This is a genomic window from Chryseobacterium sp., assembly GCF_045629545.1.
Lineage (GTDB): Bacteria > Bacteroidota > Bacteroidia > Flavobacteriales > Weeksellaceae > Chryseobacterium.
The window spans coordinates 1-57,671 of record NZ_JAZQRK010000012.1 but is presented as its reverse complement, the minus strand read 5'-3'; the positions used below and the strand labels follow the sequence as shown (position 1 = coordinate 57,671).

The 57,671-nt window shown below is 33.1% G+C and carries 60 protein-coding genes and 1 tRNA gene (1 of these 61 running past the window's edge); 39 read left to right on the top strand and 22 right to left on the bottom strand.

Annotation, left to right across the window (positions count from 1 at the left end; all coding sequences use genetic code 11):
• The 4 genes from ACKI42_RS02855 to ACKI42_RS02840 all read left to right on the top strand — a co-directional run.
• Window positions 1–1,139 carry the final stretch of a sialate O-acetylesterase gene (locus tag ACKI42_RS02855; RefSeq protein ID WP_407402253.1) on the top strand. Its footprint begins 1,555 nt before the window's first position, so only the last 1,139 of its 2,694 coding nucleotides appear in the window; its start codon lies beyond the left edge, outside the window; it ends in the stop codon at window positions 1,137–1,139.
• A gap of 242 nt (window positions 1,140–1,381) precedes the next feature.
• Entirely contained in the window at window positions 1,382–1,708 is a 327-nt protein-coding gene (locus ACKI42_RS02850; RefSeq protein WP_407402251.1) for a hypothetical protein, read from the top strand.
• A complete protein-coding gene (locus ACKI42_RS02845; RefSeq protein ID WP_407402249.1) occupies window positions 1,698–2,396 on the top strand; it encodes a hypothetical protein in 699 nt (232 codons plus the stop codon). Before ACKI42_RS02850 ends, ACKI42_RS02845 begins: the two co-directional genes overlap by 11 nt.
• A gap of 9 nt (window positions 2,397–2,405) precedes the next feature.
• Complete coding sequence (locus ACKI42_RS02840; protein WP_407402247.1) at window positions 2,406–2,897, top strand: lysozyme; 492 nt, start codon at window positions 2,406–2,408, stop codon at window positions 2,895–2,897.
• 65 nt (window positions 2,898–2,962) lie between these two features.
• Here the strand turns inward: ACKI42_RS02840 and ACKI42_RS02835 are convergent, their stop codons facing one another.
• Window positions 2,963–3,217, bottom strand: a complete 255-nt coding sequence (locus ACKI42_RS02835) for a hypothetical protein (protein ID WP_407402245.1) — start codon at window positions 3,215–3,217, stop codon at window positions 2,963–2,965.
• A 157-nt stretch (window positions 3,218–3,374) separates the two neighbouring features.
• On the opposite strand from ACKI42_RS02835, the gene ACKI42_RS02830 reads away from it, so the two are divergent.
• From ACKI42_RS02830 to ACKI42_RS02720, 23 genes are all read left to right on the top strand, one after another.
• Window positions 3,375–3,524 carry a hypothetical protein gene (locus tag ACKI42_RS02830; protein ID WP_407402243.1) on the top strand — a complete coding sequence of 50 codons (150 nt, stop codon included), beginning with the start codon at window positions 3,375–3,377 and terminating at the stop codon, window positions 3,522–3,524.
• Window positions 3,525–3,651: 127 nt separating this feature from the next.
• Entirely contained in the window at window positions 3,652–4,521 is an 870-nt protein-coding gene (locus tag ACKI42_RS02825; protein WP_407402241.1) for a S49 family peptidase, read from the top strand.
• A 17-nt stretch (window positions 4,522–4,538) separates the two neighbouring features.
• Complete coding sequence (locus ACKI42_RS02820; protein ID WP_407402239.1) at window positions 4,539–6,719, top strand: hypothetical protein; 2,181 nt, start codon at window positions 4,539–4,541, stop codon at window positions 6,717–6,719.
• 42 nt (window positions 6,720–6,761) lie between these two features.
• Window positions 6,762–7,577, top strand: a complete 816-nt coding sequence (locus ACKI42_RS02815; protein ID WP_407402237.1) for a hypothetical protein — start codon at window positions 6,762–6,764, stop codon at window positions 7,575–7,577.
• Window positions 7,578–7,582: 5 nt separating this feature from the next.
• Complete coding sequence (locus tag ACKI42_RS02810; RefSeq protein ID WP_407402235.1) at window positions 7,583–8,410, top strand: hypothetical protein; 828 nt, start codon at window positions 7,583–7,585, stop codon at window positions 8,408–8,410.
• Window positions 8,411–8,503: 93 nt separating this feature from the next.
• Window positions 8,504–8,788 carry a hypothetical protein gene (locus ACKI42_RS02805; protein WP_407402233.1) on the top strand — a complete coding sequence of 95 codons (285 nt, stop codon included), beginning with the start codon at window positions 8,504–8,506 and terminating at the stop codon, window positions 8,786–8,788.
• Window positions 8,785–10,152 (top strand): hypothetical protein, encoded by a 1,368-nt coding sequence (locus ACKI42_RS02800; RefSeq protein WP_407402231.1) that lies wholly within the window; start codon window positions 8,785–8,787, stop codon window positions 10,150–10,152. Before ACKI42_RS02805 ends, ACKI42_RS02800 begins: the two co-directional genes overlap by 4 nt.
• Window positions 10,153–10,154: 2 nt before the next feature.
• Complete coding sequence (locus tag ACKI42_RS02795) at window positions 10,155–11,048, top strand: DUF6712 family protein (protein WP_407402229.1); 894 nt, start codon at window positions 10,155–10,157, stop codon at window positions 11,046–11,048.
• 40 nt (window positions 11,049–11,088) lie between these two features.
• Window positions 11,089–11,979 (top strand): hypothetical protein, encoded by an 891-nt coding sequence (locus ACKI42_RS02790; protein WP_407402227.1) that lies wholly within the window; start codon window positions 11,089–11,091, stop codon window positions 11,977–11,979.
• Window positions 11,972–12,421: a hypothetical protein gene (locus ACKI42_RS02785; RefSeq protein ID WP_407402225.1), complete on the top strand. Its 450-nt coding sequence runs from the start codon at window positions 11,972–11,974 to the stop codon at window positions 12,419–12,421. Before ACKI42_RS02790 ends, ACKI42_RS02785 begins: the two co-directional genes overlap by 8 nt.
• Window positions 12,421–12,807 (top strand): hypothetical protein, encoded by a 387-nt coding sequence (locus tag ACKI42_RS02780; RefSeq protein WP_407402223.1) that lies wholly within the window; start codon window positions 12,421–12,423, stop codon window positions 12,805–12,807. The genes ACKI42_RS02785 and ACKI42_RS02780 overlap by 1 nt, the downstream gene beginning before the upstream one ends.
• A gap of 40 nt (window positions 12,808–12,847) precedes the next feature.
• The gene (locus ACKI42_RS02775) at window positions 12,848–13,036 is read left to right on the top strand and encodes a hypothetical protein (RefSeq protein WP_407402221.1); all 189 of its coding nucleotides are present in this window, start codon (window positions 12,848–12,850) and stop codon (window positions 13,034–13,036) included.
• A 135-nt stretch (window positions 13,037–13,171) separates the two neighbouring features.
• Window positions 13,172–13,708, top strand: coding sequence for a DUF4468 domain-containing protein (locus ACKI42_RS02770; protein WP_407402219.1), 537 nt, complete (start codon window positions 13,172–13,174; stop codon window positions 13,706–13,708).
• 243 nt (window positions 13,709–13,951) lie between these two features.
• Window positions 13,952–14,188, top strand: a complete 237-nt coding sequence (locus ACKI42_RS02765) for a hypothetical protein (protein ID WP_407402217.1) — start codon at window positions 13,952–13,954, stop codon at window positions 14,186–14,188.
• A 31-nt stretch (window positions 14,189–14,219) separates the two neighbouring features.
• Window positions 14,220–14,519 (top strand): hypothetical protein, encoded by a 300-nt coding sequence (locus ACKI42_RS02760; protein WP_407402215.1) that lies wholly within the window; start codon window positions 14,220–14,222, stop codon window positions 14,517–14,519.
• Window positions 14,500–14,664 carry a hypothetical protein gene (locus tag ACKI42_RS02755; RefSeq protein WP_407402213.1) on the top strand — a complete coding sequence of 55 codons (165 nt, stop codon included), beginning with the start codon at window positions 14,500–14,502 and terminating at the stop codon, window positions 14,662–14,664. The genes ACKI42_RS02760 and ACKI42_RS02755 overlap by 20 nt, the downstream gene beginning before the upstream one ends.
• A gap of 97 nt (window positions 14,665–14,761) precedes the next feature.
• Window positions 14,762–15,133 carry a hypothetical protein gene (locus tag ACKI42_RS02750; RefSeq protein WP_407402211.1) on the top strand — a complete coding sequence of 124 codons (372 nt, stop codon included), beginning with the start codon at window positions 14,762–14,764 and terminating at the stop codon, window positions 15,131–15,133.
• Window positions 15,134–15,170: 37 nt separating this feature from the next.
• Complete coding sequence (locus ACKI42_RS02745; RefSeq protein ID WP_407402209.1) at window positions 15,171–15,992, top strand: hypothetical protein; 822 nt, start codon at window positions 15,171–15,173, stop codon at window positions 15,990–15,992.
• Window positions 15,993–16,406: 414 nt separating this feature from the next.
• The gene (locus tag ACKI42_RS02740) at window positions 16,407–17,012 is read left to right on the top strand and encodes a hypothetical protein (protein ID WP_407402207.1); all 606 of its coding nucleotides are present in this window, start codon (window positions 16,407–16,409) and stop codon (window positions 17,010–17,012) included.
• Window positions 17,013–17,016: 4 nt separating this feature from the next.
• On the top strand, window positions 17,017–17,358 hold the full coding sequence (locus ACKI42_RS02735; RefSeq protein ID WP_407402205.1) for a hypothetical protein: 342 nt from the start codon (window positions 17,017–17,019) through the stop codon (window positions 17,356–17,358).
• Entirely contained in the window at window positions 17,358–17,981 is a 624-nt protein-coding gene (locus tag ACKI42_RS02730) for a hypothetical protein (RefSeq protein ID WP_407402203.1), read from the top strand. The genes ACKI42_RS02735 and ACKI42_RS02730 overlap by 1 nt, the downstream gene beginning before the upstream one ends.
• Window positions 17,971–19,686 (top strand): hypothetical protein, encoded by a 1,716-nt coding sequence (locus ACKI42_RS02725; RefSeq protein ID WP_407402201.1) that lies wholly within the window; start codon window positions 17,971–17,973, stop codon window positions 19,684–19,686. Before ACKI42_RS02730 ends, ACKI42_RS02725 begins: the two co-directional genes overlap by 11 nt.
• Window positions 19,687–19,707: 21 nt before the next feature.
• Entirely contained in the window at window positions 19,708–20,382 is a 675-nt protein-coding gene (locus ACKI42_RS02720; protein ID WP_407402199.1) for a hypothetical protein, read from the top strand.
• Between the two features lie 168 nt (window positions 20,383–20,550).
• Here ACKI42_RS02720 and ACKI42_RS02715 read toward each other — a convergent pair whose 3' ends face one another.
• The 5 genes from ACKI42_RS02715 to ACKI42_RS02695 are packed head-to-tail and all read right to left on the bottom strand — an operon-like array spanning window position 20,551 to window position 21,960.
• Window positions 20,551–20,733 (bottom strand): hypothetical protein, encoded by a 183-nt coding sequence (locus tag ACKI42_RS02715; protein ID WP_407402197.1) that lies wholly within the window; start codon window positions 20,731–20,733, stop codon window positions 20,551–20,553.
• Entirely contained in the window at window positions 20,730–21,161 is a 432-nt protein-coding gene (locus tag ACKI42_RS02710; RefSeq protein WP_407402195.1) for a DUF6943 family protein, read from the bottom strand. Before ACKI42_RS02710 ends, ACKI42_RS02715 begins: the two co-directional genes overlap by 4 nt.
• Window positions 21,142–21,315, bottom strand: a complete 174-nt coding sequence (locus ACKI42_RS02705; RefSeq protein ID WP_407402193.1) for a SymE family type I addiction module toxin — start codon at window positions 21,313–21,315, stop codon at window positions 21,142–21,144. Before ACKI42_RS02705 ends, ACKI42_RS02710 begins: the two co-directional genes overlap by 20 nt.
• Complete coding sequence (locus tag ACKI42_RS02700; RefSeq protein ID WP_407402191.1) at window positions 21,305–21,514, bottom strand: hypothetical protein; 210 nt, start codon at window positions 21,512–21,514, stop codon at window positions 21,305–21,307. Before ACKI42_RS02700 ends, ACKI42_RS02705 begins: the two co-directional genes overlap by 11 nt.
• A gap of 59 nt (window positions 21,515–21,573) precedes the next feature.
• On the bottom strand, window positions 21,574–21,960 hold the full coding sequence (locus ACKI42_RS02695) for a hypothetical protein (protein ID WP_407402189.1): 387 nt from the start codon (window positions 21,958–21,960) through the stop codon (window positions 21,574–21,576).
• 420 nt (window positions 21,961–22,380) lie between these two features.
• Here ACKI42_RS02695 and ACKI42_RS02690 point away from each other — a divergent pair, with 420 nt between their 5' ends.
• Genes ACKI42_RS02690 through ACKI42_RS02680 form a run of 3 tightly spaced genes read left to right on the top strand, consistent with a single transcriptional unit; the run spans window position 22,381 to window position 30,813 of the window.
• A complete protein-coding gene (locus ACKI42_RS02690; protein ID WP_407402187.1) occupies window positions 22,381–27,027 on the top strand; it encodes a phage tail tape measure protein in 4,647 nt (1,548 codons plus the stop codon).
• Window position 27,028: 1 nt separating this feature from the next.
• Window positions 27,029–28,954 carry a hypothetical protein gene (locus tag ACKI42_RS02685; protein ID WP_407402185.1) on the top strand — a complete coding sequence of 642 codons (1,926 nt, stop codon included), beginning with the start codon at window positions 27,029–27,031 and terminating at the stop codon, window positions 28,952–28,954.
• Complete coding sequence (locus ACKI42_RS02680; RefSeq protein ID WP_407402183.1) at window positions 28,954–30,813, top strand: hypothetical protein; 1,860 nt, start codon at window positions 28,954–28,956, stop codon at window positions 30,811–30,813. The genes ACKI42_RS02685 and ACKI42_RS02680 overlap by 1 nt, the downstream gene beginning before the upstream one ends.
• Here ACKI42_RS02680 and ACKI42_RS02675 read toward each other — a convergent pair.
• From ACKI42_RS02675 to ACKI42_RS02665, 3 genes are all read right to left on the bottom strand, one after another.
• Window positions 30,810–31,940 carry a tyrosine-type recombinase/integrase gene (locus ACKI42_RS02675; protein ID WP_407402181.1) on the bottom strand — a complete coding sequence of 377 codons (1,131 nt, stop codon included), beginning with the start codon at window positions 31,938–31,940 and terminating at the stop codon, window positions 30,810–30,812. The two genes, ACKI42_RS02680 and ACKI42_RS02675, sit on opposite strands and share 4 nt — an antisense overlap.
• Before the next feature lie 172 nt (window positions 31,941–32,112).
• Window positions 32,113–32,194 (bottom strand) — tRNA-Leu (locus tag ACKI42_RS02670).
• A 68-nt stretch (window positions 32,195–32,262) separates the two neighbouring features.
• Window positions 32,263–33,030: an MBL fold metallo-hydrolase gene (locus ACKI42_RS02665; protein WP_407402179.1), complete on the bottom strand. Its 768-nt coding sequence runs from the start codon at window positions 33,028–33,030 to the stop codon at window positions 32,263–32,265.
• 54 nt (window positions 33,031–33,084) lie between these two features.
• Here ACKI42_RS02665 and ACKI42_RS02660 point away from each other — a divergent pair, with 54 nt between their 5' ends.
• Both ACKI42_RS02660 and ACKI42_RS02655 read left to right on the top strand, forming a co-directional pair.
• Window positions 33,085–34,512, top strand: a complete 1,428-nt coding sequence (locus ACKI42_RS02660; protein ID WP_407402177.1) for a TonB-dependent receptor — start codon at window positions 33,085–33,087, stop codon at window positions 34,510–34,512.
• Window positions 34,513–34,529: 17 nt separating this feature from the next.
• Window positions 34,530–34,979: a GAF domain-containing protein gene (locus ACKI42_RS02655; RefSeq protein ID WP_407402175.1), complete on the top strand. Its 450-nt coding sequence runs from the start codon at window positions 34,530–34,532 to the stop codon at window positions 34,977–34,979.
• 172 nt (window positions 34,980–35,151) lie between these two features.
• Here ACKI42_RS02655 and ACKI42_RS02650 read toward each other — a convergent pair whose 3' ends face one another.
• From ACKI42_RS02650 to ACKI42_RS02640, 3 genes are all read right to left on the bottom strand, one after another.
• A complete protein-coding gene (locus tag ACKI42_RS02650) occupies window positions 35,152–35,877 on the bottom strand; it encodes an ABC transporter substrate-binding protein (protein ID WP_407402173.1) in 726 nt (241 codons plus the stop codon).
• A 21-nt stretch (window positions 35,878–35,898) separates the two neighbouring features.
• Window positions 35,899–37,221 (bottom strand): magnesium transporter, encoded by a 1,323-nt coding sequence (gene mgtE / locus ACKI42_RS02645; protein WP_407402171.1) that lies wholly within the window; start codon window positions 37,219–37,221, stop codon window positions 35,899–35,901.
• A gap of 77 nt (window positions 37,222–37,298) precedes the next feature.
• Window positions 37,299–37,856, bottom strand: a complete 558-nt coding sequence (locus tag ACKI42_RS02640; RefSeq protein ID WP_407402169.1) for a pyruvate decarboxylase — start codon at window positions 37,854–37,856, stop codon at window positions 37,299–37,301.
• A 174-nt stretch (window positions 37,857–38,030) separates the two neighbouring features.
• Here ACKI42_RS02640 and rpsO point away from each other — a divergent pair, with 174 nt between their 5' ends.
• From rpsO to ACKI42_RS02625, 3 genes are all read left to right on the top strand, one after another.
• A complete protein-coding gene (gene rpsO, locus ACKI42_RS02635) occupies window positions 38,031–38,300 on the top strand; it encodes a 30S ribosomal protein S15 (RefSeq protein ID WP_407402168.1) in 270 nt (89 codons plus the stop codon).
• A 146-nt stretch (window positions 38,301–38,446) separates the two neighbouring features.
• Window positions 38,447–39,616: an acyloxyacyl hydrolase gene (locus ACKI42_RS02630; protein WP_407402166.1), complete on the top strand. Its 1,170-nt coding sequence runs from the start codon at window positions 38,447–38,449 to the stop codon at window positions 39,614–39,616.
• Between the two features lie 185 nt (window positions 39,617–39,801).
• Entirely contained in the window at window positions 39,802–41,985 is a 2,184-nt protein-coding gene (locus ACKI42_RS02625) for a polyribonucleotide nucleotidyltransferase (RefSeq protein ID WP_407402164.1), read from the top strand.
• A 416-nt stretch (window positions 41,986–42,401) separates the two neighbouring features.
• Here the strand turns inward: ACKI42_RS02625 and ACKI42_RS02620 are convergent, their stop codons facing one another.
• On the bottom strand, window positions 42,402–44,033 hold the full coding sequence (locus ACKI42_RS02620) for a M1 family metallopeptidase (RefSeq protein WP_407402162.1): 1,632 nt from the start codon (window positions 44,031–44,033) through the stop codon (window positions 42,402–42,404).
• Between the two features lie 169 nt (window positions 44,034–44,202).
• Between ACKI42_RS02620 and ACKI42_RS02615 the strand changes: the two genes are divergently transcribed.
• Window positions 44,203–44,880 (top strand): DsbA family oxidoreductase, encoded by a 678-nt coding sequence (locus ACKI42_RS02615; protein WP_407402160.1) that lies wholly within the window; start codon window positions 44,203–44,205, stop codon window positions 44,878–44,880.
• A gap of 98 nt (window positions 44,881–44,978) precedes the next feature.
• On the opposite strand, the gene tatC is transcribed toward ACKI42_RS02615, so the two are convergent.
• A complete protein-coding gene (tatC, locus tag ACKI42_RS02610) occupies window positions 44,979–45,806 on the bottom strand; it encodes a twin-arginine translocase subunit TatC (protein ID WP_407402158.1) in 828 nt (275 codons plus the stop codon).
• Window positions 45,807–45,907: 101 nt separating this feature from the next.
• A complete protein-coding gene (locus ACKI42_RS02605) occupies window positions 45,908–46,867 on the bottom strand; it encodes an SIS domain-containing protein (protein ID WP_407402156.1) in 960 nt (319 codons plus the stop codon).
• A 156-nt stretch (window positions 46,868–47,023) separates the two neighbouring features.
• On the opposite strand from ACKI42_RS02605, the gene recQ reads away from it, so the two are divergent.
• The 3 genes from recQ to ACKI42_RS02590 all read left to right on the top strand — a co-directional run bounded on the left by recQ (window position 47,024) and on the right by ACKI42_RS02590 (window position 50,755).
• Window positions 47,024–49,228, top strand: coding sequence for a DNA helicase RecQ (recQ, locus tag ACKI42_RS02600; protein WP_407402154.1), 2,205 nt, complete (start codon window positions 47,024–47,026; stop codon window positions 49,226–49,228).
• Window positions 49,229–49,289: 61 nt separating this feature from the next.
• Complete coding sequence (locus ACKI42_RS02595) at window positions 49,290–50,354, top strand: glycosyltransferase (protein WP_407402152.1); 1,065 nt, start codon at window positions 49,290–49,292, stop codon at window positions 50,352–50,354.
• A 50-nt stretch (window positions 50,355–50,404) separates the two neighbouring features.
• Window positions 50,405–50,755 (top strand): hypothetical protein, encoded by a 351-nt coding sequence (locus tag ACKI42_RS02590; RefSeq protein WP_407402150.1) that lies wholly within the window; start codon window positions 50,405–50,407, stop codon window positions 50,753–50,755.
• A gap of 239 nt (window positions 50,756–50,994) precedes the next feature.
• Here the strand turns inward: ACKI42_RS02590 and ACKI42_RS02585 are convergent, their stop codons facing one another.
• The 7 genes from ACKI42_RS02585 to ACKI42_RS02555 all read right to left on the bottom strand — a co-directional run bounded on the left by ACKI42_RS02585 (window position 50,995) and on the right by ACKI42_RS02555 (window position 57,369).
• A complete protein-coding gene (locus ACKI42_RS02585; RefSeq protein WP_407402148.1) occupies window positions 50,995–51,882 on the bottom strand; it encodes a hypothetical protein in 888 nt (295 codons plus the stop codon).
• A gap of 14 nt (window positions 51,883–51,896) precedes the next feature.
• A complete protein-coding gene (locus tag ACKI42_RS02580; protein WP_407402146.1) occupies window positions 51,897–52,727 on the bottom strand; it encodes a hypothetical protein in 831 nt (276 codons plus the stop codon).
• A gap of 16 nt (window positions 52,728–52,743) precedes the next feature.
• Window positions 52,744–53,589, bottom strand: a complete 846-nt coding sequence (locus tag ACKI42_RS02575; protein WP_407402144.1) for a hypothetical protein — start codon at window positions 53,587–53,589, stop codon at window positions 52,744–52,746.
• Between the two features lie 553 nt (window positions 53,590–54,142).
• Window positions 54,143–54,472 (bottom strand): helix-turn-helix domain-containing protein, encoded by a 330-nt coding sequence (locus ACKI42_RS02570; RefSeq protein WP_407402142.1) that lies wholly within the window; start codon window positions 54,470–54,472, stop codon window positions 54,143–54,145.
• 769 nt (window positions 54,473–55,241) lie between these two features.
• Window positions 55,242–56,783: a helix-turn-helix domain-containing protein gene (locus ACKI42_RS02565; RefSeq protein ID WP_407402140.1), complete on the bottom strand. Its 1,542-nt coding sequence runs from the start codon at window positions 56,781–56,783 to the stop codon at window positions 55,242–55,244.
• A gap of 79 nt (window positions 56,784–56,862) precedes the next feature.
• On the bottom strand, window positions 56,863–57,000 hold the full coding sequence (locus ACKI42_RS02560; protein ID WP_407402138.1) for a hypothetical protein: 138 nt from the start codon (window positions 56,998–57,000) through the stop codon (window positions 56,863–56,865).
• 66 nt (window positions 57,001–57,066) lie between these two features.
• The gene (locus ACKI42_RS02555) at window positions 57,067–57,369 is read right to left on the bottom strand and encodes a hypothetical protein (protein WP_407402136.1); all 303 of its coding nucleotides are present in this window, start codon (window positions 57,367–57,369) and stop codon (window positions 57,067–57,069) included.
• Window positions 57,370–57,671 lie beyond the last annotated feature (302 nt).

The window sequence follows — 57,671 nt, the reverse complement described above, 5'->3', positions numbered from 1 at the left end:
TTTATAGAGTAAGTTTTCAAGGTGGTAACCCTAATTCGGACGTGCCTATAACAAAAGTTTTATTATACACAGTAAATTTAACGACTGGAATCAAAAGCTACAACGTTAATATTAACGTCACAGAAGGAGACTATCTAGGATTTAGCATTGTTGGGTCGGCAATATTTTATAACGGACTAGGGCCAGGACGTTACATTGACGTGTCAAATTCTACAGTAGCATCAAGTAATTGGAATAATCAAGGGAATTTAGGTGTTAATTTTGAAATAAAATATACCGAAAACTCTTATACAATTGATGATATATTAAATTTGTTGAAAAATGGTGGGAGTAGTGGTGGCGGATCAAATGCTGATTTAAATAGCGGGTTCTCTTTGTTGAGAGTTACTATTGAAGGGCAGAGTAATGCTCTAGGAGTAGCCTATGAGACTGAATTATACTTACCACCATTTGAGAATATTGAACGAGATTGGTCAGAGCCATTTGACAGAGTATATATCTGGGAACCATACACTCAAGAATATCAAAAATTACATATAGGTGTAAATAATATGGCATCTTGGGACGTTAGATATTCAGCAGGTACAGCATCATCTTTTGGTGTTGAAGTTGGCATTGCGTTGAATTTCTTAAAAAATAATAAAAGTGGTTTGCTCTTCATAGATAAGAACGTTGGAGATGGTAAGCTTATTTCATATTTTCAAAAAGGAGGCGCTTATTATGCTGAGAAATTATCACGAAAAAACAAAGCTGATGAATGGTTATTAGATAGAGGAATAAAACCTCGTGAGGTTGGTTTTGTATGGGTGCAGGGGGAAGGCAATATGAATGACGACCAGCCTAGTTATTTTAATGCTTTAAATACATTAATTTCTGATAGATTAAATGATGGTTTTATATTGCCATCGACATTGAGGGTGATTACTCAAATAGGCTCTTCATCTTCAAATTATGGAGCGGGTGTGAAATTAGCTAAAGATGCTTACGTATCCACTGATTTGAAAGCAAAAATAGTAACCTATGGGAATAATTACAACAGCGATAATATACATTTAAACGCCGTTGGTCAGGTTAATTTAGGATTACAATCTGCAAAAGAAATATTACTATCAGACAATATCACGATAGCAGATTTGTAACTATTTTTTAAGCCACATAGGATTACCATAAGCGTTTACATCAGATTCTAAATCCAAAAATTCAAATCGATTACAACAATTACAGATTCTATTTGAATCATCTGAATATTTCCATTTGTGAAGGCTTAAAAAACATAGTAAAGTTCTCATAGTATTTTTTTCAAATATATAACAAAATTACAATATATAGAAACAGTTCTCCTCTCCGCGAGGAGGACTTTCTAAAAATCCAAAATAATGAAATGAATTTACCAAACAGCAAAGAAGTCGGCAAGTTTCAGCAGCTGATTATTAAGAATCCGCTCGGTTTTGTAGCTGCTATTTTCTTTTTAATGTTTGGAATTACTTATTTCATCAACATAAGAAAAAACGACATCGCGGAGCAAGACTGGAAGGAACTCTACGAGGGCGAGAAAAAGAAAAATGAAGATCTCACTTATCAATTACTCGTAAAAGCTGGTGTTCTTAACAAACAGGAGAAAGAAATCCTAGAAACCAACAAAAAAATAAAAGAAGAAACAGCAGATGCTGCAATAGAAATTTTAAAATCCAAAGAAAATGAAAAATAAAATCATAATCATTAGTCTGATATTCGTTATCGTGGCTTTGGTTCTAAACAGTTTTTACAACTGGGTTAGTTTATCAAAAGAAGAAAAGATTGCGAAAGAAATCGCCAACCCAAAGAATGATACTATTCGTATAGAATACGTTACCCACGACAGTACAATTATCAAGTATGTGCCAAATGTTGGTGAGCTCATGCAAAATAATGTCACCAAAAAATATAATACTTACGTTACAGATACTTTAGCTCCAGCCTTCAAGATTGCTCAGAAAGACATTACAGAACTTCAGCAGATCCGCGCAAAACTAGAAGGTACTATAAAAGCACAGAAAGCCGAAATTGACAAAGAAAAAATACGGTCAGTATTTTACAAAGACAAATATTTTTCTGCAGTTACAAAGACTGACAGCACAGGTAACGCAACATTAGACTATCAATACAATGCACAACTAGATATAATTACAGCCAAGAAAAAGAAAAATTTATTTGCGAAAGAAATTCAAGAAATCACGATTTCATCTCCAGATAAAAATCTAAAAATAAATGGCGTAGAACATTTTAAAAAAAACCTTTCGGTGGCTCCCAAAAAATGGGGGTTAGGTGTGCAAGCTGGCTATTATTATGTGCCATCAAATAATACCTTCTACCCAGCTGTAGGCTTGGGATTGTCATATAATCCAATAAGATTTTAAAATTATATTATGAAAACAGGAACAAAAGGCATTGCTTTAATCAAAGAGTTTGAAAGTCTTCATGATGGAGACTTGAAGAAAGTAGGATTACAACCAAAGATGGATCCCGTAGGAATTTGGACAGAAGGTTGGGGAAGAGTAATGAGGGACAATAAAGGGAATTTCTTGAAAGGTATTGCAAATAAAGCTTTGGCCGAAAGTAGAGCAACTATTAGCACGGTGTTAGAAGCTGATAATGCTCTGAAAGATGATCTAAAAACTTACGAAGCAATTGTTGCAAGAAAAGTGAAAGTAAATCTTTCTCAAAATCAGTTTGATGCTTTAGTCTCTCATACTTACAATACGGGTGGATCGTCTACATTATTTGACTTGATTAATAAAAAATCAACGAAAAGTGTTATTAAAAATTGGTTTGAAACTAAATACATAACAGCGCAAGGCGTAAAACTAAAAGGTCTTGTAAGAAGAAGAAAAGCAGAATCAGATTTGTATTTTAGCTAAAAAATAATATCATTGAAATCACCACACATAATAAAGAAGCCACCAATTAATTTTGGTGGTTTTTTTTATTTAATTTCAGTTGCTTTATCACATTTCAAGATGGTGGAGTAGTATTTTTTTCCTACTTCTGCATCCTCAAAAACTTCACTGTCCCATTTTATATGTAGTTCCCAAGAATCCCATTTTCGCATCTTATAGGAATGAGGATTGAAGCTGCAAAGTACTTCAAAGTGCTTACCTTCTTTGTCCCCATCAAAGGTTACGATGATGCTTTTGTCGGTTGGTAATAGTTCGCCGACGATAGTTGCTTTCAATTTCATTTTGCAAAATTGGTACAAATATTATCAATAAAGAAATTAAATTAGATACAAATTATATCCATTTTAATTACAAATTAATAGGAATACCATTAGTTACGGAATCCTGTAATATAATAACAAATAATTACCATACTTTTAGCATACCAAATTAATTCATATGCTATATTACAGATTAAATTACGGAAACAATATACATGGAATATTAGCAAAAGATTATTATCAGGCTTTAATCAAACTATGTTTAGAATGTGGTAAAGATATCCCCGAAAAAGATGTGAGAATATCTTCTGTGATCAAAATACAATAATTACGTTGTAATATATTTTTTTAAATTGAAGCGAAGCACCTGTACAGATGGGTGCTTTTTTTTGTCTTGTAATTGCGTCACAACTTTATGAACGTCTATAAAACATCTTTGCAGTAAGATTTTACAGATGAAAACCAATAAACTTGTTTTTGATATTATACGCAGTATGTGGCTTATGTCCACATTCAATATTTCCGAATATGAAAAACTTGCCAACAGATTTCTTAGCGGAGAGAAGGTAGGTTTAGAAGTAGACCGAGATACATTTCGAGCTTCTTACGATAATGGTAACGTAGGTAATCCATTTATAAAAGAAGAAAAAGAAGAAAAGCAAATTGGCTACTTACAAATGACGGGACCTATGGCGACATATGGTGATGGTTTCTGTACTTATGGAGCTGATGACTATCTCTATGCTCTTCGTTCGCTTAATGATAATGATAAAGTTGGTGCTATCGTGATTTTTATTGATGGACCTGGAGGAGCTGTTCCGGCAATTAATGCATTTAAAGAATTCCAATCCGAAAAGAAAAAACCAATTGTTGCCTTGTGTGCAGATTGTTATTCACTACACTATTGGATTATCTGCCTACTCGCAGATCATGTAATGGCTTACGGGAATATATCTTCAGGTTTTGGCAGCATAGGTTCTACTTGTATAATGGTAGATTCTCGTGAGGCAATGAAAGAAGAAGGCTACAAAATTCTAATCATTAATGCAGACGGATCTGATCTGAAAAATAAAGCGATGCAGGATTTCTATGAAGGTAAAGATGAAGACTTTATTAAAAGGATTAAATCTGAACTAAATCCTATAAGAGAGGCGTTTATCGCTGATGTAAAATTGGCAATGCCTGATATATCTGATGATCCTAGAATTTTTGCTGCAGATAATTTTTCCGCAAAGGAAGCTTTAGAATTAAAAATGATTCATAGCATCGGTAACGAAAAGGAAGCTTTCGCTTTGGCTCGTGCTTTAGCAGACTTAAATAATTAACAATAAAATTTTAACCAATGAAAAAGACCAAATTCGCTGCCGTACTTTCCTTTGTATATGGATTGATGGGGTGGGATTCTTTGCCGAAAGGGGAAGATGGTAAGCTTGATATTAAGCCCGAAGAGGAAGCTACCTTAAAAACAAAACTGACGGGTAAAAACTATGATGCTTTTCAAAAAGTAGCTAATGAAATTCTTGCCGAAGAGGCAGGAACTATTTCAGCTGATGAAGCAGAAGCTGCAAAAGTGAATGATCTTCTTGCATCTGTTCTTAAAGGAAACGCTGGTGATGACGATGATGATGATAACGCTCCAGCTACTCCAGAAGCTACTGCTAAAAAAGTTGTCGCAAAAGTTCAACAACAGCAAGGTGTTATCCAGGCATTAATGGATACCCCTGAAACAGAATCAACAATGAAAAATGTAATTAAATCTGCTCTATTCGGTACAGCACTAGTAGCATCTATTTCTAGCCCAACACATTTATTTGGAGCAAATGCTGAAGCTAGTACTAAGTTATTTGAATTTGAAGGAAGAAACTGGAATATGAAAGCTGCGGGTAAATCTGCCGCTAAAACAGATTTTACAGATGTTTCAACAATCACTAGATTGAATCAGGATTTAGTTGAGTATCAGATTCAGAATCCGTCTTTCATCAGAGATTTGTATGTAGACAATTATGGTCTTCCTGCATTCTGGCCAAAACGTTTTGGTGTGATCGATATGGTTCAGGATGTTGTGATGGATATCGCAAACGTGACTCAGGGTAGAAAACCTGATTGGACTCCTGGTTTCGAAATGAAGTTGGATGCTAAGAAAAGAAGAATCTACAGAATCCAGATTGATTTGGAATTTGAAGGTTATCAGCTTCAGGAGTTGGAATCCTCTTGGTTGGCTTCAATCTACAATATGGATGGGTCTTCTCCGTATAAATATTCTTTCGTTGCTTTCTTAATTTCAAAGATTAATGAAAAAGCAAGACAGGAAGACAGAGAAGCTGCAATCAAAGGTATTTTTGCGCCAAATCCTGCGGGAATCAAAATGAAAGGTCATTATCTGAATGGTCAGTCTGGGGTTCTCCATCAGTTATTCATTGCAAGAGATGTGTTGAAAGAGATTACTCCTTACGCTTCAAAAGTAGGAAGATTCAGTACTGCAAACGCTTACAGCTACACAAAAGGATTTATTGAAAGTATGCCTTTGGGTGCTAGAAATAAGCCGAATATGAAATTATATACCGCTCCTTCTAATATTGTTGTTATTAAAGATGATTATAAAAAAATCAATTCTTTGAACAATGATTATTCCGGAAACGAATTAAAATATATCGATGGATATCCAAATATTGAATTCGTAGGATTGGAGGATCTTGAAGGTACTAATGTTATGTTCATTACAGATGATCAAAATATTGAGATTTTAGAATATTTACCGGAAGAAAAAAACAAATACAGATTTGAGTATTTGAAAAGAAAATCCTTCGTTCAGGCAGATTATAGAACTGGTTGTGGAATTGTATTTACTGGTTTTCCAGACCTTCCTGCAAATTCAAACTACAGAGGTGTTGCACAGTTTGTTTGGATTAATGATGAGCCATTGTTCCCGGATACTACTTTAGTACCGTTATTCGGTAAGCCAATGAGCGGAGCTGTAACATTGAACTATAACAAATTATACGTTCATCCGGAATTGATTTCTGATGTGACAAAGCTTCAGGGACTTCCCGCCGGAATGGTGGTGAAAATCATTGGAGATGTTAACATGCAGACAACTTCTAAGATTTTGAAATCTACAGCAGGAAATGCAGGAAACTTATCTCTTACCGCCAATTTCGACCCAAAAACAATGTATTCATTGACGATGGTAGTTCAATCAGATGGAACTTACAAAGAAGTGGCAAGAAATGAAACTTTCCCTACTAATACTGCAAAAATTGTAGAATTCAAAGAAGCGGTGATTGATGCTTCTGAAGGACATACACAAAAATTTAGCGGTGACGAAGCCACAACCCTTACTGAAATAGTAGAAGGTAATGAAGGTACTGAGTTGAAAATATTGGGTTCAGCTAATGCTCTAAGTGTAGCTGCAATCAGTGGACATATTGTTTTATCAGGTGTTACAGCTGTATTAAATTCTGATGCCAAATACATTACTTTGAAAAACTTCGAAGGTGTTTGGTACGAAATAGCAAGAGGATAATATTAATTAGGGCTTCTCTGGAAGCCCAATTTTCTTAATAAAGTGGGTATAAAAATTTTAGACAGACCTCGAACAGGAGCTGGTTCTCCAAAAAAACGATCCCGATATGCTTATCTGTATCCAGTAGAAGATATTATATATTTTCCGCCTACAGATAACACAGAGATTGTTTTGATAGGTGATATTCTTCTGAAAGCTGGTGCTTCGGCTATCAAAATTTATATTACAAATACATCTCAAGAATATTCTTATGAAGCTACTGGAGAAAAAGATAACAGAGGATTTAGAGTGAAATTTACCGGAACTCATCCAGGTTCTGAGATTGAAGCTTTAGAGTTTTCAAAAAAACATCTCGACAGAGATTATATTGTTATTCTTCCAGAAAATTATGAGGAAACTAGATCCAAAGTTTTAGGTACTACTTTCGCGCCTTTGACGTTCAAATCTTCTCATAAAAGCAGTAAGGATGGAAATAAATTTGATTTGAATTTTGAGCAGGAAGTAAGTTCAGATGATGTCTACTTACACTATGAGGGTTCATTAGCAATTGGTGGAACCATAGAAAATTGGAATTCTAAAACTGAAAATCTACCCGCTCCTGGTATTTACTTTGTGAAACAAGGAAGTGACCTTATGTTTACGGATGGTAGTGTTTCGGATTTCGCAATTGCTGGATCTCAAATTACTTTAATAGGACAAGATAATCCTATGACGGGATACTTGACAATAATCACTGGTACCAAAATTTTATTGAGAAAAAATATTCCTTGGAAATCGGTTCGCGGTTCAAAAATAATTCTGGAAAGTTTTATTTCTGGAAACGGACAAATAAAATTAATCGAAATTTTTAGAAATTAATAATCATGTATAAATTAAAAAAACTAGACAGACCAGCGTCAGGTGCGGGAGCTCCAACGGTGGGAAGCAGATTTGCTTATCTTGCTGCTGTGGAGGATTTGATTTCCTTTCCAGATACTGATGCAAACAACGTCCTGTTACAAGGACAACCAGTTTTTAAAGAAAACACTGGCTTAATTCCGGTATATATTACCACTTCATCTAGAGAATATTCCTATGAATCTCAGGGTGAAGAAGATGCAAGATCTTACAAAGTAAAATTCATTGGCTCTCATCCAGGAACTGAACTTGAAGCTTTAGAATTTGCTCAAAACAATTTGGATAAGGATTTTATTATTTTCATTCCAGGTTGTCAGTCTTCAGATCCTATTAGGGTATTAGGAAGACCTTGTGCTCCACTAAAATTTAAGTCTAGTCATAAGTCTGGCAAAGATGGTTCTAAGTTCGATTTTACTTTTGAGCAGGAAGTAGGAAGCAAATATATTTATTTCATGTACAACGGACCATTGCAAACAGCAGAAATGATGTATGCGCAATTGGACTTCACAACAGCGGTGACCGCTTTAAATGAGGTGCAATGGGTTAAAAACACAGCTGCAACCCAATCGTTAGTAATTACATCTTTGAATGATATTACAGCGAAACAGGTTACGTTTTTAGGTCAAGAATATGATACAGCGAAGGCAGGCACTATCTCCGAAGATCTTACGGGACCAATTATGGTGTTGTTGAAAGGTGGAGTTCAGTGGAAATCATTAGACGGTTCAAGTATCACGTTTGGAGTATTTCAGACAGGTGCAGGAATTGCGCTAATCGAAAGATGGCGAGCTTAGTATAGATTTTGCTTAAATAAATTAAAGCCACTCAACCATGAGTGGCTTTTTTGCGTCACAACATTTGCCGTCTTATCCCTCTACTTTCGCTGCATGGATAATAAATCTATAACTCCAATAAAGGCTATGGAGTTTCTGCGTCAGTATTCAAGACAAGGGATTCCGTGTAATATTAAGTTTTTGTCTCTGAATGAAACAGATGGCACAACAAAAGGTATTGTTGAAGAAAATTCTGTAATTATCACTGCTGGTTATCGCAGAAATCAGAGTAAAAAACATAATGTACTTGCAAGTTTTCAGCGTACAGCGACTGGTGAGTATCGCCAATTTTACTTTCCAATTCTGACGGAAATCAACGGTATATCTATAAAACCATGAAAAAAGACGACATACAAATTGAAAGATATGGCAAGCATGCCGTAGTGACTTCTCCAGCTTCAGTATTTTCTTATCAGGTAGAGGAAATTGATTACGATAATCCGAGATCCGGAATGACAGATTATCAGTCATGGTCTACGTCATTTCATTTTCAGGATGGTTTGGAACTGATTCCATACGGGATGTACAACGATATGCCCCAACTTTTGAGGAATACGATTTACCGAAATCCCAACATTCCTGGAGTGATGGAAAAAAAACAGCAATTATTGTGGGGGCAAGGTCCTCATTTATTCAAAACTGTTTACCAAGATGGAAAACCTGCAAGAGAATGGACCGCAGATGCAAGTATTTTATCCTGGTTAGAAAGTTTCGATTATAAAACTTATCTTATTAACACTATTCAGGACACCAATTTTGCACAAAGTAACGCTTCAATGATGATTAAAGCCAAATCTGGAAGAGTTGGTGTAGAAAGAATACATTCGCTTGAGCATATCAATCCCATGTGGTTTAGGTTGGCTAAAAAAAGTGATTCAGTGGAAGCCACTCATGGACTTGTTTCGGATGCATGGATGGCTTTTCAGCCAAACGGATATAGAGATTATCCTTTATTTAATCCTTTACAACCTTTCAAAGAAAAGCGTTCTATACTTTATTCTAAGCTTTATTCATACGCTTCAGATTATTATCCAATTCCTACTATTCTAGGAGCCTTAGAATGGATTAACAGGGCGACAGCGGTTCCTTTAATTCTAAAAGCTTTATCCAAAAATTCAGTCAATGCAAAATATCACATAACCTCCCCTGCTCAGTTTTGGGATGCAAAACGTGAGCAGCTGCAAAAAGAATGTGAAGTTTCGGGCGAAGATTATACCGAAACAATGTTAGATGATTATGAAAGATTGTTATTTAAAACAATAATTTCCACGCTGACTTCTGATCATAATGCTGGAAAGATTTGGCACACAAAAGATATATTCATTGAGGACGGACAAAGTTTAAAAGCTTGTGGATGGACGATTAATCCCATAGACCAGAATGTAAAAGATTTTGTAGAAACGCAGATTTCAATTGCTAATAAAGCAGATTCTGCAGTGTCAGCTGCCGTTGGAATTCATAAATCTTTAGGCGGCATTACAGATCAGGGCAAATCAGACTCCGGTTCAGAACAATTATATGCTTATACCATGTTTAAACTAATCGGTGTAAGAGTTCCAGAAGAAGTAGTGATGAAAGCAATCAATACAGCAATCAAATTAAATTTTCCTCAGTCGGGTCTTCAACTTGGTTTTTATCATGAAGAAGCCCAGAAGCAGGAAGACCAGTCTTCCAAAGATAGACTGGTAAATAACCCTACATAATCATGAAAATATTATTCAGTAAAGAATATGATGACAGCTCAGAATTATTGGAGCTTTCCGGACTTAATGATGCTGATATTAAGATAACTCACTTGTGGCCATCTTTACGAAGCGCAACACGTGATATCATAAATATTATTGGTAAAGACAATTACCAAAAGGCGGTTGATTTGTATGAAGCGGGTTCTAATGATGAGTTTCTTGAATTGGTAAGATATCCTTTGGTATTGGATGCTTTCCGAAAGTTTTCTCCATTAACGGATATTAAATTCACAGAGAACGGAAGGCAGTTCCGTGCTGACGATCATCACAAAGCTCCTTGGGAATGGCAGATTAATAAGTCAGATGCTGAGATGGAAAAAGCGTATTATGCTTCAGTTGATGAATTGATTTCATTTATTACAGAATCAGAAGAATATGATTCTTCAGAATATATGTTGCAGTTCACAGGGTTGTATGTGCCGAACCTGAGAGTGTTTCAGGATTTTGTTCATATCAATAATTCTCATTTACTGTATTATAAATTAGCTCCCGCAATGCGGTATTTTGAAGAAACTGAAATCATTAATAGAGTCGGAAATAAATTTGCTGAATACAAAGAACAAAATAATTCAAGAATAAAAAAATTGATTCAGAATGCTTGCGTTCACTATGCCATGTCAGATGGTATCAACAAATTATCAAATCAACTATTTCCTGAAGGTTTAATGAAAGCTGAAAGAACAGGAAGAAAAGCGACTAACGGGTATGATGTAGAATCTACAGCTTTGCACTACGATAGAATAAAAGATTCTGCTTTGCTGTCTTTAGAGCAAGAAATTAGAAAAACTAAGACAGTTTATGTACCCAGAAGGCTATTAAACTTCGACGATAAGGACGGATTTGTATCTACTTAATTCACAACAATTTGTATATTAGCATCGTAAAAATACTTGAATGCATTCACTTGAAATTTTAGAATTAAAAAAGCGTTATTGGATTCCCGAAAATTTGGGAGAATGCAAACGTGATCAGTTCTTGGATATGTCAAAACTGATTTATCTATTTCACAATAGCGAAATAACCTATCATAAGTTTCGCGTCATGGGACTTTATATTTTGATGAATATGTCTTTTAGCAAAGAAGAGTTTGAAGCTGCAGAAGATGAGAAATGGGGAAATATCTATATAGCTTCAGAACTACTAGATAGTTTCTTCACTATTGATGATTCTGGTATGAAACATTTGGTTTTAGATTTCATTCATAATCCCGTAAAATCATTTATGTACAAAGGTCTGACATATAAAAGCGTAAAAGATAATTTCGAAGGGATAAAATACGGACAATTTGAAGATGGCTTTGGAGAATATGAAAATTTTAAAAAGACTGGAGAAATAGAATATCTGCTCAGATTATTTGCAATATTTCATTTGCGCCCTAATGAGAGCTTCGAAAATCTAAACATTGATAAGAGATGCAAATGGTTTGATATGTTGGATATACGCCACGTGTACGGCTTTTATCTACTATTTGTTTCTTTCGTTAATTATATTACAAAAGATTGTGCTATACTTTTGGACGGAAAAGAAATAGAAATTTCGATGCTATTTCAGTCAGAAAGCAATGGTGAAGAGGTGCAAACTGATAAACCTGTAGAAAGTATAGGATTGAGATCTACATCCTTTCAATTAGCCGAAAGTGGTGTATTTGGTCCTTACGACAAAGTACGATGTGAGGACTACCTGATTATTCTGATTAGAATGTGTGATCTGGTATTCAGAAACCGTAAAGAAAAGCAAGAAATGGAAGACGCAAAGAACCAATCTGAAAGCCAAAACAATGATTGATATAAAGACACTACGAGAAAAGATTGCAGAAATTCGTGCAGGTATTCCAGAGATTAAAAAGGTTGAATTTTTGGTTACCGATGATGAGCTTGCCAATGTCATGGGAGATCATAAAAAAGAAGATGGCTTACTATTGTGTGCAGTAGTACCCTCTTATGGTGGTTTTGGAGAAGAGGATGATAGCGGCTACAAATCTTATTTGCAATTTTTCCTATGTGAAAAAGTAGATCTGAAAGTTTTCAAGAATCAAAATGATTATATAGACACTCTGCAACGAATTTCAGAAGTAGTGAAACCATTTGTTAAAACCTTTTTTACAAGAGAAGATTGTTTGGCTTTGGATCTTGATCGAGATTCTTTGAATATAGATGCTTTTTCTAGAAAGGCTCAATGTATGGGCTACTCTATTGAGGTTGATGCTAAATCTTACATTGATTTCTAATGGATGTACTAGCGGAAAGAAAGGAAAAAGAAAAGCTAATAGTTTCTGCTTTTCAAAAAAGAGTTTTGCAACAACATGGAGATAAGATGCAAAAAACTCAGAATGAAAATGTTCCCAGATTTAGAAAGAAATCCCTAGATTTTCGAAACATAGTTACTAATGAAGACTCTCTAATCTACCGCCATAAAGGAGTTATGAGAATGGTAGATATGAAAAGACTTACGAAGCCGTTGAAAACGGATAAGTATACCAGAAAGAAAACTTACAATATTCACAACCGTATACTTATGGGGCACTACTCAGGATTGTCTAAAGATTTGACATTTGGATTAACTGCTGCTGTACGTGAGGATATTATTAACGAATTAGATGGAAATCAATTGTAAATAATAGCCTATATATCGGATATTACCACTATCTTTGGGTATGGAAAAATTAAAACTATTGTTTGCAGGGATTAATCTCAAAGACTTTTGTGAGAATTATGATTTGAGCTATGATTATACGAGAAAAGTATTTAAAGGCACTTACGAACTATCCCAAGATACAGAACAAAAGCTTTTATCAGCTTACGAAGATTGGCTGAAAGAAAAAAATAAAATATTTTCTGCATAATCTAACAACAAATTGTATATTAGCATTGTAGTAAATCTTCTGGTGGTTTATTTTACTTAAATTTTTTTTCATCATTTGTGTTTATCCTGTCTTTTTTGGACAGGATTTTTTTATTTTAGCAAGAAATCTTATTTTATGAAAAAAGCTATACTATTACTTTTCTTATTATTTTCATTGTTATCTTTTGCTCAGACAGATGAACCCTTAAAAATAAGTGAGGTAGTTAAGGTTTCTGACAGTACTAGCACAGCAAAACAATTGTACAGCCGTTCCAAAATTTGGTTTACTAAAGTTTTCAACAATCCAAAATATGTTATACAACTAGATGATCCAGATAACAATATGGTAATGGGTCGTGGATTATTTAATTTCTCAAGTAAAATCTTCATGGGAGGTCAAGGTAGAGCGGGTCATATAAAATTTGATGTTACGGTGTCTGCTAAAGACGGGAGATACAAGTATGAGTTTACTAATTTCACTCACGAAAAAGCGGGTCTAATAACCGAAAGCGAAATTGTCCCTGGTTGGAATGAGTGGATTACTGGTTCTGAAACATTTAGAAAAAAAATATCCAAAGAATTGAAAGATTATATTGACACAGAAATTAGTAAAATGGTAATAACTTTAAAAGCAGAAATGGATAAGGGCAAAACTGCCAATGACGATTGGTAAAAATTTCTTTATATATTTTTTCTTGCACAATTAAAAAATGTTTCACATATTTGCAAAAGCGAAACGAAACAGACAACGGATGAGTCTTTAAAATTATCCAAAAAATTTTCAACGATATTTAACTTCTGGCATTGGCTATTAGTGGTAAACTTATCCTCGGATCTGTTTCGTTTCGCGACACCCACGAAAACCAATGTCTTTTTTTGTGGGTTTTATTGAGGATAACTTTTAAACAATAATATAATGCGAAACGAAACAAAAAAATCCAAAAAAAGACAAACACTTAACAGAAAAGCTAAGCAGCTAAAGAAAATTGAAGAGCGTGAAGAAATCTATTTTACGTATCAAAAATTCAACAATGTATTCATTTCTGTTGTTACCAATCTGAAAGACAGGCAGACCCACGCCTATGGTAAAACCAAATTAATAGCGGCACAAAATGCATTAGAAAATTTCCGATTGAAGTACGGTTCTTATTAGTTTCATTGATTCATTTAATACATGATTTATTATGAAACTAAGAAACAATGGACAACAAGGATTTCATCCTATTGATCAAATGGAAAACAAAATTGTAAATCTTATCGTAAGTATTTACGAAGATTTCGGAAGTTCTGAAATGGTAACTGATACCATTTTCGAAATGTATGCAAAGGCAGAAGTAAATGCTTCGCTGGAAGAAAAAGTAAAATTTCAAAAGATATTGGGCTTTTTCAGATGTATGACAGATATGGTAGAAGAAGATTCTGAAACCTTCTTAGACCTACAACACGAACGAAATAACTACAACAATGGAACATTACCGAAATGAAATTGATATTATATCCTATGAGAGTGTGCATGTAGATGCAGGATCTCTTTGGAAAAAAAAAGGTGATCTTATGATATTGGTAGATGGTGATCAGTATGTAACCTTTCCTTTTGATGAAAATAAATTTTATAAAGTGACAATTTGATTTTACAGACCACTCTTCGGAGTGGTTTTTTTTTGCTTTGTAATTGCGTCACAACTTCGGAATTGCGAACGCAGTAGGTTTGTTAAAAATAAAATATATGCATCCTTATCACAGAAGATTTATTTATGCACAGTTGGTAGTTTTACTTTGGGCAATTTTTGTGCTGTTGGTTTTCCCTCAGTGGAAATATGTAGTATTCCCTTCTTTGTCTGCTTTTTTCCTTTTCGAGATTGGAGTTTTAGAAACTCAACGAAAAGAACTGCCAGAAGCTATGCGGTATAGAAAATCAGGCATTTTTGCTTTGATCGATGTGCTTTCTGTAATTCTTTTTCTTATAATTTTTGTTTTGTATGGTACTGCATTCTTTAGTGAAAAATCAATTTTTCATTCAACATTTACTTCCATACTTCTCACTTACACTACGGTAAGGAAATTCTACATCTTAAAAAATTATTCTTATGAAATCTGATAGGATTCCATTTTTTCTAATCAAAAAAAATCTCAAAATGAAAAATAGAAATGTTTTAAAAATCCTTAAAAATAATGAAGGACTAAAAAATCAAAGGCTATATACAGAGCTTTTGAAAGAATACGCTGCTGAAACCAATATCCGCACCGTGTATTATTACCAATTAGGATACACCCCAGAAAAGTTAACAGGTCTAATCTATGATGTTAAAAAACATTTTGAAATCACAGACAAAGACATTGCCTTGTATAATGGTGATGATGAGGAGGAAGAAAAGCATCAAAAAGACGATACTCCGCCAAATCCTCCAGTAGATGATATTCCTCCGGTAGATCCGAATGCTGAGATATTGAAGAAACTCAATTTGCAATCAGTTCCTGATGTGATGGATGGAATGAAGCTACGTGACGAGTATCCATTTTTGGATCTTGAAAATACCCCTTTGGAAATCAAAGCATTGGTAACAGATAAGATTACAGCATATAAAAAATACGCTGCCACGCATGCCGAAATTCTTACAGCTGCTAATAACGGCGAAGCTGAAGAAAGATTATTCGAGCTTGGTAAAAATGCTCTAGAACAATGGAACTTGAATCAGGAAATAAAAGATGAATTAGACTTTTACAGAGATGCTGGTAAGATTTTAGGAAAGCATGCGTCATTAGCTGATTTGAAAATGAAACAAGATGTTGGCGAGATGTCAGAAGCTGAGTTGTTCAAAGGGAAATCTAATGCTCAGAAATCTATTTCACGATACAATGGTCAGGGTAAATCTGAGCTTGTAGAAACATGGCAAAAAAGACTTACTGCCATAGAAAAAAGATTGATAGAAGATTTCAAACATGTATTAAAGAAATAATTATGAAAAAACACTTTAAACATTTGACTATTGCAACGTTGCTGAATTCAAGTTTTTACTCAGCCTTCGTTTTTATGATTTATTTTAATAAACAAGATAATGAATTGATTGATACAATTGCGCTTTTAATAGGATCCTTAGCATCAATAACTTATCCATCTGTTGTTTTGTTCAGTAAGAATAAGGCATCAACTTTCTTCACAGAAATTTGCTTTGCGTTGAGTTCAACATTTCCTGTTTTGTTTTTTATACATAGTGTTTTTCAGTTCTGGAATAATGAAACCGAAGGACCTATACCGTGGATAATTCTTATTTCGTGTCCTTTGATGTCAATAATGTTTTGGATGCAGCTTCATATAACAAGAGATTGCTGCAGGCAATGGGTGGATTTTGAAAATAGGTTAAAATAAATGTATGCTTTTCAGCAAAAACGACATAGGGGTAAAATCTAATAACCAGGAAGAAAAGGCGGAAGGTAACAGCTCCGCCTTTACCTCTAAATTCCTAAATATACAGACTGATATTATTGAGAATCTTTCAGAAGATTTGGTAAAACTCCCAGATCCAGGAGAGATAAAATTTTTGCAAACAATCAAGGCTTTTAATGGTTTTACTTTCGTTGAGCTTATCTCTAGGTTAAATTTCATTGAAGAATTAACGGCTTCTACTTATTCAATATCAATGAAAGTTGTGGAAGCACTTCAGGAAATGAAGAGAATGGGTAAGATTGATAAAATTAATCTTGTGATTTCAGATTCTATGATGAAGCGAAATCCGAAGGTTTCTGATTCCATTAATGCTTGGGCAAGTTTAGATCCTATGATATCTGTTGTCTATACCTGGAATCATTCTAAAATAGTGGCAATAAAAACAGAGACCGATTACTATACTATTGAAGGTTCGGGAAATTGGGGTGAAAATGCATGCTACGAGCAATATGTAGTGGTAAACGATGAAAGTGTTTACAACCTTAGGAAAAGGCTATTCAGCGAATGCAAAGTTGTATTCAAAATAAACTAACGAAATGAAAATAGAAATTTTAGAGACGGAAACAATATCCAATTGGTGTCCACTAGCAGAGGAGGAATTAGAAATGGTTTCAGAATTAGCTTCTATTGGATATTCTGCAGATAAAATATGCTTAGTTCTTCAACGAAAAAAAAGACTTTTTATACGCGATTTCAAAGTTGAAGGCACGCATATTAATACCGCTTACTACAGAGGTCTGCTCATGGCTCAGGCAGATACAGACAAAGCAATGTTGGATAATGCCAAGAAAGGAAATATAACTGCCAAGCAGCAGATAGAGAAAAAGTGGGAAGAGCAAAAGATAGAAAATATTAAACAAGAACTTTTTAATTCATAATGAAATATTCATTTGACGATATAGAACTGGAGGATCTTTTGGAATGGATGGAATCTGGTAAAAATATACCTCCCAAAATTGCTGAGTATGCACTACTGCTAGAAAAGATTTGGGGTATGCATCGTCGTCAGTTTGATTTTCCTAATCAGGAAGCTATTATAAACTATCTAGTACAAGTAGATGGTTTCAAAAGATATGAAGCTGTAAAACTTTTAAAAGATGCATTAACTCATTTTTCCTCTGAGAGTTCATTGCCAAAAGATATTTGGAGAAATCTGTTAGCAGATAAGATGATGAAATGTTTTACAGCATCTATAAAGCTTTCAAAAACTCCCAAAGACTTTCTGGATTCTGTTAAAATATTGGCAACTATTAAAGATACACTTCAACTTGACAAGGAAGAAATTCTTGAAATGGAAGAAGATCTCATGAAACAGATACAAATTTTAACGACGGACATTAAAATGTTTGGTGAAGAGCCTGTTTCTAGGGCCGAATTGGCTGCATTTATTGATACACTACCGGATGTTCCGGAAAAGGTAAAAGAAGCTGCAAAAGCGGAAGTAGACACTTTCCCATTGAGATTCTTAACACACGAACACAATCCAAGAAATGGGAGCTAATAGAATTTTTGAAGAACCGACGGGAACTTTCAAAGGTAATGCAGAATATCAATATGTGAATTCATTTGGGATGGGAGTGGAAGTAATTGATCCTACCAACCTATATATTGTTGGTGGTCGTGCTCTTGGTAAAACTACACAGATAATTGCACGTCGTTCTGTAAGAATTGCAAAAGCAATGCCTGGTGCTTACTTCGCCTTTACTGGAGATTTTTATACAAACTTACTTTCCAACACAATCCCTTCCATGATTAAAGGATGGAATGATCTTGGTTTGAAGGAAGGTATCCATTATGTGATTAATGAAAAACCACCATCTAATTTTGCAAAACCCTATAAAAAACCAATTACATACAAACATACTATCTCTTGGTATAATGGATGCTTTTTCAAGTTGGCATCTATGGATATTATATCATCTATGGCGGGGGATTCTTACCAACATGCTTTTGGTGATGAAGTAAAATATCAGGATAAAGCAAAGCTAGATAAATTACTTCCTGCAGTAAGAGGTGAAAAAATGAGATTTGGGCATAGTCATTATTATCTGGGTAAAACATTTACGACGGATATGCCAAATATCTTAAACATTAATGAATATGATTGGATCCTAGATCAAGAAAAGAATATGGATCCTGAACAAATCATGAATATTGTTCGCGCTTCATTAACGGTAAATGAAATAAAAAAAGCTTTAGTAAAAGCTTATGTTAAGAAAGATGCTATGGAATATGAAAGGCAGAAAAAGTCTTTCCAACGTTGGAATCAGAGATTAGCAAAAGTGCGTGTAAATTCTACTTTATTTAGTATGATATCCACATTTGCGAATGCTGATATTTTGCAGCTCGATTATTTCAAAGAACAATTGAAGGCTTTAGGACCTGAAGAGTTTCGCCCCGCAATATTGTCTATGAAGCATGAGGTAAAACAAGGTGAAAAATTTTATCCTAATCTTTCAGCAAAGAATTTCTTTGATGATGGATTGTTATTAGATTTTTTTCATCAATTTAATTTCGGAGAGAATCCGATAATTACATCAGATGGATTGAAATATGTAAATAGAAGACAAAAATTAGAAGGAGGAATGGATTTTGGAGATATGAATTCATTAGTAATCGGTCAGGAACAAGGTTGGGTTCAACGCTTATTGAAAAATTTTTGGACACTAGAACAAAACGAAATTGCTATTGCAAAACAGTTCCGTGATTTTTTCATTAATCATCCTATTAAGATTTTAGATCTATATTATGATCGTTCCGGGAATCAAAATGCAAAGACTAAAAATGACAGAGCTTCTGCCGTGAAAAGACATATAGAATATGAGGATGACAAGCCTACAGGTTGGACAGTGAATATGATGAGTTTAGGACAAAAAACAATCTATCAAGAAGAAGAATTTCATCTCATGAAAGAAATGTTTGGTGAAACAAACTCTAAGCTTCCAAAAGTGTTGATCGATCTACATCAATGTCGAGAACTAAAATCTTCAATGGAAGTAGCAAAACAAATAATAAAACTTAATGCTAAAGGTGTACGACGTATATATAAAAACAAATCTTCTGAAAGCATTCCAATGGCTAGAAGACCCATGTGGTCTACCAATTTAAGCGATGCCTTAAAATATTATATGTACCGCCCAAAGTACGTCAATATCATCAAGAAGATACAAACCTCTGGAACTTCATACGCTCCAATGATGCATTGATTTTTGTATATTTGGAAAAAAATGGAAAATTTAAACATGGAATTGAGAATGGAAATTTTAGAAAATTCTCTTAATGTTGAAAACCTTATTAATGGACTAATTGTTCACTATCTGTCATTAAGTGAAGTAGAAAAATCTCGAAATTTTTCTAATAAGAGAAGTATCCCATTTCAAAGTAAAATTGATTTATTATATGATTTTAAAATTTTTAATAAAGATGAAATATTTGCAATAGAATTGGTTATGTTTTTCCGAAATAAATTTCTTCATGTTTCAAGTCACAATAGTTTTACTGATATATTTATTAATAATTCTTCGAAGAAAAATGAATTAAAAAAGTTTTCAGACTCTAAAATGTTTGAAGATGAAAATGATTATTTACAAGCTTACAGAAAGTTACAAATTATTGTAGTAGATATAATAAAAAACAAGTTCATTATCAAATCAGATGAACGTATAAGACTTGGTGATTCAATTATTACACATGTGAATAATCACGTAAAACTGAGAAATAGTATTTTTGATGAAGTCCAAGTTCTGTCAGATAATTTAAATCGGTCTATACTTGGAGAAATAGAATCTAGTGAATTTCATCGTTTAATCTTCGAATGTATAAATAATCTATTTTCAACATTAGGAGACAAAACAACTGATATTTTCGAAGATGAAACATTTATCAAAAAATTACTTAGTTGATTATATAATCTAATAATATCAATTCATCTATGTTTTTAAAGAAAGGAAAAAGCAAGGATAAAAACCCATTTCGTTGAGCCTATAAAGGCGAAACGAATTTTTTTTTAAGCGTTTGTAAACGGTTAAATATTCATCATAAAAAAACGCCCTATTTCGGGCGTTCTTTGTTTAAATAATTTCGTTGAGTACTTCAAAAATGTAATCCGGTTCTACTCCAAATTCTTGAAAGACTTCCTCAACTTCCATAAAATCAAAATCCGGATTCTCCATCCGTTCAATAATTTCAATTTTTATTTCTTCCAATTTTTCAGCGAGTTCGGGAGGGTATCTTTTTTGTATGGGTGTTTTCATATTATTTTTTCTGTTTTTATTTTTTTAAAAACTTGATGAGATAAGGTTATTTTCATTTCACTAAGCAAAGATTTTATTTTATCCTGGTTAGCGATATTTTGCTCTATTTTTCTTATCTGCAGATAGTGTTCATTTATGATTCGATTATCATTGATAGCATTTTTTAAAATTGGATGAACAATTTTTTTATATTCTTCAAGACTTAAAAAAGGAATAACAGAACCTCGCAAGAAAGGAAGTAATATTTTACTTTCAAAAATGATGTACATTATTTCAAAATCTATACTTCTTTCTGTTCTTACCTCCCAACAATTCGGAATTGCCTTTTTTAGCGGTCTTCCTGAGTTGTTTCCTCTACTTTGGATATAGAATACAGTTTCATTGTTATTCAGTTCTTTTTTTGCTCCGTTATGCGTTTTTATCGTCATTATAAATAGTTATTTTATTTTGTGATACTTCAATTTTTATATTTTTTCCAATTTCAAAACCTGCATTTTGCAACCAAGCCCCAGAAATATTTAGTTTTGGCACTTGTTTTTTTCCTTGCCATTGGTAGCAAATCTTTAATTTTTTAAAAAACATATTCTTCGTAATCTGAAATTTCACAACTATTGACAATAAATAATTCTGCAATGCTAGAAGCTTGAAAAATTGCGTTTACAGTCGCTTTTTTATACTCATAATATTCTGCCCAGTCAAATATTTGGCTGTACCCTTTTTGGCTTAATATTTCTATTACTTTTGATGATAAATTAATATCTTTGTGGTCGATGATTTTCATAAGTCATTCAATTATTTAATATAAGGCGGAGCGGTCGAGGCTTCCGCCTTATTTTTTTGTTAAATGGTGTATTCTAAAACTTCTTTTTCTGATTTTTCTAATAAATCAAATAATTTATTTTGGCAGAGTTCCAAAATTGCTCCTATAATAGCATTATTTGAAATTTCAAAATCTTCTCCCTCGGCACATTCAATGGTTAAAGTTTCTTTCAATCCGTCACGGCTTATCAAATAAGAGTTTAAATTGTCGCTCTTACGTTTCAAATAATTGTGTCGTGTACATAATTTTTGAAAGTTTTCGAGGTTTTTAATCCTTTTGTCGGCTGTTGTTTCCAAAATGAGTGCTTTCGCATCAACTTTTGTGTTTTCGCTTCTACCGTTCGCTTTTGCATCTGTAGCGGGATTTACTGTCTTCAATCCGTTCGCTTTTGTCTGTAAGTCATTCATTATTAATTATTTAACTACTCTAATTTACGAAATATATCCGATAAAACGGATATAAAATTGCTTTAATTGTTTGTAAATCAGTTATTTATACCTATTATAAATAATAGTAACTTGGAGCAGCTCCCATACAAAAAAACGCTATATTTTTTCACTCAAACTAGTTAAAACATTGAAAACCAATATCAAAACCTTTTTCAAAATTTTTGAAAAAGGTTTTGATTCTTTCAGAGCCCGACCCGCTCACTTGGTGGGTTGGCGGTCGCAAAGCCACCGATATGGGGATATATGACAAAAAAGCCCTACTCATGAGGTTCTAGGGGCTTTTCGTCATTTCCAAATGATTAAATGCGAATTGCGTTCGCAAAATGCGTCACAACGCCCACCGATTCCCTGATGCACCTTTGCCGAAACGAATAGAACATGGCTTCTGGCAAACAAATTAGAGATGAGATAATGAAGATGACTATTGTCATCAATACAGATCCTGCGCAACAGGAGATTCATTCGCTATCCAACGAGACCAAGCAATATATTGAAGAAAACAAAAAACTATCTGAGACACTTCGACAGCTAGAAAAAGACCGTAAAGCAGATACTGCGGCGGTAAGTAGTTATACAACTAAGGTAGATAAGCTTCAAGAAAAGCTAGATAAGCAAGAGAAGATTCACAAAGCTGAGTTAGTGGCACTGGAGAAAAAAAGAGAATCTTATAAAAAAGATACAGCTGACTATGATAAGTATAATAAGAAGATTGACGAGGCTAAAGCAAAAGCAGCCGAAGTATCTAAGGCTAATGCCATAGCATTATCTGATCTAACTTCTAAGCAAGCTAAAGCTAAGGAATCACTTGACAAAACCACCAAAGAATACAATAAGCTAAACATTGAAGTCAAAAAGAATGAAGAAGTAATTTCGTCTAATAAGAAAAGAATAGATGATTTGCGCGGTTCTATGGATGTAACAAAGCTTACTGTTGCTCAATTAAAAAAGGAATTAGCATTATTAAATTCATTAAAACTAAATGTTGTACCAGGCAGTGAAGCTGCGGATAAGTTGGTAGGTCAGATTGCTGAAATAAAAGCTAGACTAAAAGAAGTAGAAGGCGGTGCAGATGAAAGCAAATCTTCATTTCAAGATTTAGCAGATCAATTCAATCAGTATTCAGGAATCATTGCTGCAGGTGCTGCATTCTTTGCTGGGTTTGCATTATCTGTGAAAGCTATTATAGACAGAAATAATGAACTGGCTGATGCTATGACTGGAGTTGAAAAGACTACAGGGCTTACGAAAGATGAAGTGATAGAGTTATCTAAAGCTTTCGTCGAATTCGATACTAGAACTAAAAAGCTAGACTTACTAAAAATGGCAGAGGTTGGCGGTAGATTAGGTGTAGCGAAAGAGGAAATACTAGATTTTACACAAGAAGTAGATAAGGCATACGTTGCCTTAGGTGATTCGTGGGAAGGTAGTGCTGAAGACCTTGCCAATAGTCTAGGAAAAATAAGTAAACTATATAGTGAAACTAAAAACATTCCGATTGCAACTGCTATCAATGAAGTAGGATCCGCAATGAATGAACTAGCTGCGTCAGGTGCATCATCCGAGCAAAATATATCAGATTTTGTTTTGCGTATGGGTAGAACCCCTGAAGCATTGCGTCCACCATTGAATGTATTATTAGGCTATGGATCTGCATTTGAGGAGTTAGGAATCAATTCTGAAATCGGATCTTCAGGATTTTCTAAATTCCTAAGAGTAGCCGCAAACGATACAAAAGGATTTTCTGAAATAATGAATATTCCTGTTCAGCAGGTTAAAGACATGATTAAGCAAAATCCGGCAGAATTCTTTCTTAAATTTTCTGAAGGATTAAAAGGATTAGATCCTGATCAGTTGGCAGCTGTATTGGATAAATTAAAACTTTCGGATCAAGAAGTTAGTGGAGTTATTGGAGCAGCATCTTCTAATGTAGAATTATTCAGAAAATCTGTTGAGATTGCAAATACTGCCGTAGAGCAAGGAACTTCTTTACAGGATGAATTTAATAAAGTAAATAATAATGCTGCAGCAATATGGGAGAAAGTTCAACGAAAAATGATAGAGACTTTCACCAGTGCTAAAATGGCTCAATTCTTAGAAGCTACAATTACAAATTTTGGAAAGTTTATAGGTGTAGTAAATGATACGGAAGGTGGTATAACCAATTTTCGTGAGGCTTTAATTTTAATGATTAAAATTATTTCTATTGCAGCAGTATCCACATTTTCTTACAATGCCGCTATGATGTTGACTAATGTTACTTTAACAAGTGCAAGAAATCAATTGTTGGGTTATACTGTAATTCAAAAGTTAAATAATGGATTGAACCAAGTAGGTACAATGTTGCAAACTTCTTGGAATTTAGTTGTAGGTCTTGGAGGTATCGCTATTGGTAGACTTACAGGAGCAACTACTTTACAAACTGCAGCTCAGCAACGCTTAAATTTAGCTATGGCGGCAAATCCTTTTGGAGCAGTCCTAGCAATTGCAACACTTCTAATAACTGCTTATGTAGCTTTCGGTCAAGAGACAGAAGTAATTGTAAGTAAACAAAAATTATTAAATGATATTCGGCAAATTTCTGCAACAAAAGTAGCACAAGAAAAAGCGGAGCTACATTCTTTGATTGCAGTTGCCAGAAATGAAAATCTTACAAAGGAGCAAAGAATAAATGCTATTAAAAGAATAAATGCAATATCCCCTGAATATTTAGGTAACCTGACGCTTGAAAACATTAAAACTCAAGAAGCAACTACATCAATAAAAAAATATATAGCAGCTCTAGATCAAAAGGCAATGGCAGAAGCGATTCAATCTAAGAAGGTTGATTTGATGAAAAAAATTGTTGATGAGCAAACAAATGATAAAAGTGCTTACACAGGAGTATTTGGGCAAACAGGCAACAATGCTGGTTATTGGTTGAATGATACTTTTAGACCAGGACCTAAACTAAAGCGCGATGTTGATTTTGTGGAATGGGATAAAATGTCCCCCAAAAAGCAAGCTGAAGAGTTTCAAAAATACATGCCTACAGTTCAAGATGCTATCATGAAAAGAACAGAAGCTTTAAATAAATTGAATGGGGAAATGTCTGAAATCAATAAACTTCAAGAACGATTTTTATTAAAAAATCCTAACCAAGTTGTTGGTGGTGTTTCTACTTACAAAATTCCAGATAGTGATAAAGATAAAGAAGACAATGATGCAGAACGTGCTCGAAAAAAAGCTGAACGAGAAGCTTCTGTAGCAGCTAAAAAAGCTGAGCGCGAAGAAAATCAGCATCAGAAAGACATGAATAATTTGAAACGTCGAGGAGAGGAAGCTGATACTTTGGAAAGACAAATTCAAATTGATATAGACGATGCTCGAATTGAAGCGATGGCTGAGGGATTTGAAAAAGAAGAAGCTGCTTTGGAAATTCAAAAACAAAGAAAATTTGCGGAGATAGATAAAAAGAAAATAAACCAATCAGATTATGATAAGCTTCAGATTGAAATAGATAAAGCAAAGGGCAATGATAAATTGCTTTTTGAAGCTCTGAAAACTTCGTGGGATAGTAATAATGCTTCACTTAATGAATTTAAAAAATCGCAAGAAGCTATTTACGATAATAAAAGAGTTGTATTGCAGCAAAAATATTCGGCTCAATATATCAAACGTGAAGAGGAAAATTTGAAAAATGAAATAGACCTTATTACTCGCGAAAAAAATAATAAAATTGCTACTTTCAAGACGGTTGAAAATCAGATTGCATTTTTAAAATCTGTTGGACAAAATAAGGATTTAGAAAATATAAGAACTTGGGAGGATGGAAAAGCTGCTATTGAAAAATACTATCAACAACAAGCTTTAGAACGCCAACTAAAATTTCTTCAAGGAAAAGTAAATGAATTTAATATTTTAATGTCATTAAATTCATTGGCAGCGTTAGATCCAGAACAATTAAAAACTATTGAAGAATACCAAAACAAAATAGCTGAACTTCTAGCTCAAACACAGGCTTTAAAACAAGGCAATAGCGAATCTAAAAAGGGAAATGCACAAAAAGGACTTAACTCCTTTGAGCAAAAAGGTACAGCTCGGGATCTTCTTGGTATGTCCCCAGATGAATGGGAAGGATTATTTAAAAATACAGATAACTTATCAGCTAATCTAGGTAAAGTAACTGCCGTGGTTGGGGTGATGCAACAGATGTTTAGTGCTTACTTTCAGTTCGTGGAAGCTAATGAAAAAAGACAACTTAAAACCTACGAAAACAACACCGAAAAGAGAAAAACAAAATTAAAACAACAGCTAGACTTAGGCATCATTAATCAAGAAACTTTCAAAAAGAAAACTATTGAAGCTGATAATGATCTTGCGAAAAGAAAAAGTGATTTAGCCATTAAACAAGCTAAAAGGGAACGTGCCATGAAAATTGCGGAAGTAATTACAAATACTTCTGTAGCTATTATGCAGGCTTATTCTCAATTAGGACCAATAGCGGGAACTATTGCAGCAGTATTGGTTGGTACAATAGGAGCATTCCAATTGAATACTATTATGAACACGCCATTACCAACTGCTGAAGGTTTTGAGGATGGTTTTAATATGGAAGATAGAGAATATCCAATGCAACGTTCTCAGGATGGTAAAAAATTTAATGTTCGAAGAAGTAGATTAAAGTCCGGATTGGTTAATCGTCCTACACATTTCATCGCTGGAGAAAAAGGAGTTGAAATGGTTATAGATTCACCTACATGGACAACCTATTCTCCAGAATTAAAATCTGCAATCTATTCTGCCAATACCCGTGCTAAAGGTTTTGAGACTGGATTTAATACAGTTCCTGAAAAGCCTTTAACTTCTTCTAATAATGATGATGTAATGATAAAAATGATGAATGTTTTGTCTGAGTTCACTCAAACTATGAAGGTGATACAAAATGACGGAATTGAAGCATACATCGTAAAATCTACACGAAATGGTGAACCTATTTCTGAAATGGTAGATGATTATCGAAAACTAAATAATAGACAAAAACGTTGATATGCCATACACACCAATAACTATAGATCCGAATGACGGTACAGGAGGTTCTTCGCCTTACTTATATTTACTTCTAAATAATAACTCTGAAAGTTTAACTTGGAATGCCAATAATTCACAACCGTTAGCTAATATTTTGAAACTTACAATTCAGAATTATCAAGTATTTAGTCCTAATGTAAGATTCGATGTAATTTTTTCACAGCCTGTGTCTGCATGGTTAAGTTTAGGCGGTCCATCAATCAATGGTTCCACTGTTGTAATGACAGGAGGTAACAATAAAAATATCTCTGTTCAGCTTCATGATATTGATACGCTGCCTAATGGAGTTTATAATGCTGAGATTATATTTGAAGCATCAGGAACTAATAACAATATAATTAGTATATATGATGTTGTTTCATATTTTGTAACACTCACCATATTTAATAATTCAAGTGCTAGTATTTCTGTTGAAAAAAACCAGTACAATGTATTCTATAATAGGCAAACAGATGTGCTTAGTGGTGATATTAATGTTAATGTCGTTAACAATACAGAACCACTTAATTTGAAATTTATTGGTGATAATTTCGTTACTAAAGAGAATGTAATCGATGCCTTCACACTGGAAGAACTAAATGTCGCAACTAATGTAAATTTGCCTAATCAAGGTAGTGTAAATGTTGCTGGTGCATTATACAAGTCGGATAATTCTAAGATAGCAAATGTTAATATTTATCTAACTATTGGATTGAATTCTGATATTTTTGTTGATAAAGATTTTCTCAGTTATACAATTAACAAGGCAACTCCACAGATAGCAAATAATACTATTTACATCACAAATCCTGAAAACAAAAACTTTACAATTACAGCACCTTCATGGCTTACTCTTTCACAAAATAGTGGTAATACTTCTGTGTATATTACAGTATCTACAGTTTCTTCCTCAAACATTAGTGGAGGAGAATACTCAGATGTTATTATATTGAGTTATGATAATAAAAATATAAGCATTCCAGTTTTTTTAAAAGTAATTTCTTTCATGACTTTTAATCCAGGGAGTAATACTTTTTGCAGAAACATTCCAAGTATTATATTCAATAGAATGAATAGCTCAGCACGGATTATTAGGATTAGTGTAACAGCAAAATTTAATTTGGAAGGAGTTGAGTCTATAAAAGAAAATATATATTTTGTACCTTATGTTTCCGAAAAGGCATCTTTCAATTTAGGTGAAAAAATTAATAATCAATATCCACAGAGGAAATCAGATTGCTTCAGTATTCCAGAGAATTTCCTTTTAATGAAGAATGCGGTAGTAAATATTATTTGTGAAGAACTTGATAGTAATTATGTGACGTTACTCTCCGAATCATTAACTGATATTAAATTATTTCCAGGAGCGAAACCTTTAGGTTATCCATTGCTTTCAAATTTCTTGTTTAGGAAAAAAAATAATAGATCTGTAATTTTCAATTCAAAGATAATTGGGGAGGAAATTCGAGTTGATAGAATTGAAAATTCAGAAAATATAGATGAATTAGTCTATGCAGATAAAAGCGTAAAATATTATAATTTCCCAAAATATTTCAATATTATTTCTATTCATTTTGAAAATAACAATCTATGTCCGGAATGGTTAACCTTAACAGGAGAATATAAAATAACTTCTGATTTTAGTCACATCTATGCCAATAGTATTTTCAAAAATCAAAATGAGAAATATGATTTTTCAAAAGTAAAAATGCTAAATATTAACACTGGTTTTATTTTAAAAGAAGAAATATTATTGGTAGAAAAAATGGTTGAAAGTAAACTTGCATTTATAAAAATCGATGATATAATATATAGGTGTTTTTCAACCACTGCAAAACTAATATTAGATGATTCTTCAGAAGAAGTAATCAATAGAGATGTTGAATTTTTAATTGTTGAGATATAATGGAAATTAAATTATATAGCGAAAATAAAGTTCTTGATTTAAGCAACCAAAAAGTATCAATCAAGGAAAGCAATTCTAAAGTAAGTGATAAAATGTCTACAAAATATTTTTTTCCTTTTGAGATTTACGTAGATGAAGAATTTATCGCATCATTTGGTGATTATGAAAGTTATGAAAGCTGGACACTTACAAATACGGCTCCATGGACATTATTGTTTGAGAATTATTTAAGCGAGGCAAAACTTGAAATAGAATCCATAGAAGGTAAATATCTAACTGGGCAAATTGATTTCGGTTTTGAAGATTTACCGAACTGGGATAAAAAGTTATCTGAATTGTCGTGGGAAAAATTTACCGTTACAGATATTCACATTTACGCAAAAGATATTTGCACTAAAAGATATCCTCAAACTAATTTTAATTTTCCAAGAATTTTTACTCCAAAATATTCACCTGAAGAAAAAATGTGGGATGCCTTCAATGGTTACTATAATGACCTAGATGTTGTGGCTGGTGCTATGAAGAAAAACTATGTTGATTCTGCAGGAAACATTTTTAATCAAAATATAATTCACCCTTGCATACACTATCTGTACATGTTGAAAAAATGTTTTATTGATGCTGGGTTTACTTTGAAGGGAGATATTTTAACAGATCCAATATTTCAAGACGCTTGGGTTTTTTCTGGAACCGAATATTTTGGTAAAGTATCTCAGTTTCAAAATGCATTTTCAGTGAGTATGAATGATTATTATAAAACTGAAGATGTTGTAAATTACACTGAAACAATTAATGGATTGTTATTTACGAGATATTATCCAAGATATTTTTATAGTGAAATTATAAATTTAGATTTTAATGACAAGATATTCATCAATGGTAAATTCAAAATAAAAGTTCGTGATAGAACTAATTTGAAATGCAAAATTCAGATTAATGGCAATGATATTTGGAGTCACGATGAATTTTATTGGAGCTTTTCCGATTTAGTTTTACCATTTTCTTTAGAATTAAACGTGAACCATGCGGAATTAAAATTTATTATTGAAGGTGGGGTATCTAATTTTAACGAGAATTATAATGTTCTAGAATATGATTTGAAATCAAGCTCTATTGTGACAACAGGCACACCCACAAGTAATGACGATGCAGTGGTTTCTAATAGTAATGAAATAGATTTAATGCGAGCGGTTCCGGATATGAAAGTAGGAGAACTAATTAATATAACCAGAAATTGGTTTAACTTCGGTTTCACAATTCATGAAAAAAATATTTGGATGGATAGAATCGGTGATCGAGAACCAACCAATATTAAAAATTTTGAAAGAAGCGAAATTAAATATCCCAAAAGAACTTTTAATAAGAAACGTAGTTTTCTATTAAAACATTCTGATATAGATGGTAATAACCAGCTAAATAGTATTTTTTATGATAAAACAGGTGCAAAAATAAATAAAGTAGCAGATGAGGATACCACAGTAATTGATATAAATGGTTACCCTCTCCCTATTGAAAAGGTAAAAACTAATTCACCTTTAACAGCCTCTGTTAAACGAGATGATAGTTCATGTTTAGCATTGGTATTTTATAATGGTTTGATAAATGGAGAAAATAACGCTATCGCAAAACCTCAAGCCACTTTTCCTGATTTGTTTTACTCAAATTGGGAAAAATGGCTAAGGCAGCGTGTTAATGGTGTGGAATTTAATTGGAGTTTCAAAATACCTGCAGTTCAATTAGATGTTAAAATCAATGATTATATTTTTTGCTACAATAATATTCATATTATAACAAGTTGGACCAAAGATTTATCTGAAGGTACTTATACAATTGAAATAACAACCGAAACAGTTTATTAAATTTGATCTTTAGATTCATAAGATATTTTGCTCATTTCCACCAAAGCATCCTGATCAGTAAGATGTCCATAAATTGCCGTATGCTTTATGGAAGAGTGACCTAAAAGTTTAGAAAGTTTTGCTATACTTCCAGAGTTTTTTAAAATAGTTGTTGCAAAAGTATGGCGGCCAACGTGCATTGAAATTGTTTTTTCAATTTTGCACGTTTCCGCTATTTTTTTCAAATGTTGGTTGATTTTTTGATCACTAAGTCGTTCCACGAAAAGTTCTGGGCAATAGTTGAGAATAACTCGCAACTCTTCAGTGATTTTCATATACTGATCATTTGAAGTTTTAACGTGGCGAAATCGAAAAATATCTTGTTCAACATCTTGTCTTCTTAAATTTTGAATATCGGAGATTCTTAATCCGGTGTAGCATGAAAATAGAAAATATCCTAGTGGAAGGATGTGATGTTTATTTATAAATTCATTAAAAAAATATTTGTGCATTCTTCCTACTTCTTCTTCTTCTAAAAATACTGGAGTAGTTTTAGGTTCACGTACTATAAATTTTTCTTTTTTAAATCCTAGTCGTATTCCTTTTTCGTCCGCTAGATTTATAAATTTTTTGATGATTTTAAAATCAGTAAAACAAGTAGGATCTCTATTGCCTTTATTAGCGATAAGATATTTTCGATATTTTTCAAAAAATTCTATTGACAGCATTGAGAAAGGAATATCTTTTCGATATTCTTTGAGCTTATTAATTGCTGTTTTATGAGCCTTCAAAGTATTCGGTTTGTAGTTTCCATTTAAACTATGAAAGGTACAGAATGAAATAAAATCAAATTCTGGAGTATTGTTATTAATACTCTCTACCAGTAGCTCTGGTGTTAAAACTTTTTCTAACATCAGAAAATCACGTTTGATTGTGATAATCTTAGCTTCAATAGTGTCTAGTATAATATTGAAGTTCTCAGAATTATTCGATTTTTTAACGCGGCATTTAATATTATCCCAATATTTTGCCTCTATCTTGATATCAAGATTCATTGTTGTTTTTGATTTTCCAGATCTCACAATCAAAAAAACCAAAGATTTACCATCCCTATTTTTATCGGAACGAATTGAAAATTTGTGTGTCATAGCCACGAAAATCTTTTTCGTGTCTCTTCTCGTGTCAAACACGCTCTGAATTACTGAATTTGTGTGCATAGCTTTTAATTATAAATTATAGCCAACATGCTGCAAATTACCTTAATAAAAGGAAAAAAGACAATTCTGATGAATTGTCTTTAACCTGTAATGTTTCTTTTTGTACCCAGTACCAGAATCGAACTGGTACATCTTTCGATACTAGAGTTTGAGTCTAGCGCGTCTACCAATTCCGCCAACTGGGCTTGTTGATTTATTGTGATGCAAAGATAGAACTATTTTTGGTATTTCAAAAGTTTTTCTCAACTTTTTTTTAAAAAAAAATCTCCAAACCATCGTAGGCAAGGGATATTCCGTTAGGAAGATCCTTATTTTCAAATTCATGCATCCCAAAATGGTGACTTATATGGGTGAGATATAATTTCTTTGGGCGAAGTTCAACATAAAGTTTTAGAATATCAGGAAGTATAAAATGGGCAGGATGTGGGTCTGTCTTCCTGATGCAATTTAAAATCAAAACGTCTAGATCACGCAATTTTTCTTTTTCTTTTTCGGGAATCAAGCTTCCATCTGTAATGTAGGCTAATTTTTTAAACTTGTAACCTAATATTTTTAGTTTTCCATGCCATATATCAATAGAAGTGATGGTGGTATCAAGAATTGTAAAGGGATTATCTTCTATGCTAAACAAATCGAAAGAAGGTGCTCCTGGATATTTTACATCAGCGAAAGCATAAGGAAACCTATTTTTTATTTCATTTCCTACTCTTTCAAGGCTATAAATCGGAATATTTTTGCCAGTTTTGAATATCAAGGGACGCATGTCGTCTAAACCGATTATATGATCATTGTGCTCGTGGGTGATTAATGTCACGTCTACAGAATTTTCCGAATTGCATAGCATTTGTTGTCTGAAATCGGGTCCACAATCTATTAGTATTTTTGCTCCATTATCCGTAGTTATCATTGCTGATGCTCTATAACGATGATCTCTGGAGTCTTGAGATTTGCACACTTCACAAGTACAACCTATCACAGGTACACCCTGAGATGTTCCCGTTCCTAAAAATTTCAACTTCATTTTGTTTTCAGGTTGGTTTAATTTTGGTAAATTTACAAAAAATTTTACGTCCTAATGTATCAGAAACTAACTCCTAAACAAAAAGCTTTAACAATCAATCTAGATCCTACTATTTATGGTACTTTCGCAGAAATTGGTGCAGGGCAAGAAACTGTTAGACATTTTTTTAGAGCAGGGGGAGCCTCAGGTACAATCGCTAAAGCAATGTCAGCCTATGATAAAGATTTTAGTGATGCCATCTACGGTAAAGAAGTCAAAAATAGGTATGTGACCCAAAACAGACTTCGCAAAATGCTTCGTTATGAGGTAGCTCTTATTGAAGAAAGAATCTCTAGGGAAAATAATCCAGGTAGGAAATTTTTCTCTTATGCCAATACGGTAACCACTATTAATTTTAACAAAACTCAGCAAGGTCACGGATGGGTTGGTTTGCGTTTTCAGGTAGGTGAAAATGAAGATTATAACGAAATTGTGATCCATGTTAAATTTAAAGAAAATGATCCAACATTACAGCAAGAAACACTTGGGAATCTTGGAGTGAATCTTATTTTTGGTGCTTTTACTTACTACGACAATCCTAGAAGACTGATAGAATCTTTATATGATGATATTGATAAAGATAATCTAGAGATTGATATGATAGATTTTAGCGGTCCCGCATTCTCCTATGTAGACAACAGATTGATGTCTCTACAATTGGTGAAAAATAATATGACAGATGCTGTAATCTTCAATTCTCAGGGTAACAATATGCTTCCAGCAGATGTTTTGTACAAAAAAAATATATTTGCAGTAAGAGGAAGTTTTAGACCAGTAACCAAAGTGAATATAGATATGCTTCAAAACGGAATGGATATGTTCCTAAAAGATGCCATTTGTACACAAGAGGAAACAGAAATACTGATTGAGATTACCATTTCCAATCTGCAAGCAGATGGAGATATCGACGAAAGAGATTTTATGGATAGGGTAGATGTTCTTGGGAAACTGGGTTACACCGTTATTATTTCTAATTTTTCAGAATATTATAGACTTATAGATTATTTCTCTCACTATACCAACGGAAATATTGGTGTAGCGATGGGCGTGAATAATTTGTTAATGGTATTTGATGAAAAATATTACAGAAATCTTTCTGGTGGAATACTTGAGGCTTTTGGTAAATTCTTTAGAAACGGAATGCGCGTCTATCTTTATCCTTACAAAGATCCTTCAAACCACGAATTGTTGACTTCTTCAAACCTTAAAGTAGAGGATAATCTGAAAGAACTCTACAAATACTTTAAGTTAAATAATCGTATAGTAGACATTGAAAACTACAACCCAGAATATCTAGAAATCTATTCTAGAGAAATCTTGAAAAAAATAGCTTGTAATGTCAGTGGTTGGGAAAACCAATTGCCAGAAGGTGTTGCCGAAATGATAAAAGAAAGAGGAATGTTTGGATACAAACAAGAATTATCTTTAAAACAATTTTCTTAATAAATAATACAGTAATTATGTCTGAATTAAAAAAAAGACTTTCATCTATATTAGAAAGCCCTACACACAATACAGAAGACAAACTGAAAAAAGTTTGTTATCTATTAGATCAAGAAATATCGTATTTTAATTGGACAGGTTTTTACTTTAAAAATGGAGACAAAGACGAATTAAAGTTAGGCCCTTATGTAGGTGCAGAGACAGATCATACCATTATTCCTTACGGAAAAGGGATTTGTGGGCAAGTTGCTGTTTCCAATCAAACCTTCATCGTTCCAGATGTTCACGCGCAAGATAATTATCTAAGTTGCTCTATCGATACCAAAGCTGAAATTGTAGTTCCAATTTTCAAAGATGGAGTAAACGTAGGTCAGATAGATATAGATTCTCATACGCTAGATCCTTTTACTAAAGAAGATTTGGAGTTATTAGAATGGCTTTGTGCAGAGGTTTCTAAAATTATTTAATTTAATAATAATTCACTTTTTAAAGAGTGATTATTCATACAAAACTCAAGTTTCGGCTTGAGTTTTTTTATTTTAAACTAAAAATTTATTTAATATAAGATAAATTAAATAGCGCTTATTTTTTACCACAATACCTCTTGCGGTTAGGAAAAAAAATAATTTAGTTAAAAATTTATTGTAATTCTTTAATTAGATTTTCAAAATAAACTTCGCATTTGGCAAGATGAGTTCCGTACCAAGAAAAAGCTTCACCATCTACTATCAATACTATCTTGTTTGGATAATTTTTTTTAAAATTCTCAATATGTTTATCCTTAAAAGGAAAAGGCTCCGAAGAAAGCATAATTACATCAGCTTCTGCCAAATCTTCAATATTGATAATAGGATAACGAGTAGTGTTTTTAAATAAATTTTGAAAGCCAATTTCTTCCAAAACATGATGAATAAAGGTGTCTTTTCCTACTGTCATATAGGGATTTTCCCAAATAAGATATGCAACATTCAATGGAGTTTTAATTTTATTTTGATTAAATATTTCATAAATTTTTAGATTAAAAGCTTGCGCTCTTTCTTCTTTATGAAAGATGTTTCCTAGGTTTTTTAGCAAATAATAATTATCCTCAATGGTAGCAACCTGAGTAACCGAAACTTTAAAATGGAGTTTTAGTTCTTCTACTTGCTCTTTGGTATTTTCTTCCTTATTTGCAATAATAAGGTCCGGTTTCAAACTTTTTATTTTTTCTATATATAAGTTTTTCGTACCTCCAATGATGGCAATATTTTTTACTTTTTCCTGAGGATGAATACAGAATTTTGTACGGCCTATCAATTCGGTTTCAGATACACCCAAATCCAATATCGCTTCTGTAATAGAAGGTACAAGCGAAATAACTTTCATAGTTTAAGACTTTGCCTAAAATTACAAAAGTTTTCCGGTTAGGAAAATTCCAGCGATGGTAAAATAGATAATAAGTCCTGTAACATCAACTAATGTTGCCACAAAAGGCGCAGAAGAAGTTGCAGGATCTAATTTGAATTTTTTTAAAATAAAAGGAACCATAGAACCAGAAAGTGTTCCCCAGAGCACAATCATTGAAAGAGAAATCCCAGCACTAAGCGCTATGAAAAACCAATAATCTCCATAATCAAACCAACCCATCTTGTGCCAAATCATAATTCTGAAAAAGCCGATAATTCCTAAAAATGTTCCTAAAACAATCCCTGTTACCAATTCTTTTTTCATTACAGTCCACCAATCTTTTATCGTGATTTCTTGCAATGCCATCGCTCTAATGATAAGTGTAGCAGCCTGAGAACCAGAATTTCCTCCACTAGAAATAATAAGTGGAATGAAAAGTGCCAATACAACAGCTTTTTCTATTTCTACTTCATAATATCCCATCACTGAAGCTGTAATTAGCTGAAGGAAAAATAGAACAATGAGCCAAAGTCCCCTTTTCTTGATCATTTCAAACCAATGGGTCTGAATGTAGGGATCGTCTAATGCTTCTACACCTCCAAATTTCTGTATATCTTCGGTGTTTTGTTGAGCAATTTGGTCTAAAATATCGTCTATGGTTACAATTCCTACTAATACGCCAGCATCAGTAACAATGGGTAGCGCAGAGCGATCATATTTTTCAAAATACGTTACGGCATCTTCCTTAGATGTTGTAGTGCGTATGGCTACAAACTGATTATCCGTAATTTCAGAGATAAGCGTATCTTCTTCGTTTAATAATAAACTTCCAAGGGCAATATCGTCTATTAGCCTATTTCTTTCGTCTACTACATAAAGATGATTCATGGTTTCCACCTTTTTTCCTACCTTTTTTATCTGTTGTAGACATTTTTTTATCGTCCATTCTTTTCGAATTTGGATATAATAAGGAGTCATCAGTCGGGCAATAGAATCCGCATGATAACCTAGCAATTTCAAGGCAATTCTTCTTTCCTGAGGATTTAGATGATTAATAGAATATTTGATGAGCTCGTCTGGAAAATCCTCAAACAATCCTGTTCTATCATCAGGCGTCATCGCATTCAGGATTTCAGAAACGTCATCGCTACCAATGCATCGTATGGTTTCTTCCTGAAAATTGGGATCTAGATGAGAAAATACATTGGCTTTATATTCTTTCGGAACCTTTAAGAAAGCCAACAACCTTTCATCAGCAGGGAGTTCGCTGAGTCTCTCTGCAATATCTGCAGGATTGAATGTGAGTTCTTCTTTGTAATTCAAAATTTGAAATTTCTAGCCATACAAAATTAACTGAATTTTTCAAGAATTGAGTAGTTTTTAATTAGATAAAGATAAGTTTATAAGGTTTCGGTAGAAGTGTTTTTCAACTTTCGCAATTCTTTAATAATATCTTTCAATGCTCCGTTTGTACCTATTTTTATAGAGTTGGCTGCGGTCCCAAGGAGACGCATATTTTTCTTGTAAGTATCGTAGCTAGAAGAGGTAATAAGATTGCCATCTGCATCAAATAGTTTCATGCTTACTATAACTTGGTTAGAAAATACATATTTACCAATTCCTACCTTGAAGTATTTTACTTTTGGCACTACAACGAAGTCAGCATCGTTGTTTTTACTATATTCCATGATGGTTTTAGCATCTATACTATCGTATACCAAATCTATATCAGAACGGAGCATTTTATTCTTTTTTAGAGTGCTAAGCTTATCCGAAACCGCACTAAAAAAAGCATGGTTTGTGGGTTCTTTTATTTCCTCAATATATGGTTCTACTTCTGGGTTGAAGTATAAGATTTTCTTTATTTTATCATCAGAACTTGCCTTCTGTGCATTACAAGGAGTAACGCTGATTATAAAAATTGAAGTGATAAGCGTATAAAATAAAATTTTTTTCATCTTTTTATAGTCCACAAAATTAGTGCCTTTTCATTGGATAACATAATTTTTTTTAAGATATCTTAACATAATTTTTTGATTTTATTGATATTTACAATCAATATTGTTTTGTGCACTAGGAAATTAGTCGTACTTTTGCACCCGTTACATAATAATCATTAAAAAAATATTGGAATGTACTTAACAAACGAAACAAAAGCAGAAATTTTCGCAAAACATGGAAAATCTGCAGCAGACACTGGAAGCGCTGAAGGTCAGGTAGCTCTATTTACTTTTAGAATTAACCACTTAACTCAGCACTTGAAAGTGAACCGTCACGATTTTGCTACTGAGAGATCATTGGTAAAATTGGTAGGTAAAAGAAAAAGTTTATTAGATTATCTTAAGAAAAAAGATATTACAAGATACAGAGCAATTATTGCTGAACTTGGAATTAGAAAATAATCATAAAGATTTTCAAAAAGCAAAAGCAACTTCACAAGAAGTTGCTTTTTTTGTGCTTAATGCTTAAATATTTCTAAGGACATTAATGTATTTCTTCCTTCCTTAGCTTTCAAAAACTATATTTGCTCTTTTTTAAAATATACTGTTTGAAGCAACTTTACCTATTTTTATGTTTATATTCTGCCAATTACCTTAGAGCACAGCGTGTAGATTCTATACCAAAAGCTACTTGGTCTTTTTCTGCTGCCGTAGAAAATGGAGCAGTACTTCCCACCAATGATCAGCTAAAAAACTATGAAGACAAATCCTACTTAGGATATTCACTTGAAATTTTAAAATATCCAAATGGCGAAAAAAAGTGGCAAAAATTATACCCCAATACTCACTATGGTATAGGTATAATCGGATATGATTTCCTCTCCAATAAAGAAATGGGATCTCCATTTGCCGTATTCGGAATTTATAGTTCCGATATAAAAAATTGGAAGCGATTACGATGGGATTATAAGGTCAAATTTGGTGTTTCATGCAATTCAAATCCTTACAATTTTGATGAAGGTTATATGAATTCATCGCTCGGATCCAAAACCAATATGTACATAGGGTTAAGTTCGGGTTTGTACTATGAACTCACGAATAATTTTAATCTCGGTTTTAACTTAAAATTTAATCATCTTTCTAATGGTTCTCTAAAAGTCCCAAATCGAGGACTCAATACCTTTGCACCACAAATTTCTCTAGTTTATTATCCCGAAAGACCTCAAAAATCATTAGACGCACCAGAAACTGAAGAAAATACATCTCGTAATAAATCTGGGAGTTTTGAAATTTCTGCTTTTGTCGCGAGGAAGAATTTTTTCTATCGTGGTGAAGACCGACATGATATTAAACCCTTTGAGGGATACAACTATTCAGTCTATGGAGTAGAAGCATCGTACATGAAACAATTTTCGGCTAAATCGGCTGTAGGATTGGGCATTGGGATTACTCAAGATGACGAATACAATCATACCATGTATATTCAGGATCATATTTTGATGCAAAAGAAAAGATTTTCTAATAATCAAGTTTTATTCAGTATAATACCTACTTACAGATTGATGATAGATCGTTTGTATATCAATATTGGAGCAGGTTATTATGCATTTAAGAAAGGCAGAAAATATGATGAAACACCATTTTTCCAAAAAATTGGACTGCAATATCAGTTTAATAGTAGAGTTTTTGCTTCTTTTGGAATTAATGCATATCAATTTCATGTAGCCAATTATCTAGAGTGGAAAATAGGGTATACTTTTCCTAGAAAAAGTTTATAATGCCTATGAGTAAGAAAGTTATCGTTTTATTTTTCTAAAATTTTGAGTTTAAATAAGGCAGTTTAGAAAGCTTTTTTTTGTAAATTCAATTTTTTTGCAAATTTTACATTAAATTTGTATTCGAATATTTAGACGAAAATATAATAATTAAAAGCGCTCAATACGGAGTGCAAACCAATCAATTTATGAGTATACCTCAAGCAATTACAGAAAAAATTACTCTTGCAGATGGCAGAGAAATAACTATCGAAACCGGTAAATTAGCAAAACAGGCTGACGGATCTGTGGTAGTAAGAATGGGTGGAACAATGCTTTTAGCAACTGTTGTAGCCAGCAAAGAAGCCAAAGATGGTGTAGATTTTCTTCCATTAACAGTAGATTACAGAGAAAAATTCTACGCAGGTGGTAAAATTCCTGGAAATTTCTTTAGAAGAGAAGCAAGACCTTCAGATCAAGAAATCTTGACAATGCGTCTTGTAGACAGAGTTTTAAGACCATTATTTCCAGAGGACTTCCATGCAGAAGTTCAAGTAATGATTTCATTAATTTCTTACGACGGACAATCTATTCCGGACGATTTAGCAGGTTTAGCAGCATCAGCAGCTATCGCTATTACAGATATTCCTTTCAACGGACCAATGTCTGAGGCTAGAGTAGTAAGAATTGATGGAGAATATTCTATCAACCCAAGTTATGAAGACCTTAAGAAAGCAGACCTAGATATTATGGTGGGTGCTACTAAAGATTCTATTGTAATGGTAGAGGGCGAAATGAAAGAAATTTCTGAGCAAGAAATGCTAGAAGCGATCCAATTTGCACATGTGGAAATCAAAAAGCAAGTGGAAGCTCAAGAGAGATTAGCAGAAAAAGTAGGGAAATCTTTACCAAAAAGAGAATATTCTCATGAAAACCACGACGAAGAAATTCGTGCAAAGGTTTGGAAAGAAACTTACGATAAAGTATATGAGGTTGCAAAACAACCATCAAGCAAAGAAGAAAGAGGAGACAAATTCAAAGCTGTACTAGAAGAATTTCTAGCACAATATACAGACGAAGAAGAGCTAGCGAAAGTTACTCCATTTGCAAAAGTATATTACCATGATGTAGAGAAGGAAGCGATGCGTCAGATGATTTTGAATGAAAAAATTCGTCTTGATGGTAGAGCCCCAGAAACCATCAGACCAATCTGGAGTGAGATAGATTACTTACCTGGTGCACACGGTTCTGCTATTTTCACAAGAGGAGAAACTCAGTCTCTTACTGCTGTTACTTTAGGTTCTGTAAAAGATGCAAACATGGTTGATAGTGTAATGGCTAACTATGACGAAAAGTTCTTTTTACACTACAACTTCCCACCGTTCTCTACAGGTGAAGCAAGACCTTTAAGAGGAACTTCTAGAAGAGAAGTAGGACATGGTAACTTGGCTCAAAGAGCTTTAGCAAACATGATTCCTGAAGAAAACCCTTACACAATCCGTATCGTTTCTGATATCTTAGAGTCTAACGGCTCTTCTTCTATGGCAACTGTTTGTGCTGGTACATTAGCATTAATGGATGCAGGTATCCAAATTTCAAAACCAGTTTCTGGTATTGCAATGGGATTAGTAACAGACGTGAAATCTGGTAAGTTTACAGTTCTTTCTGATATCTTAGGAGACGAAGATCACTTGGGAGATATGGACTTTAAAGTAACAGGTACAGCAGATGGTATCACAGCTTGTCAGATGGATATCAAAATCCAAGGACTTTCTATGGATATTATGGAGCAAGCTCTATTACAAGCGAAAGCTGGTAGACTACATATCCTAAACAAAATTACAGAAACTATCGCTGCACCAAGAGAAGACGTGAAACCTCATGCTCCTAAAATGGTGATGCTAGAAATTTCTAAAGATTTCATTGGTGCGGTAATAGGACCTGGTGGAAAAATTATTCAGCAGTTACAGAAGGATACAGACACTGTAATCGCCATTGAAGAAATTGGTGAAATTGGAAGAATTGAAATTTCTGGTGTTAGCAGAGAAAAAATAAATGCAGCAATTGCAAGAATCAACGAGATTACTTTTGTACCTACAATTGGTGAAACTTACCAAGGGAAAGTAGTGAAAGTAATGGATTTCGGAGCTTTTGTATCTATTGCTAAAGGCACTGAAGGATTATTACATATCTCAGAAATTGAGTGGAAGCGTCTAGACAAAGTACCTTATAACGAAGGTGACTTGGTAGAAGTGAAATTTATGGGTTATGATGATCGTAAGAAAATGAAACTTTCTCGTAAAGTATTATTACCAAAACCTCCAAGACCAGATGCAAAGCCAGTAGGTGAAGCACCTCAGTCTTCTGAGCAAAAACCTTCAAACGAAGCGTAAGATTTTGATCTCAATTAAAATCAAGAATCTGTCTCACTACATAAAGTGAGGCGGATTTTTATTTTTATTAAAACTCGTTGTCTGTCAGTAAAAAACGATGTCCTCATTAGGCATCTTTTAATTTTAGATTGTGTGCTAATGCAATCAATCTGAATGCTCGCATAAAATAGTACCGATTTACTTATGCCTCAATTTAAGTTCCGTCAAAATAAGCTTATCTCAAAATCACCTATCTTTTTTCTGCTAAAATCAAAACTATCTACTGAAATAGATATATATAATAGTGTACGTTCGATAGCATACTAAAAATTATGATTTAAGAAGTTCAAATTTGATATTCACCTACAATATGTATTTTATAGAAGATACTGCAAATTAACTATTTAAGTCCCTTTATGTTGCGAGACGATTATATTTTATATTACATTTTTATAATGAATATAATAATTGTTATTGAAATTTACTGGAGCGGTAGATTTCAGTTGTACAGTTTGCCAATCTGCAGTAGGTATAATGGTATTTCCATCTAATCTTATTGGTAGTTTTAGATCCTTTACGGCATTTACATATCTAAATTTAAATTCATTTCCAGTCTGAATATATTCTAAAGTTGGAATATCTATAGTCCTTAAATATTGATAAAAAATAGAAGTAAAATCAAAACCTGCTTTTTCAGAAATATATTTTTCAATCTGTTGTGTGGTAACCGTTTGGTGATAAAAATCTTTATTCAATCCTCGCAAAATAGACCTGAATTTTTCATCATTATTAATGATTTCACGTATCGTATGCACCATACTTGCGCCTTTATAATACATATCTCCGCTGCCTTCATTTCTAACACCGTATTTTCCTATTATCGGAATGTCGTTGCTGATATTATGTCTAATGCCAAGCGCATAGATATCTGCCGATTTTTTATCCAAGAATTTTTCGGTAAACAGAACTTCAGAATACATCGTGAAAGCTTCATGAATCCACATATCAGCTTGGTCTTTTGCTGTAATATTATTGGCAAACCACTCGTGCCCGCTTTCGTGTATAATGATATAGTCCCAATACAAACCTACACCAGTTCCAGAGAGATCTCTTCCCAAATATCCATTGGTATACCCGTTGCCGTAGGCAATATTGCTTTGATGTTCCATGCCCAAGTAAGGAGAATCTACCAACTTGTAAGAATCTTCATAAAAAGGATAAGGGCCAAACCAATATTCGAAGGCAGAGAGCATCGGTTTAACTTGCTGAAACTGCTTTTTTGCTTTTTCCAAATTGTAATCTAACACCCAATAGTCTAGATCTAGATTTCCTTTTTCACCTTTATAATGATCTTTAAAATTAACATACTTTCCAATATTCGGGATGATAGAATACGCATTTATGGGATTTTTGACTTCCCAAGTGTAAGTAGTTTTACCATTTTGGGTTGTAGTAGAAATAAGTCTTCCATTACCAACTCCCACAAGATCTTTTGGAGTAACAATTTTCATAATAATACCATCATCAGGCTCGTCGCTCCAGATATCCTTTGTAGGCAACCATACAGACGCACCAATGCCTTCATCAGCAACACTCATCCAGGGGTTTCCATTTTTATCTTTTTTAAACACCCATCCGCCATCCCAAGGCGCATTATTGGCAACAATAGGATTTCCAGAGTACGAAATTGTGATATTATATTTTTCTCCTTTTTTAAACTTTTGATTTGATTTAATATAAATAAAATCTCCTTCTTGGATAAATTTTTCCTTAGTACTAAAACTGCAATCTACTTTATCCGCTTTCATCGGTTGCTGAAGATCTATCTGAAATACAGGATCTACGACATCTTGTGTAATAACAAAACTGATTTTATTATTTCCCTGAATACTTTTTAGTTCAAAATTGGGTTCCACGGATAACTCATACTTTTTTACGTCCCAAAAGTTTCTAAATTTTGTGTTAGAACCTTTCAGGGTGTCTTGCTTTGTGAAATGAGAATCGCTCCCAAACACTTGCCCGAAAGCAAAACTAGAAGCTAATAAAAGCGGCAGTATTATTTTTTTCATGGAAAAATAGATTTAACAATTCAAATTTAATTAATATAAAAAGGTTAATAGCATATATTTTTAATAAATATTTGTTGTCCACTTACCTCAACGTTACTGGTTTCCATTAGTATACCAATAGTACAAACGATTTTTAATAGAACTAAATTTGATAATCAATACAAAAACTATGAAAGTACAAATTTGGTCAGACATTATGTGTCCCTTTTGCTATCTAGGAGACCAAAACTTAAAAAATGCGATACAAGAATACTCCGGGAATTCTAATGTTGAGGTCGAGTTTAAAGCTTTTCAGCTCAATCCCTTACAAGAGAAAATAGAAAATCCTGATAATCCTATTAACTATACCATTAAAAAAGGTATGCCTGCAGAAAGAGTACGATCTTCCTTCGGATATATTGAGACGGAAGCTAGAAATCTTGGGTTGCCAATAGATTTGGAACATGCCAAAGTAGTGAATTCTCTAGATTGTTTGAGATTGGTAAAATATGCACAATCCAAAAACAAATACAATGAAGTAAAAGATGCTTTATTTAGAGGGTATTTTGTAGAAGGTAAAGACTTGTCAGATCATCAAGTTCTTTTAGATCTTGCGGTTGCTTCGGGTTTAGATAAAATTGAAACCGAACGATTTTTGAATTCTTCTGAACTAACAAATGAAGTAGAAAATGATAGAAATTTGGGAATATCTAAAGGCTTACAAGGCGTTCCTTTTTTCGTGATAGATGACCAATATGTATTATCGGGAAACCAATCTAAAGAGCAATTTTTAAAGGTTTTCAAAAAAATAAAACCTACAGAATCTAATCAGAACAGTTGCAATATAGAAACTGGGACTTGTGATTAGTTAATATGGATATTAGTTAAGTTAGTTAGTTATTCAAATGATTAGGCGGGAAAAATCTTTGATTTTTCCCGCCTAATTTATGTAAATTCAATTTGAAATTACTTCCGAACTGCTGGTAGATTTCCTTCTTTCTTAAGATTTCTTTTATAGGTATAGGAACACATGATAATACTAAATTCATATAAGAATAAAAGAGGTAAAGCCGCCATCATCATACTCAGAACATCGGCAGGAGTAATTATCGCTGCTACCACCATGATTAATACAATGGCATGACGACGGTAGGTTTTCATAAAAGTTGGATTCAAAATTCCTATGCTCGTTAAAAAGTAAATGAGAACAGGGAATAAAAAAACAACTCCCATCCCCAAAACTACTTGTAAAAATAGAGTAGTATAGTCACTAAGGTCGTATAATGGGATTATAATATCTGAAATTTTAAAGATAACTCCAAAATTCACCGCGAATGGAAGAATTAAATAATAGCCGCACAACACGCCTGTCATAAACAAGATCCAAACAGAGTTGATGATATAAATTGAGTTTTTTCTTTCGTTTGGATGAAGCGCTGGGCTGATGAACCTCCAAAGTTCCCACACGATATAAGGAAAGCTGATGACTAACCCTCCAAAGATAGAAACAGCCATCATGACATTAAATTGCTGGTACAATCTCTGCACACGTACTGGGAATTCTGTGGGTAAAGTGATACTATCTTCTCCGAGCAGCATCCTAGAATAATGATTGACAACCTTAAAGGTGGGAAAATCTGTTCTGGTGGGTCCAAAAAATATATGATCCATAATCCAGTTGATATTAAATCCTACCACCAATGCGGCAATTATAATAGCAATTATAGAGCGAATAAGATGTCCTCTTAGTTCGCCAATATGCCCAAAAAAAGACATTTCTTTACCTTCACTCACAGAATATATTTTTAAAGTACAAATTTAGCAATTATTTGCTTAAAATTTTCAAACCACGAGGGTAAGAGTTGTCATGCAATTTTCACTCTATTATATAGTCATTAGATGATACCTTCGTCTAATAATTTGTGCAAATCTATAATTCCGTAATAGTTGCCTTCCTCCACTACGATAAGTTGCCCAATATTATGATCCTTCAAGATCTTCATAGCACCCTTAGCCAACTCATTTTTTTCTATAGTTTTAGGATTCGCAGACATAATATCTTTAGCTAAAACTCGACTAATATCTTCCCCATTTAATAGCATTCTACGCAGATCACCATCTGTAATAACTCCAGAAATATGCGTACCATCTGTTACTACTGTAATCCCATGACTAGAAGCACTTATGGATATAATAACGTCTCTGATAGATGAGCTTTCTGAAACTTGAGGCTTTTGAGAGGATACAAATTGTTCTACTTTTGCCGTCAGGTTTTTACCTAAACTTCCACCAGGATGAAATTTTGCAAAGTCGTTTTCTTTGAAGTCATTTAGATCCATCAAACATACGGCAATTGCATCTCCAAGAGCCATTTGTAGGGTTGTAGAACTCGTAGGAGCAAGCTGATTAGGGCAAGCTTCAACATCTACATGCGTATCTAAAACAACATCAGAAGCTTCAGCTAACTTACTTTTTCTATTCCCTGTCATTCCGATAAGGGCAGATGAATAGTTTTTCAGGTAAGTCACCAGATTCACAATTTCAGGCGAGTTACCAGAGTTAGAGATGCAAAGCACAACGTCATCTTTTTGAATCACCCCAAGATCACCATGAATAGCCTCAGAAGCATGCAGAAACTGTGAAGGTGTACCTGTCGAGTTCAATGTAGCGACAATTTTATTGGCTACATGAGCAGATTTCCCTATGCCTACCACAACTAACTTTCCTTTTGAAGAATGAATAATCTTTACTGCTTTTTCAAATTCGTCCCCGATTCTATTTTGTAATTTTTCAAGTTCAGAGATTTCAATTGCTAACGTATTCTTAGCGATAGATATAATGTTTGATACATTCATTGTATGGTAGGTTTTCTTTATCGTAAAAGCACGAAAAAAAGATAAATTCTACCGAGTATAGAACTCGATAGTCAATATAATAAATTCAAGTACTTTTATTTTAAGTAAAAATGTTATAACTTTGGATAAGATGCAAATTTAGCAATACAAATTTAGATGAGCGCAACAAATGCCAATTTATCAGGCGAATTAAAGAAATACTTCGGTTTTTCTACTTTTAAAGGTCAGCAGGAGCTGATCATTGAAAAATTATTAGAAGGGAAAGATATATTTGTCTTAATGCCTACTGGAGGTGGTAAATCTTTATGTTACCAACTTCCCGCCCTTATATCAGAAGGTACTGCTATTGTAGTTTCTCCTTTGATTGCTTTAATGAAAAACCAAGTGGATGCTGTAAATGGTCTTTCATCAGAAAATGGGGTTGCCCATGTTCTTAACTCTTCTCTTAACAAAACTCAGACCAAACAGGTCTTTGATGATATAAAAAGTGGAAAAACGAAACTATTATATGTAGCACCAGAATCATTGATAAAAGAAGATTACCTTGAATTTTTCAAAGATGTGAAAATTTCATTCTTCGCTATTGATGAGGCTCACTGTATTTCAGAATGGGGACATGATTTTCGACCAGAATATAGAAACCTAAAATTCATTATCGATAAGATTGCTGATGTACCTGTAATTGCCCTTACCGCAACAGCAACTCCAAAAGTTCAGGATGACATCCAAAAAACTCTAGGGATGACAAATGCATTAGTTTTTAAGGAAAGTTTCAACCGTCCCAATCTGTACTATGAGATCCGTCCGAAAGTGAATGTAGATAGAGAAATTGTAAAATTTATCAATCAGCACAAAGGGAAGTCAGGTATTGTGTATTGTTTGAGCCGTAGAAAAGTAGAAGAGTTTGCCCAATTGCTGCAAGTAAATGGTATTAATGCACTTCCTTACCACGCTGGGCTAGACCAGAAGGTGAGAGTAACCAATCAGGATAAATTTTTGATGGAAGACGCTGACGTTATTGTAGCGACGATTGCTTTTGGGATGGGAATTGATAAACCCGATGTGAGGTTTGTGATTCATTACGATTTCCCAAAATCTTTAGAAAGTTATTACCAAGAAACAGGACGTGCAGGGCGAGATGGTGGCGAAGGTCATTGCTTGGCATTTTATGATCCGAAAGATATAGAAAAACTTGAGAAATTTTTAGCTCAAAAGCCAGTATCCGAAAGAGAAATTGGACTCCAATTGCTGAATGAAGTGGTAGGTTATGCTGAAACTTCCATGAGTAGAAGACAATATATTTTATATTACTTCGGAGAAAGTTTCGATCCCATTAATGGTGAAGGCGCAAAAATGTGTGATAATGCTTCCAATCCTCCTACTTTGAAAGATGCCACAGAAGATTTGGGTAAAGTGATGAAATTGATTGATGATACTCAGGAAAAATTTAAGTCAAAAGATTTAATTTCCATTGTTGTAGGTAAAGAAAACTCAGTAACGAAATCGTATAAAATGGAGCAAACTCCGTATTTTGGTTTTGGAAAAGGAGAAAATGAAAACTATTGGAAAACGATTATAAGACAAGCCACTGTACAAAGTTATTTGCAAAAAGATATCGAAACCTATGGCGTTCTAAAGATTTCACAAAAGGGTAAAGACCTCTTATCTGGACGTTACCAAGAATCCTTCTTAATTGCTGAAGATAGAGAATTTGATCTATCGCAAACCAAAGCAGAAAGTGACCAAGTACAGCAGCAAGCGAGTGGTGGACTAGACCAAGATTTGTTTGTTCTACTCAAGGAACTAAGAAAAAAGGTAGCCAAAAAGCATGGGATTCCACCTTATACAGTTTTCATGGATCCTAGTTTGGAAGATATGACGGTACAATATCCCATTAGTGTAGATGAAATAGCAAAAATATATGGTGTCGGCGAGGGTAAAGCAAAAAAGTATGGTAAAGAATTTGCCGATTTTATAGCTCAATACGTGGAAGATAATCATATTGAGCGTACACAAGATATGGTGTTGAAGCAAGTAGCAAACAAATCTAGTCACAAGGTATTTATTATACAAAGTACGGACAAAAAGATAGATCTTGAAGACATTGCCAGAGCAAAAAACCTGAAAATGGAAGAGTTGCTAAAGGAAATGGAACGTATTGTATATCAGGGAACAAAAATCAATATTAATTACTATATTGAGGATAATTTTGACGAAGACATTGTAGAGGGATTTATGGAATTCATGAATGAATCTGAAAGCGATAGTATGAAGGTATTGTTAGATGAATTCGGAGATGAATTATCGGATGAAGAAGTCAGAATTTTAAGGATAAAGTTCATAAGTGACGTAGCCAACTAAAATTTACAACCTTATCCTTTTCGGGTAAGGTTTTTTTACTATGAATAACAAAATTTCAATTATGTTTATCCTGCCCGATCTAGAGACTGGAGGTGCAGAGAGAATAGTTACAACTATTGCCAATCATCTTCCTAGAGATCGCTTTGTACCCATGATTTTGCTCTTGCGAAAACAAGGCGGATATCTGGAGATTTTAAAACAAGATGTAGAAATAATTGATATTGATACGGAAAGAATACGCCATTCTTTGAAACCTATTTTATCTCAAATTTACCGCAGGAAACCTGATATTGTTTTCTCTGGTTTTGGCGAAGTGAATGCCTATTTATCTTTGTTTATCAAGTTGTTTCCGAAAATCAAATTCATTGCAAGGGAAACTAATGTAGTCTCCGAACACGTGACTAAAAAAGAAATAAAATTTTTCTATAAATTTTATAATAACTACCATCAGATTATCGCACAAAGTGATGATATGATGCAGGATCTTATTGATAACTTTGCCATCACTAAGCATAAAATTATCAAAATAAATAATCCTGTAGATTTTGATTTTATTGAATCTAAACTTCTTACTTCAACAAAGCCCGAGAGTTTTAAATATAATTTCAAAAATGTAGTAGCTATAGGCAATCTATCTTCTAGAAAAGGCTTTGATAATTTGCTTAAAGTTTTTTCACGTCTGAAAAATGAGAATATCTTGCTCCATATTTTGGGTGATGGTAGGGACAAGGAAATTCTCCACCAGATGAAAGAGTTTTTAGGGCTCAAAAATGTAATTTTTTATGGAAGGCAAGAAAATCCTTATGCATTTCTGAAATTTGCAGATTTATTCGTGCTATCATCACGTTATGAGGGTTTTCCTAATGTGTTGTTGGAGGCAGGTGCTTGTGGTACGTATTCCCTAGCAAATATTTGTCCAGGCGGTATTAATGAAATTATTCAACATCAAACCAATGGAGAAGTAGGGGAAATAGAAAACCATGAAGAATTTGCCGAAAAGCTACTTTCTATCCTGCATCAAGAATATAATAAGGAAGCCATAAAAGATTCTATTAAATCTAGATTTTCTAAAGAAATTATTTTGGCAAATTATGAAAAACTTTTACTCGATTTGGTGAAGAAGTAGTATCCTAAATAAATCTTAAAATCTTCTTTAAAAACACCCCTCTTTCATCTATGAAAAAACTCTCTAAATTAGGCTGTGTTTGCGAAAAGCACAACTTGGTTGCTTCAGAATATCGAATCTCAAGGTTAGGAATGGATCATACCCAAAATAGAAATGCAGAAGTAAGTATTTTTCAATGTAGACTTTGTCAAAGGATTTGGCTTAATTATTCTGTGGAATATGAAAATTATCCGAATTCTAGCAGATGGTTTAAAGGGATTATTTCCAAAAAGGAGGTCAGCCAATTGAAGCCTGAAAATGCTGTTTTTTATTTGGAAACCCTTGAATGGTACATTTTCGGAGGCCTTTATTTTGGAAATAAAGAAAATTTTGGTAAAGGTAGATTGTATTTAGATAATTAAGATCAAAATGATAGAAAAAACCACAGAAAAATCTAGGAGATTGAGCATCTTTTGATTCATATTAAAATAAACAGACTCGTTAATATTTATTACTTGAATTCTAGCTTGATTCTTTATATAAAAAAACGTTCAGTAAAAATTATACTGAACGCTTTGATAATTATTAATAAAGAATTATCTATATAGACATTTGATGTTTTTTAGCTAAAAAGTAGAATGAATGCTGTCGCTATAAATACCTATAGTGGGTTTGCATAAAAATAATTTTCCCGATTTCCAGTATTAAATACCCACACCTTTCCCGCATTAGCTAATTCGCTATTCAGTGTAGGATCGTAATGAGTAAGATTTGGATAAGAGATTATTTCATTATCGAAATTTTCTATGTGTAAGTAGAGCGTTAAAATGTCTTGGGTAACTTCTATGATATTGGACCCACTGAGATAATTGTTAGCATTTGCATCAAAATATACTGTTGTCCCAGAACTATTTGTATTGTAAACAGCACTTCCTAATAATGCACCAGCATATGAAGTGTTATTTGCGGCTGTTCCAAGATTTTGCCATCCTGTGTAGCTTATAGATGAATTGCTAGAAGAGAGTCTTAAATGTGTCCATCTTCCTTTTCCTTTAGTTAGATATGATTTTAACGTAAGACCAAGGTTTAGAATCCAAGTTCCTTTTGTTAAAGTTATCGATACATTAGAGTATATATATCCCGTACCGTTGGATGAAGTAGTTATTCCTTCGCTTCCATTTCTTGCAAAATTCCCTACTTGTAATTTTTTCATGGTATTTGGCAATTTCCATGTACCAACTCCTTCAGCATCACTCACAAGAATTTTACCATTGGCTTGTGTATTATCCACGATTCTTAAAGCTCCATTTGTGCTCCCGTTATTAATTTCAAGTTTTACCGATGGGCTTATTGTTCCTGTTCCCAAATTACCTTTGTTTGTAATGATTACATCATTATTAGCTTCTGTTGCAGGTGGTGATCCTATAGGTGGATTATCTTTTTCTCCGTCAATGTGTAGTTTTCCAACTGGATTACTGGTATTTATGCCCACTTGCGAATAGAAAAACGAGTAGCATAAAATTGCACTTATGTATAATATATTTTTCATTGTTTGTATTATATTTAATTAACAGGTATTGCATAAAAATAATTTTCCCAATATCCTGATGTAGTATAGAATTTTAAACCAGTATTTTGCAAATTTCCTGGATTTATATTGGCAAGGTTTTCAATGAGCAGATTGATAACCGTTTCATTATCGGTAACTTCAATTAGGCTTGATCCGAATACAAAATTGTCGTTATCTAGTCCATCTACAAAAGTATCTTTATAACCATGTAAAAGTCCTGCATAAGAAACATTATTACCTGCTGTACCTAGATGTTTCCATCCAGTTTGGGTTACACTGTTTGTAGTACTAGATAAATACATATGTATCCATACAATATACTCTGCTGATACTCTTGTTTTTAATGTAGAACCAGCATTTACAATCCATTTTCCTTTAGTCAATTTAATATTTGCATTAAGGTATTTTACTCCACCTGTATTGTCCGATGTAGTTGTAATTTCCCCACCGGTTGCACTTCGGTAAAATTGACCTAATACTACATCTTTAAAGGATTGTGGAGTGGTCCATCTACCGACCCCGTTACTATCAGATAAAAATATTTTTTCATCACCCTGTGTCCCATCAACTATTTTTATTGCCCCAGGAGAAGATTTCATAATATCAACTCTTTTTGTAGGTTCAGACGTACCAACGCCAATATATCCTTTGTTGTTTATTACTACATCATTACTCTGCTGAATGCTTGTGGGTGCGCCAGAGTTTGGGTTGTCATTCAATCCATCTATATGTAAGATTTGTTGAGGGTTTGTCGTATTAATACCAATTTGTCCAAAACTGTATGTAGAGAGAGAAATTGCAATTGTAAGTATAATATTTTTCATAATTGTAGTTTGAAATTTATTCAATAGGAATTGCGTAAAAATAGTTTTCCCAAGAAGCTGTATTGAATTGCCAATGACCCACTTTTTCACCATTTTGAGTAGGTAACGTATTAGCATCATCTAGCAATAGATATATTCTCGTATTTGCAATGACGCTTATAAATGACGATCCACTTAGCATATTTGTACCATCACTAGTATAGGTATTATTTGTCCTAGCAGGATTTCCGAATATTAAATTAGAAAAAGATGTATTACTTCCTGCAGGACCAAGATGAGTAAAACCATTTTGTATCACAGAAATAGTACTAGTAGATAAATATCCATGCAGCCAAAATCTATTAAGTATATCTTGTTTTGATCTTACAGTTAATCCTATATTGACTAGCCAATTACCAGGAGTCAGGTCTATGTAAGTTTGCGTATATTTTACAGCTCCAAAATTATTTAGAGTTCCATCTCCTTGAACTTGAGTACCTGCACTTGGAAAAACACCAGGTACAACTGCTTTTAGAGAATTTAGGGTTTGCCAAGTTGCAATACCATTTGCATCACTCATTAATACTTTATTTGCGCCTTGTGTACCATCTACTAATTTCAAAGCACCATCTGTACTGCTATAAATATCAAGTTTCGTGGTAGGTGCGAGAACACCAATTCCTATATTTCCTTCCTTAGTTACCATTATATCATTAGCAATTTGTGCAGCAGTAATTATCTCAGATGCAATTTTGGGATTATCCTTTTCTCCATCTACATGCAGTAGAGATTTAGGATTGTTTGTGTCTATTCCCACATTTTTATCTTGTGAGAATATTTGTCCACTTATAATTATTAAAAGTGAGAAGAAATATTTTTTCATTATTTATTAATTTTTTGTTTTAATAGATCAACGTTGCGTTAATCAAAATCATAAAATAGGAGGCGGTCTTATTTGAAAACTATAATTATTCTGAAAAAAAAATGTAAAGATGAAATAATAAGTTTTGACTGTAGAAAAGGAACCATATCTAAACTTAAAACAGCAAATTTATTTATATTTCTATCTGCCTAATAAAAAGTATCTCCGCTTTGTGGCTTATATTATAATCGTGTTTCAAGCCTAGGGCTTTTTATAACAGTTAAAACTTTTATTTTCCTTATGGAGTTAAAGGGACACTTCCTTTTTTCTGATTTTTTAATTATTTTTGATACTTTCGTACTTATAATATGATCTCGATCATAAATTTTTGAATCCCTTAATACATATATTTGAGATTTGATAGAATTGCAGAATAAAAAAGCAAATATTACAGCTATTCAATAAAATAGTTGTAAAAAATTACACTTTTTTAATTTTAAATACATTTTTTCCTTCTCACAATTAGAAGAGCAATGCTTATCTCTGATGTAAAATATTTTATACAGGATACTATTTATATACTATACGTTTTCTTCCATTTTGCAATAGAATTTCTACTCAATTTAAAGTGTTGGGCAACCTCAGAATTGTTGTATCCATTTTTTTTCTGAAATTCTAAAATTTCTAGAATAGTAGCTTTATCGTAAGAACGGAACTTCTGATTGTTATTGTCACGCGTTTCGTTACTGAAAATAAGATTGTTGAGGCGGATAACGTCCGAAAGAGATAGTTGCTCTTTAGACATAATCTGGGTTGTCTTTTCACTTACATCAAACGTTAGGCTTTTAAGAATGTCGCTGTAGATAGCCTTATAGTCGGGTCTCGAATAGTTAGATTTCATCATTGTGTTTTTTTATAATTTAATTGTTTTATTTTTATTCTTCTTTATATTTACTTAGCCATTTGTATAAAGTTGTTTTCGGTATTTTATACTTCTCAATGACCTCTTTTTTAGTCATTTTTTCTGACCTTAGTTGTTCCAATATAAAATCTATAATTTCTTTGGTATACAGATTCTTCCTAAAATTGGGAGATTTAATTGTCTTAGCTGTTTTCTTATATTTGGATAATGGTGCATACAAAATAATATGTTGCGAATACAGCCTAAAAAAATCATAGTTACATACCTTACAAAATTTTAGCAAAATCTCCGTGTCAATGCTTGATGTTTTATATATTATCTGGAGTTCTTCTTCTGTGCATTTTATAAAATTGATAATTCGATGAATTTCAATTTTTCTTTCCTCAATTATATATTTAATAATATCACCGATGTGAATTTTTTTATAATTCATATTAATACCTACTTGATCATTTTTAGTTCATAATTTTGCGCTTATATTACTGGCTCAAAAATAAACGAATGCATACTCTTGCACTAATTAATACCTATCTAAAATATAGAATTTTGATAGTGGTATAATTACTTAACTATTTGATTTTCAGTATATATTTTTTGTAAAATAGATTTTATAGAAACTAATAATTTTGCAAGAAAAACGCTGTTTCACCATTACTTAAAAAGGTTTTTTTAGAGGTTTTTATATGTAGAAAAGCCGTAATTAGTTTACTATTTACAGCTTTTGTGCTGGTGAATTAAGGTTTTAAAGGTGTTACTTCTTTTTCTTTTCTTGCAATAGGAAATTAATGTAAGTGGAGGGTGATAATCCCTTTTTACTCTTAAAAATAGATGCAAATTGACTATGAGTTTGGTATCCGCATAATTCCGATATCACAGAAATCTTATAATGTAGAAGGTGGGGCTTGTCGTGCAACTCCTTTATAATGTAGTTAATTCTATAGGTATTAATGTAGTTGTTGAAATCTGAATTTCTGTGTTTTTTTAGGATATAATTTAGATATTTAGTATTCGTTTTTAGGATCACTGCCATTTGTGCTATAGAAATACCTTTGGTAGTGAACAAGTTTTGTTTTTCAAAATTGAGTAAGTTTTTTACAATTTTTTGCTCTGTTTCCTCTGGCATAATTACCTTATCTGTTGATAAGGTAGCTTTAGGTATTGAGTTATCTATTACCTTATTTTGCAAACCAGCGATAATGCTTTGATATCGCAGCTCATCCTTCTTTTTCTTTTTAAAATAATAAATTACAAAACCAATTAGCACTAGCAATATAATAACAGATAATGCAGAATGCAATCTCATCTTTCGCTCTTTTTCTGCAAGCAAAGACTTATTTTTTAGACTTTCCTCAAGAGCTAGTTTTTTGGTAATACTGGTTTCAGTATTAGCTATTCTAGAAACGATTTTAGAGAATTTAAGTTGATCTTCGGTGGTATCAATTGAAGAGTTTAGTCTTTCGGACAATATCAGCTTTGTGACAGAATTTGTTTTGGCAAGCAATACATAATGAAAGGCAGAGTCGAAGTTTTTTTTTGCTTCATCGTTTTTGCCATCATACTTCTGTAATAACGCTTTGTTCATAAAATAAAATTCTAGAAGCTGTATAGGTTCTTTTATTTTTATTTTGGATAAAAGAGTTTCCGTTTCATTCAAACTTTGTTTGGCTTCATCTATTATTCCACATTTTATCTGTACATAGCAAAGCTGTGAGGCAACGGCAAAGCGATATCTATTATTCATTTCTTCATTAGATTCTGCCTTGTTCACTAAGTTTAGATATTTCTTTCTTACCTCAGCTGCTTTACAATATTCTTGGTCTATATCGTATATTTTTGCTTCTATATAAAGTAAATCTTCATGGTGTACAGCACCTGGATTTTTTTTCACAATTGATTTTAATTTTTTCCAATTTTCATCAGACTCTACTATAAAACCCGCTCTTCTGTACGATATGATAAGGATGTTGAGTATTCTAAGTTCTTCTCGTAAAGAATCTGTCTTTTGTATGTTATTTTGAGCTTCACGAAGATACCGTACAGATTGTAGAAAATCACCAGCGTTATACATGCATTCTCCCAATACATTATTTGCTAATGCTTTTTCATAATTATCTTGAGCATATTTTAGCATCTGCGTCCCACTTTCACAACTTTGGTTAGAGTTGATTTGCTGCCTATGATATTTTTGGTAGAATAGTTTCCTTTTGTTCAAATCTATTTTTGTAGACTGCGCAAGTATAAGGCAATCCGTAAATATTCCGAATAAAAGCACGGATAAAAATAATTTTGTCATATTTGGTTTTTAGTTTATTAAGTGCTGTAGTTTTTAGAACATGTTTTGTTTTACAGTTATTTCAATTGTATTATTGAGGTTAGAAAGCATCCAATTCGTTGTGAACTTCACTATCTTTTTCTAAAAGGGCAATATGTTGTGATGGAGACATCCCTTCAACCTGTTCAAAAAACTGAGGAGAATTGACTGTGAGAAGAATAGCCACATAGATCCGCAAACACAGATAATTTGTAATGAAGAAGCTGTGGATTATGATGCAGTTCTTGGCAATATATTTTATTCTTCAATAATTAATGTACTTAGAAAAATCTGCATTTCGATGTTTTTTCAACACATAATTGAGGTATTTAGTGTTAGTTTTTAGCATCACAGCCATTTGCGCCAAAGAGATCCCTTTTATAGTAAACTGTTTTTTGTTTTCTAATTGATTGAGGTTTTCCAGAATTATATTTTCTGTTTCAGCATTTTTAATAACCTCTTTATCGATGGCTTGCAGAAAGGTGCTATCATTAGATTTATCACTACCTATGGTGTTTTCCAAGGATTTTATTATATCTTGGTATCGCATTTTTAATTTTTTCGTCATTCTTCTTTGGTAAAATAATATGATGACGACTAAAAGCGCTAGAGATACATATATCAAGAAGTAGAGAGTACTTTTATATTTATTTCTGCCAAATTCATTTTTGCGCTGGCTAGCTTCAGATAAAGTTAGTTTTTTGGTAACCGTAGTTTCTTCTTCAGATATATAATACCCCTACAAAACTGGACCAGTAGTTAAGTTGAAAAATATTAACTTTAAACAAGTCCAAAATTATGAAAACAGGAAGACGTAAATTCGATTCAGTCTTTAAGGCTAAAGTAGCTCTTGAATCATTAAAAGAACGT

Bases quoted from the DNA above. Each gene is read 5' to 3' on its own strand.
- ACKI42_RS02585 (WP_407402148.1), bottom strand. From the start codon at position 51,882: ATGAAAAATATATTATACATAAGTGCAATTTTATGCTACTCGTTTTTC.
- ACKI42_RS02790 (WP_407402227.1), top strand. From the start codon at position 11,089: ATGCATTCACTTGAAATTTTAGAATTAAAAAAGCGTTATTGGATTCCC.
- ACKI42_RS02810 (WP_407402235.1), top strand. From the start codon at position 7,583: ATGTATAAATTAAAAAAACTAGACAGACCAGCGTCAGGTGCGGGAGCT.
- ACKI42_RS02620 (WP_407402162.1), bottom strand. From the start codon at position 44,033: ATGAAAAAAATAATACTGCCGCTTTTATTAGCTTCTAGTTTTGCTTTC.
- ACKI42_RS02595 (WP_407402152.1), top strand. From the start codon at position 49,290: ATGTTTATCCTGCCCGATCTAGAGACTGGAGGTGCAGAGAGAATAGTT.
- ACKI42_RS02840 (WP_407402247.1), top strand. From the start codon at position 2,406: ATGAAAACAGGAACAAAAGGCATTGCTTTAATCAAAGAGTTTGAAAGT.
- ACKI42_RS02690 (WP_407402187.1), top strand. From the start codon at position 22,381: ATGGCTTCTGGCAAACAAATTAGAGATGAGATAATGAAGATGACTATT.
- ACKI42_RS02695 (WP_407402189.1), bottom strand. From the start codon at position 21,960: ATGAATGACTTACAGACAAAAGCGAACGGATTGAAGACAGTAAATCCC.
- ACKI42_RS02660 (WP_407402177.1), top strand. From the start codon at position 33,085: ATGTATCAGAAACTAACTCCTAAACAAAAAGCTTTAACAATCAATCTA.
- rpsO (WP_407402168.1), top strand. From the start codon at position 38,031: ATGTACTTAACAAACGAAACAAAAGCAGAAATTTTCGCAAAACATGGA.
- ACKI42_RS02650 (WP_407402173.1), bottom strand. From the start codon at position 35,877: ATGAAAGTTATTTCGCTTGTACCTTCTATTACAGAAGCGATATTGGAT.
- ACKI42_RS02825 (WP_407402241.1), top strand. From the start codon at position 3,652: ATGAAAACCAATAAACTTGTTTTTGATATTATACGCAGTATGTGGCTT.
- ACKI42_RS02765 (WP_407402217.1), top strand. From the start codon at position 13,952: ATGCGAAACGAAACAAAAAAATCCAAAAAAAGACAAACACTTAACAGA.
- ACKI42_RS02750 (WP_407402211.1), top strand. From the start codon at position 14,762: ATGCATCCTTATCACAGAAGATTTATTTATGCACAGTTGGTAGTTTTA.
- ACKI42_RS02590 (WP_407402150.1), top strand. From the start codon at position 50,405: ATGAAAAAACTCTCTAAATTAGGCTGTGTTTGCGAAAAGCACAACTTG.
- ACKI42_RS02705 (WP_407402193.1), bottom strand. From the start codon at position 21,315: ATGTTTTTTAAAAAATTAAAGATTTGCTACCAATGGCAAGGAAAAAAA.
- ACKI42_RS02845 (WP_407402249.1), top strand. From the start codon at position 1,698: ATGAAAAATAAAATCATAATCATTAGTCTGATATTCGTTATCGTGGCT.
- ACKI42_RS02655 (WP_407402175.1), top strand. From the start codon at position 34,530: ATGTCTGAATTAAAAAAAAGACTTTCATCTATATTAGAAAGCCCTACA.
- ACKI42_RS02725 (WP_407402201.1), top strand. From the start codon at position 17,971: ATGGGAGCTAATAGAATTTTTGAAGAACCGACGGGAACTTTCAAAGGT.
- ACKI42_RS02615 (WP_407402160.1), top strand. From the start codon at position 44,203: ATGAAAGTACAAATTTGGTCAGACATTATGTGTCCCTTTTGCTATCTA.
- ACKI42_RS02795 (WP_407402229.1), top strand. From the start codon at position 10,155: ATGAAAATATTATTCAGTAAAGAATATGATGACAGCTCAGAATTATTG.
- ACKI42_RS02640 (WP_407402169.1), bottom strand. From the start codon at position 37,856: ATGAAAAAAATTTTATTTTATACGCTTATCACTTCAATTTTTATAATC.
- ACKI42_RS02570 (WP_407402142.1), bottom strand. From the start codon at position 54,472: ATGATGAAATCTAACTATTCGAGACCCGACTATAAGGCTATCTACAGC.
- ACKI42_RS02580 (WP_407402146.1), bottom strand. From the start codon at position 52,727: ATGAAAAATATTATACTTACAATTGCAATTTCTCTCTCTACATACAGT.
- recQ (WP_407402154.1), top strand. From the start codon at position 47,024: ATGAGCGCAACAAATGCCAATTTATCAGGCGAATTAAAGAAATACTTC.
- ACKI42_RS02850 (WP_407402251.1), top strand. From the start codon at position 1,382: ATGAATTTACCAAACAGCAAAGAAGTCGGCAAGTTTCAGCAGCTGATT.
- ACKI42_RS02680 (WP_407402183.1), top strand. From the start codon at position 28,954: ATGGAAATTAAATTATATAGCGAAAATAAAGTTCTTGATTTAAGCAAC.
- ACKI42_RS02785 (WP_407402225.1), top strand. From the start codon at position 11,972: ATGATTGATATAAAGACACTACGAGAAAAGATTGCAGAAATTCGTGCA.
- ACKI42_RS02565 (WP_407402140.1), bottom strand. From the start codon at position 56,783: ATGACAAAATTATTTTTATCCGTGCTTTTATTCGGAATATTTACGGAT.
- ACKI42_RS02715 (WP_407402197.1), bottom strand. From the start codon at position 20,733: ATGAAAACACCCATACAAAAAAGATACCCTCCCGAACTCGCTGAAAAA.
- ACKI42_RS02820 (WP_407402239.1), top strand. From the start codon at position 4,539: ATGAAAAAGACCAAATTCGCTGCCGTACTTTCCTTTGTATATGGATTG.
- ACKI42_RS02710 (WP_407402195.1), bottom strand. From the start codon at position 21,161: ATGACGATAAAAACGCATAACGGAGCAAAAAAAGAACTGAATAACAAT.
- ACKI42_RS02730 (WP_407402203.1), top strand. From the start codon at position 17,358: ATGAAATATTCATTTGACGATATAGAACTGGAGGATCTTTTGGAATGG.
- ACKI42_RS02720 (WP_407402199.1), top strand. From the start codon at position 19,708: ATGGAAAATTTAAACATGGAATTGAGAATGGAAATTTTAGAAAATTCT.
- ACKI42_RS02800 (WP_407402231.1), top strand. From the start codon at position 8,785: ATGAAAAAAGACGACATACAAATTGAAAGATATGGCAAGCATGCCGTA.
- ACKI42_RS02775 (WP_407402221.1), top strand. From the start codon at position 12,848: ATGGAAAAATTAAAACTATTGTTTGCAGGGATTAATCTCAAAGACTTT.
- ACKI42_RS02780 (WP_407402223.1), top strand. From the start codon at position 12,421: ATGGATGTACTAGCGGAAAGAAAGGAAAAAGAAAAGCTAATAGTTTCT.
- ACKI42_RS02675 (WP_407402181.1), bottom strand. From the start codon at position 31,940: ATGACACACAAATTTTCAATTCGTTCCGATAAAAATAGGGATGGTAAA.
- ACKI42_RS02745 (WP_407402209.1), top strand. From the start codon at position 15,171: ATGAAAAATAGAAATGTTTTAAAAATCCTTAAAAATAATGAAGGACTA.
- ACKI42_RS02740 (WP_407402207.1), top strand. From the start codon at position 16,407: ATGCTTTTCAGCAAAAACGACATAGGGGTAAAATCTAATAACCAGGAA.
- ACKI42_RS02555 (WP_407402136.1), bottom strand. From the start codon at position 57,369: ATGACGAAAAAATTAAAAATGCGATACCAAGATATAATAAAATCCTTG.
- ACKI42_RS02665 (WP_407402179.1), bottom strand. From the start codon at position 33,030: ATGAAGTTGAAATTTTTAGGAACGGGAACATCTCAGGGTGTACCTGTG.
- ACKI42_RS02805 (WP_407402233.1), top strand. From the start codon at position 8,504: ATGGATAATAAATCTATAACTCCAATAAAGGCTATGGAGTTTCTGCGT.
- ACKI42_RS02770 (WP_407402219.1), top strand. From the start codon at position 13,172: ATGAAAAAAGCTATACTATTACTTTTCTTATTATTTTCATTGTTATCT.
- ACKI42_RS02605 (WP_407402156.1), bottom strand. From the start codon at position 46,867: ATGAATGTATCAAACATTATATCTATCGCTAAGAATACGTTAGCAATT.
- ACKI42_RS02735 (WP_407402205.1), top strand. From the start codon at position 17,017: ATGAAAATAGAAATTTTAGAGACGGAAACAATATCCAATTGGTGTCCA.
- ACKI42_RS02830 (WP_407402243.1), top strand. From the start codon at position 3,375: ATGCTATATTACAGATTAAATTACGGAAACAATATACATGGAATATTA.
- ACKI42_RS02685 (WP_407402185.1), top strand. From the start codon at position 27,029: ATGCCATACACACCAATAACTATAGATCCGAATGACGGTACAGGAGGT.
- ACKI42_RS02755 (WP_407402213.1), top strand. From the start codon at position 14,500: ATGGAACATTACCGAAATGAAATTGATATTATATCCTATGAGAGTGTG.
- ACKI42_RS02700 (WP_407402191.1), bottom strand. From the start codon at position 21,514: ATGAAAATCATCGACCACAAAGATATTAATTTATCATCAAAAGTAATA.
- ACKI42_RS02760 (WP_407402215.1), top strand. From the start codon at position 14,220: ATGAAACTAAGAAACAATGGACAACAAGGATTTCATCCTATTGATCAA.
- ACKI42_RS02575 (WP_407402144.1), bottom strand. From the start codon at position 53,589: ATGAAAAAATATTTCTTCTCACTTTTAATAATTATAAGTGGACAAATA.
- ACKI42_RS02835 (WP_407402245.1), bottom strand. From the start codon at position 3,217: ATGAAATTGAAAGCAACTATCGTCGGCGAACTATTACCAACCGACAAA.
- ACKI42_RS02625 (WP_407402164.1), top strand. From the start codon at position 39,802: ATGAGTATACCTCAAGCAATTACAGAAAAAATTACTCTTGCAGATGGC.